Consider the following 56,966-nt stretch of genomic DNA (forward strand, 5'->3'; position numbering starts at 1 on the left):
CGACTCGGAGCGGTACGCGGCCGGGCTCATCGCCGCACAGGGCGAACTGGACCCGGACAACCCCGACCACGCCCACCTCGGCGGCCACTTCTGCACCAACCCGCCGATCTGGCCGCGCTAGGACTCATCGGCATCCCGCCGGCCCCCGGTCCCACCGGTCTCGCCAGTCCCGTGGGTCCCGTCGGTCCCGTCGGTCCGGTCAGTCCCGTCAGTCCCGTCAGTCCCGTCAGTCCCGTCGCGTCAAGAGTGCGCCAAGGCGACGAAGGCGGGCAAAGGTAAGGGAACGGCAAAGCCTGGTCGTTCGTTACTCCGTGCATGACCGCTATGACCCCCGGCTCGAACATCCCTCTCTCCGCCGCCCGCGTGGCAGTGGACGTCTCCGCCCCGGTGCGGCTCGACGTTTCGGGCCTGCTGCTCACCGCCGACGGCAAGGTGCGTTCCGACGACGACTTCATCTTCTACAACCAGCCCACCGGCCCCGGGGTGACCTACCGCTCCGGCGGCGGCACCGCACCGGACGCGATCGTGGTGGACACCACCGCGGTCCCGCCCGGCATCGAGAAGATCGTCGTCACGGCGAGTCCGGACGCGGCGGGCCAGACCTTCCAGGGCATCGAGCCCACCGCGACCGTCCGCAACGCCGACGACAGCAGCGTGCTCGCCACGTTCACGCCGCCCCGCCTGGGCACCGAGACGGCGCTGGTGGTCATCGAGGTCTACCTCCGCAACGGCGCCTGGAAGGCCCGCGCGGTCGGCCAGGGCTATGCGAACGGACTGGCCGGAATCGCCACGGACTTCGGCGTCTCGGTCGAGGAGGAGCCCGCCGCCGCTCCTGCCGCCGCGCCCGCACCCGCCCCGGCTCCCGTCGCACCCCCGATGCCCGCCGCCCCGCCCATGGACCCGCGGATCGCCGCACCGCCGGCCCCCGCGGCCCCGCCGGCCCCCGCGGCCCCGCCGGCCGCCGCGCCCGCCGCGCCCGCCGCCTCCGGCAAGATCAACCTCGACAAGGGGCGGGTCAGCCTCCAGAAGAACCAGACGGTCTCCCTGGTCAAGGGCGGCCGGCCGCTGCTCTCCCAGGTCAAGATGGGCCTCGGCTGGGAGCCCGCGTTCCGCGGCAAGGACATCGACCTCGACGCCTCGGTGATCGCCTACGGCCCCAACCGGAACCACCTGGACAGCTGCTACTTCGGCAAGCTCTCCATCCTGAACGGCGCGATCAAGCACTCCGGCGACAACCTCACCGGCGAGGGCGCGGGCGACGACGAAGTGATCGTCGTCGACCTGGGCCGGATCCCGGCGGAGGCGACCGGCCTGGTCTTCACGGTCAACTCCTTCACCGGCCAGAAGTTCACCGAGGTGGCCAAGGCGTACTGCCGGCTGGTCGACGCCGCCACCGGCGAGGAGCTGGTGCGCTTCGACCTGACCGGCGCCGAGCCGCAGACCGGCGTGATGATGGCCAAGCTGATCAAGCAGTTCTCCGGCGAGTGGGAGATGACGGCCATGGGCAACTTCGTGAAGTCACGCACCGTCCGCGGCATGGTGAAGCCCGCCGCCCAAGCCCTGTAACGCCGCGACGGTCTCCGGCGGGACTCTCCGGTACGGCTTCAGGGGCACCCGCGCGTGCCAGGTGCCCCTGAAGCCGCAGAGCATGACGGGACCGCGCTGCGCGTGCTCGTCGGCTCTCTCAGAGCTTGGTCAGCTTGGAGTACGGGCTCAGGATCCTCCCCTGACGCCCCGAGAAGTCGATGAGCACCGCGTCGTTGTCGCCCTCGACGGCGAGGACGCGGCCGAGTCCGAACTGATCGTGCGACACCCTGTCGCCCACATCGAACAATTCGACCGGTGGGGCCGCCTGGGCCGGGCGGTTGAAGGGACTGGAGGGCAGGTGGCGCCGGGATCCGGCTGACTGTTTCATTACCTTGAGTATGCGCCCTGGGAAGGCCCGACGCCATGCCCGTCCACTCCTGGGGGCGTACTGATGCCGGATTCGTTGTCAGCGCTTCCAGGGCCAGTCCGCGTCCCGGCCCGCCTCCAGCAGCGGCACCATGCGGAACGCCGCGTCCGAAAGCCCCCCGAAGGTATGCCGGTTGCGGCCTCCCGACGGGGCGTGCCCGACCCGGTATCCAGCCAGGTTCCAGGTGTAGACGGGCACGGTGGCCGGCACGGCCGCGGTGGCGTCCGCGGCGTACGAGAACGAAGCCTGCTCGTCGGTAGGAAGCGCGAGGCAATGACGCGCGACATGCCCTCCGCGGGACTTCCGGCGGTACCGGCCGTCAGTGACGGTTCGGCTGACGCTTCCAGGGACCGGTGATGGCGAGCATGATGCCCGGCGTCTGGATGTTCGCGTACAGCGTCCTGCCGTCGGGCGAGAAGGTGACACCGGTGAACTCGCTGTACTCCGGCTCCTCTTCGGTGCCCGCGTTCAGCTCGTTGCGCGCGATCGGGTAGGTGCGGCCGCTCTCGGTCGCCCCGAAGAGGTGCTGGATGCCGTTGCCGTCCTCGGCGATGACCAGGCCGCCGTACGGCGAGACGGTGATGTTGTCCGGGCCGTCGAAGGCACCGTCCTTCGACGGATCGGCGTTCACGCCCAGGAGCACCTTCAGCGTCAGCGTGCGGCGCTTCGGGTCGTAGAACCAGACCTGGCCGTCGTGCTGGACGGGGCTCTCGCCGCGGGCGAACGAGGAGACGACGTACGCGCCGCCGTCGCCCCACCACATGCCTTCGAGCTTGCGGGCGCGGGTGACCTCGCCGTTCGCGAACTGCTTGCGCACCGAGACGGTCCTCGCGTCACGGTCGGGTACGTCGACCCAGTCCACGCCGTACACCGTGCCGATCTTCGTGGCGCGGGACAGGTCGTCGACGAACGTGCCGTTGCTGTCGAAGCACTTGGTGGCCTGGAGGACACCGGCGTCGTCGGCCAGCGTGCGCAGCTTGCCGCGGCCGTGCCGGAAGCCGTGCGGCGGAACCCAGCGGTAGAGGAGCCCGTTGGGGCCCGAGGCGTCCTCGGTCAGGTAGGCGTGGCCGCGCTTGGGGTCGATGACGACGGCCTCGTGGGCGTACCGGCCGAACGCCTTGATGGGGCGGGGGTCGCGGTTGGCGCGCTTGTCGTACGGGTCGACCTCGAAGACGTAACCGTGGTCCTTGAGCAGACCGTTCCTGCCGGCCTTGTCCTCGGTCTCCTCGCAGGTGAGCCAGGTGCCCCACGGGGAGGCGCCACCGGCGCAGTTGGTGGACGTCCCGGCGATGCCGACCCACTCGGCGGTACGGCCGTCGCGGCGGGTCTCCACGACGGTGCAGCCGCCGGCCGCGACCCGGTCGTAGACGAGGCCCTCGGTGAGCGGTACCGGGTGCTCCCAGTCGGCCCGGGTGCCGCTCAGCTCGTGGTTGTTGACGAGCAGGGTGACGCCGCGAGGGCCCTCGAAGGTGGCCGTGCCGTCGTGGTTGGACGGGGTGTACTCGCCGGTCTCCAGCTTGGTGACACCACTGTGGGTGATGATCTCGTACGAGAATCCGGCGGGCAGCGCGAGAATGCCCTCGGGGTCGGCGAGCAGCGGCCCGTAGCCCGGCTCGTCGTGGTGTCCGTGGTCGTGCCCGTGATCGCCGTCGTGCCCGTGGCCTTGGATCGAGTCCGTCGCGGCCAGGGCACCGGGTGCGGTGGCCAGCGCCGCGACGGTACCGGTCAGGGCGATGCCGGCACCGGTGAGGGCGGACTGTCTGGTGAATTCCCTGCGCGTGAAGGGCATCACGTACTCCTGGGTCGACTGGGCGGGTTGTTGGCTCGCCCACAGTCGCGCCCCTGCCCGAACACCAGTTGAACCACGGATGACGCCGAGGGGCATCCTTCCTGTGCAGTTGGCCGAATGCGGTCCAGTTGGCCGGATGCAGCCGCCCGAGCGGGCGTCGCGCCCGGTTGCGCGTATCAGGATCCTGTACGCGACCGCGCCTTGAACGCCGCCTTCCGGGCCTCCTTGGCCTTCTTCTTGTCGCTGTGCAGCCGCCCCATCGCTTCGAGGACCTCCGCGGTCGCCGGGTGCTCCACCCGCCACGCCTCGCCGAAGAAGCCGCTGTGCTGACCCGCCAGGCCCTCGACCAGGTCCTGGAGCTCGTCCAGGTCGCCCTCGGCCTCCAGTTGGGCCGCGATCGTGTCGATGGCGAGCCAGAAGATCATCGACTCGGGCGGCGCGGGTACGTCCGCCGCACCCGTTTCCGCGAGCCATACCCGGGCAAGGCCGCCCAGTTCGGCATCGTCCAGCACCGCGCGCACCGCGGGCTCCGCCCCCGTGCCGACCACGGCGAGCGCCTGCTGGCAGTGGAGCCGGCGCAGCGGCGCCTGCCGGTCCGTTCCGCGGGCCGCCGCCAGGAGTTCGGCCGCGGCGCCGTCCGTGCCGCGCCGGGTGAGCCACAGCTCGATCTCGCAGCGGGCCGCAGTCTCGGGGTAGTACGCGATGCCGCCGAGGAGCACGTCGGCGCCCTTGTCCGCGAGGTCGCCGATCGCCGGGGCGTCCACCCCCGCCTCCAGCATCCGGGCCCGGACGCCGTACAGGCCGAGCGGGGTCAGCTTCACCATCCCGTACCGGGTGACGTCCTCGTCGTCGGCCACGGCGGCGTCCTCGCCCTCCTCGGCCAGCAACGCCTCGTCCACCGGGCGGTACTCGACGATCCCGATGGGTTCGAGGACCCGGAACTGGTCGTCGAGGCGCATCATCGCCTCGGACACCTGTTCAAGGATGTCGTCGGTGGGCTCGCCCATGTCCTCCGGCACGATCATCGACGCGGCCAGCGCGGGCAGCGGTACGGGGGCCGCGTCCTCGCCGCCGTCGCCGACGGTGAGCAGGTACAGGTTGCCGAGGACCCCGTCGAGGAACTCCGCCTCGGCCTCCGGGTCCCAGTCCAGGGACTCGAAGTCCACCGAACCGTCCGCACCGACGAGGTCGGCGAAGTCCTCGAAGACGGGTGCGGTGGCATCGGCGTGGACGGCCTCCAGACCGTCGAGCCAGATCGACAGGACGTCCTGCGGCGATCCCCCGGTGATCAGCGTCAGGTTCTCCGCCGCGGCGGCGGTCCCCTCCGCGTCCTCCCCTTCGGCCTCCGCCGGGTCCTCGACGTCCACCAGCCCCGTGTCGACCGCGAGCCGCCATGCCTCGCTGGCCTCCGCCGCGCCTTCCTCGTCCGCCGTGAGGCCGAGGTGCTCGGCCGCCGCCGGCAACTGCGCTTCGACGAGCTCGCCACCGGCGCCGACCCGGGTCTCCGGGCCCGCCCAGCGGGCGAGCCGGACGGCGCGGGCGAGCAGCGGCGCGGCGAGCGCGTCCCGCGCCAGCTCGGCCTCGGTGCGCAGCCTTACGGGCGGCAGGGTGGGGCGCTCTTCGGACATCAGGCGGTTCTCCTCGGGGCGTACGGGACCGGGCGGCCCAAGCGTAGACGCATTTCGCCCCATGCCACCCGGTTCATGCAACGGACAGCGTCGGTCCACCCGGAGGTTCTTGACAACTGCCGTGCCCGCACAAGAGATTGACGCGCGTAGATCTCCATGCCTCCCCCGATACCCCCGGAGCCCGTGATGCCCGCCGCATCGTCCAGAACCACCGCCGTCTCCGCCGTAGTCGCCGCCGCGCTCGCCGCGGGCCTGCTCACCGGCGCCGCCACCACCTCCGCGTCCGCGTCCCCGTCCGCCGAGCCCTCCGTGGACGGCCGGGTCCGGATCCACGACATCCAGGGCACCACCCGGATATCCCCGTTCACGGGCCGGCAGGTCGACGGTGTCGCGGGCATCGTCACGGGTGTGCGGACGTACGGCTCGAAGGGCTTCTGGTTCCAGGACCCGAACCCCGACGCCGACCCCGCCACCAGCGAAGGTGTCTTCGTCTACACCGGCTCCGCACCGGCCGTCGCCGTCGGTGACGCGGTCACGGTCTCCGGCACGGTCGCCGAGTACGTTCCGGGCGGTGCCTCCTCCGGCAACCAGTCGCTCACCCAGATCACCAGGCCGACGGTCTCGGTGGTGTCCTCCGGCAACGCCCTGCCCGCACCGGTGACGGTCTCGGCACGCTCGGTCCCCTCCCGGTACACCCCGTCGGGCGACCCCGCGGCGGGCGGCTCGATCGACGCGCTCCCCCTTGCTCCGTCCCGCTACGCCCTGGACTACTACGAGTCCCTGGAGGGCATGAACATCCGCATCGGCGCCTCGCGGGTGGTCGGCGCCACCGACTCGCACGCCGAGCTGTGGGTGACGGTCAAGCCGCACGAGCACGCCAACCGCCGCGGTGGCACGGTCTACGGCTCGTACACCGCGCAGAACACCGGCCGGCTCCAGGTCCAGTCGCTGGTTCCGCTCGCCGAGCAGCCCTTCCCCACCGCCGATGTCGGCGATGTGCTGTCCGGTACGACCGAGGGCCCGCTCGACTTCAGCCAGTACGGCGGCTACACACTGACCGCCCGCACGATGGGCACGGTCACCGGCAAGGGCCTGCGCCGGGAGACGACCCGCAAGCAGCGCGGCGGCGAGCTGGCGGTGGCCACGTACAACGTCGAGAACCTCGACCCGGGTGACCCGCAGGAGAAGTTCGACGCGCTCGCCGCCGCCGTGGTCGACAACCTCGCCTCGCCCGACATCGTGGCGCTGGAGGAGATCCAGGACGACAACGGCGCGACGGACGACGGCACGGTCGCGGCCGGCCGGACCGTCGAGAAGTTCACCGCCGCGATCGTGGCCGCGGGCGGCCCGGCGTACGAGTGGCGTTCCATCGACCCGGAGAACAAGAAGGACGGCGGCGAGCCCGGCGGCAACATCCGCCAGGTGTTCCTGTTCAACCCCGAGCGGGTGTCGTTCACCGACCGCGCGGGCGGCGACGCCACGACGGCGACCGATGTCGTACGAGAGCGGGGCCGGGCGGCCCTGACCCTCTCCCCCGGCCGGATCGACCCGGCGAACGCGGCCTGGAAGGACAGCCGCAAGCCGCTCGCCGGAGAGTTCCGCTTCCGCGGCCGTACGGTCTTCGTCGTCGCCAACCACTTCGCGTCCAAGGGCGGCGACGAGTCCATCGTCTCCCAGCACCAGCCGCCGACCCGCTCGTCGGAGGTGCAGCGGCACGCGCAGGCCGCAGTGGTCAACACCTTCGTGAAGAAGCTGCTGAGCGTCCAGAAGAACGCGGACGTCGTGGTCCTCGGTGACATCAACGACTTCGAGTTCTCCGGCACGGCCGAGGCGCTGTCGGCCGGCGGTGTCCTGTACCCGGCGGTGAAGTCCCTGCCGCGCCAGGAGCGCTACTCGTACGTCTACCAGGGCAACACCCAGGTGCTCGATCAGATCCTGACCAGCCCGTCGATCGACGACTTCGACTACGACAGCGTCCACATCAACGCCGAGTTCGCCGCGCAGAACAGCGACCACGACCCGCAGGTGCTCCGCTTCCGCCCGTAGCCCCTCTCGTCCGGGCCGGGCCGTGCCCGGCCCGGACGGGAGGCCACGGCCGTCCGCCGCTACGCGCCCGCCCCCGGCCCGAAGCCGAGCGCGGGCGTGTACCGGTGCACGCCGCCGCCGGTCACGCCCGCGTACGACTGCACCCGCTCCCACTGCGGCGTCCTCGACCCGACCCCGTATCCGGGCGCGGCCAGCGCGTCGGCATGGGCCCGCGCACTCTCCCATTCGGCGTAGTTGAGCACACGGGTGCCGTCGGTGCTCACGTGGAAGTGCCCGGAGATGCCCCCGGGTGAAGGTGCCGGATCGGTCCCCAGCGCCTCGAACACGGTGTCCACCCAGTCCCGCTGCCGGGCCTTGTCCGGCCCCTCGAACTCGACCTCGACGATCACGACGCACCCCGGCTCCCGCCCGTCGCCCTCCCGCACCGGCCTGGAGCGGTAGGGCTCGAAGGTGTGCAGCCCGAGCCGCCGGATGTCCGGAACGGCGGCGTCGATGTCCGCGTTCCGCTCGTCCCGGCCGCTCCGGAAGAACTCCTGGTACGCCTGCTCACCACTCCACTGGCTGTAGTGGAACAAGGTCTTCCCGTCCTCACCGGCATGGACGGTGTACGAGAGCAGCCCCGGATGCGGCCACTCCCGGCTGCCCCACGCCGTGCGGATGGCCTGGATCGTCCGCCGCTGCCGCTCGGGGGTGCCGACATCCCAGGTGCTCGCCTTGACCAGTCCGACGTCGTTTCGGGCAAGATCGGGGCGGGATTCCACATGCACGTTCATGACGGGTCCTCCTGACCGGCGCGCCCCCGTGGTGCGCCGCTGCCGACCACACTGGTACGTCAAGTGCGCTTGAGGTCAACGACACTCTCCTGTCGACGGCGTCGGGCCCACCGACGGGACAACGAACGGAGTACCACATGCATCTGCGTCTCAGGGCGATCACCCGCGAGGAGCATCTGGCGTTCGTCGCGAGCCGGCCCGCCGTGAGCCATATGCAGGTTCCGTCGTGGGGCGGTGTGAAGCCCGACTGGCGTGCGGAGAGCATCGGCTGGTTCGACCGGGACGGCACCGGTCCGGAACGGATCGTCGGTGCCGGGCTCGTCCTCTACCGGCCGATCCCCTGGGTAAGGCGCTATCTGGCCTATCTGCCGGAGGGCCCCGTCATCGACTGGCACGACGCCGGTCTGAGCCGGTGGCTGGATCCGATGCTGGCGCATCTGAAGGAGCGGGGCGCGTTCTCGGTGCGCATGGGACCGCCGGTGGTCGCCCGCCGCTGGGACGCCCGGACGGTCAAGGACGCCATCGCCGACCCGGCCGCCGCACGGCTGCGCGACGTCCCGGCGGACGCGGACGAGCCGCAGGCCGCCGCGCTGGTGGAACAGCTGCGCGGACTGGGCTGGCAGCGGGGCGAGGAGGGCGGTGAGGACGGCTTCAGCGCCGGACAGCCCCGGTACGTCTTCCAGGTGCCGTTCGCCGGGCGGTCGCTGGAGGAGATCCAGCGCGACCTGAACCAGCAGTGGCGGCGCAACATCAAGAAGGCCGAGAAAGCGGGCGTCAAGGTCGTCGAGGGCGGCTACGAGGACCTGCCGGCCTTCTACGAGCTGTACCGCGAGACGGCCGAGCGCGACCGCTTCATCCCCCGCCCGCTGGTCTACTTCCAGCGCATGTGGACCGCGCTGCGGACCGAGGACCCCGACCGGATGCGGCTCTACCTCGCCCACCACGACGGCGAGACGCTCTCCGCGGCGACGATGCTGACCGTGGGGAACCATGTCTGGTACTCCTACGGCGCCTCGACCGGCCGCAAACGCGAGGTCCAGCCCAACAATGCCGTCCAGTGGCGCATGATGAGCGACGCGCACGAGAGGGGCGCGGCGGTCTACGACCTGCGCGGCATCACCGACACCCTGGACGAGAGCAACCATCTGCTGGGTCTGCTGCGCTTCAAGGTCGGCACCGGCGGCCGGGCCGCCGAGTACATCGGCGAGTGGGACCACCCGATCAACAAGGTGCTCCACAAGGCCTTCGCCCTCTACATGGCCCGCCGCTGAACCGGTCCGCCGGCTCCGGGGGCGGGCGTCGAACGCCCCCCGGGCGAGGACGACGAAACGGCGGCGTCGCCCGACGTGTTCGGCGGCACCCGGTTCCCGGGCGGCGCCCGGCGGACGTACTGCGCCGTGGACCACCTGGGGCCGGGCCGTGGTCGCCGCGGACGGGGGACAGAGCACCCGGGCAGCCGTGCCAGAATCCGGAACATGATCCTCCGCACGGCCACCCGCGCCGACCTGCCCGCCGTCCTCGCTCTCCTCGCCGACGAGGAACGGGTCGTCGACCCGGCCTCGGTCGTGGTCGACGAGACGTACGAGAGGGCCTTCGCCGCCATCGAGGGCGACCCGCGCAACGAGTTGCTGGTGCTGGTCGACGGCGACACGGTGCTGGGCTGCCTCCAGGCGACCTACATACCGGGCCTCGGCAAGCACGGCGAGGAACGGGCGCTGATCGAGGCGGTACGGGTCAGGGCCGACCGGCGGGGCGGCGGGCTGGGCCGGGAGCTGATGAAGCAGGCCGTCGACCGGGCCCGGCTACGGGGATGCGGTCTGATGCAGCTGACCAGCAGCAAGCGGCGCACGGACGCGCACCGGTTCTACGAGACGCTCGGCTTCGCCCGCAGCCACGAAGGCTTCAAGCTCGCCCTCTGATCCGACGACAACGCGGCGAGGCGCAGTGCCGGACCCGGTGAGCCCAACCTGATCCGAACGAAATTTCCTCGGGGCTGTCCGGTAATCCCCGGTGGATCAGCGCGCGGCGGCAGATGCGGTGCGTCGCAGGGCGGAGGGACGTCGGCGGGATTACGGGGCAGCCCTTGGGCCGGTCCGGTTCGCCGGACTGTTGAGTTCTTCTTCACCTTCACTCGAAGCAGAACTAAGTAGACCTTCATGGTCCGGTCGGCCGACACTTCGGGAATGACAGCATCCGCAGTCCCTTTCGGCCGCGCACTCTGCGCCATGATCACGCCGTTCACCGCCTCCGGAGCGCTGGACCCGGACGCCGCCGGGAAGCTTGCCGCCTCCCTGGTCGCCGACGGCTGCGACGGTCTGGTGCTCAGCGGCACCACAGGCGAGTCCCCGACCACCACTGACACCGAGAAGACCGCACTGCTGCGGGCCGTCCGGGCGGCGGTCGGCGACGGCGTGCCGATCGTCGCCGGGGTCGGCAGCTCGGACACCCGGCACACCGCGGCCCTCGCCCGGCAGGCCGAACAGGCGGGCGCGGACGGCCTGCTGGTGGTGACTCCGTACTACAGCAGACCGCCGCAGGCCGCCGTCGAGGCACACTTCCGGCGCGTCGCCGACGCCACCGGCCTTCCGGTGATGCTCTACGACATCCCCGGCCGCACCGGCACCCGGATCGAGCCCGATACCCTGCTGCGGCTCGCGGAGCACCCGCGCATCGTGGCCGTGAAGGACTGCGCGTACGACCTCCTCGGGTCGACGAAGGTGATGGGAGCGACGTCGCTGGCGTACTACTCGGGCTGCGAGGAACTGAATCTGCCGTTGTACGCGGTGGGCGCGGCGGGTTATGTCAGCACGGTCGCCAATGTGGCACCCAGGCAGCTGCGGGCGGTCCTGGACGCCTTCGACGCCGGGGACACCGCCGGGGCCGCCCGGCTCAACCAGCTGCTCGCCCCGCTCACCGAGGCGATGATGGCGTCCGGGCTGCCCGGCACGGTCACGGCGAAGGCCCTGCTCGGCGCCGGCCCGGTCCGTGAACCGCTGCAGCCCGCCGGGCGCGAGGCGACCGACGGGCTGCGGCGGGCGTACGAGGAACTCCTCGCCGCCACACGCTAGTTGTGGCTGTGCAGGACGTCGTTGAGGCCGCCCCAGACCGCGTTGTTCGGGCGGGCCTCGACGGCGCCGGTGACCGAGTTGCGGCGGAAGAGGATGTTCGAGGCGCCGGAGAGCTCGCGGGCCTTGACGATCTGGCCGTCCGGCAGCGTGATGCGGGTGCCGGCCGTGATGTAGAGCCCGGCCTCGACGACGCACTCGTCGCCGAGCGCGATCCCGACACCGGCCTCGGCGCCGATCAGGCAGCGCTCGCCGATGACGATGCGCTCCTTGCCGCCGCCGGAGAGGGTGCCCATGGTGGAGGCGCCGCCGCCGATGTCGGAGCCGTTGCCGACGACGACACCCGCGGAGATCCGGCCCTCGACCATCGACGTGCCGAGGGTGCCCGCGTTGAAGTTGACGAAGCCCTCGTGCATGACGGTGGTACCGGAGGCGAGGTGCGCGCCGAGCCTGACCCGGTCGGCGTCGGCGATCCGGACGCCCTTCGGCGCGACGTAGTCCGTCATCCGGGGGAACTTGTCGACCGAGGTGACCTGGAGGTGCAGGCCCTCGGCGCGGGCATTCAGCCGCACCCGCTCCACGTCGTCCACGGCGACCGGGCCGAGCGAGGTCCAGGCGACGTTGGCGAGGAGGCCGAAGAGGCCGTCCAGGCTCTGTCCGTGCGGCTGGACGAGGCGGTGCGACAGGAGGTGCAGGCGCAGGTACGCATCGTGGGCGTCGAGCGGCTTGTCGTCGAGCGAGGCGATGACCGTACGCACGGCTACGACCTCGACACCGCGGCGGGCGTCCACGCCGATGGCCCTGGCGGCGCCCTCGCCGAGGAGGTTGACGGCCCGGTCGGGGGTGAGCCGTTCGGTTCCGGCCGGGCCCGGCTCGGTGGTGAGCTCGGGGGCGGGGAACCAGGTGTCGAGAACGGAACCGTCGCCGGCGATGGTGGCGAGGCCGGCGGCGACGGCGCCGGTGGTGCGAGCAGGAGTCGTGTCGGTCATGACACGAAACCTAACCGGCGGGACACCGTCGGAGCCAACCGGTCTCGCCGGGTGGTCGCGGCATGCCCCCGGCGGTGGACGGCCACCCGGTCAGCCGGGCTGCGCCTGCCGTTCGGGGGCCGGTGCGGAAGCCTCCTCGCACACCGGCATCCGCACCGCCCCCGACGCCGGACCCGCCACCGTCACCATTCCCGGCAGCCGCCGCGCCGCCGGCACCAGCCTGACGAGAGCGGCGTTGGCGGCGCGCGCGACGCCTGCCGCGTACTGCGCGAGCGGCAGCACCCCGTACATCGCCACGACCGCCACGACCGCCACGACCGGCAGGGCGGCGAGTGCGGCCCCGCTGACCAGTGCACCGACCAGGAGCAACGCCCTCCTCAGTAAGTTCCTGTTGGGAACGGACTATGGCATCATGCTGGGATACAGGTCCATCAGGTGAGAGACGGCCGCGGCCGGTCGACGGAGAAGCCCATGCCCCAGCGCACCAGCCTGGCCGACGCCGACTGTGCGATCGCCCAGGCGCTCGATGTCGTCGGCGACTGGTGGACCCTGCTGATCGTGCGGGACACGGCGCGCGGGGTACACCGCTTCGACGCCCTCCAGGAAGAACTGGGCGTGTCCCGCAAGGTGCTGACCGAGCGGCTGCGGCTGCTGGTCGACGCGGGAGTGCTGTCCCGGGAGCCGTACCAGGACCGGCCGCCCCGGTACGAGTACCGGCTCACCCGGCGCGGACACGCGCTGCTGCCCGTACTGATCGCGCTCCAGGACTGGGGCGACACCTGGGTGATGGGGGACGGAGAGATGACGGCCACGGCCGCCGAGGCGTCGAAGGAGGCGGCCCGGGTGCACGCCCTGGTGGGCACGCGTCTGCCCGAGTTGCGGCTGCTGGACCACGACGGCGCGTCGCGCGACCCGGTCGCCGGCACCCCGTACACCGTCCTGTACTGCTTCCCCGGCGCCTATGCCCGACGGGACGCCTATCCGCCGGGCTGGGCGCAGATCCCGGGCGCGAGTGGCTGCACCCTCGAATCCTGCACATACCGCGACCAGTTGGCCGAATTCACGGCCGCGGGCGCGACCGTACACGGGGTGTCCACCCAGCGCCCCGACGAGCAGAGGGCGTTCGCGGACGCGGAGGGGCTGCGCTTCCCGCTGCTGTCCGACGCGGAGCTGGAGCTGGCGGCGGCCCTGCGTCTGCCGACGTTCCGCGCGGCGGGAACGAGCCGGCTGAAGCGGCTGACGCTGGTGGTGGACCGGGACCGGACGGTCCGCGAGGCGCTGTACCCGATCACGGACATCGAGGCGAGCGTACGGGCGGCCCTGGCGGCGGTCCGAGGGGCGGGCCTGCCCGGCGAATGAGGCCGGGGCCGCCCGGAGTCCCGGCCCTCCGCAGCCCTGGCCCTCCGGATGCGCGGAGCCGGAACCGCCAGGAACAGGGGCCGCCAGGAACAGGGCCGTCAGGAGCCGGAGCCGCCAGGAGCAGGGCCGCAGGAGCCGAGCCGTCAGGGCAGGAGACGCCCCAGCATCTCCCTCGCGTACGCCTCGTCGTATTCCCCGCCGGTGAGCAGCACCTGCAGGCAGATCCCGTCCATGAGGGCGATCAGCGCCCGCGCCGTGGCCGGATCGGTCCGCCGGGACAGCAGTTCGGCCGTGTCGTGGGTCCACTCGGCGGCGACCGGCCGCAGCGCGGTCCTGCGGAGCGCGGCGAGATACAACTCGTACTCCACCTCGGCCCGCCCGCGCCCGCCGGAGAAGTACTCCCCCAGCAGCCCGGCCAGCTCCCCGGCGAGGTCGATGGCCGGGTCGGTCAGGGCCTCGCTCTCCCGGATGACCTCGGCGAAGTTCTCGTTCGACCGGCGCAGCGCCGCGATCAACAGCTCGTCCAGCGAGGTGAAGTGATACGTCGTCGAGCCGAGCGGCACATCGGCCTCGGCCGCGACGGAGCGATGACTGAGCCCCGCGATGCCCTTGGCGCCCACCACCCTGATCGCGGCGTCGATGATGCGTCCGCGCCGCTCGGGGTCGTAACGGCGGGCCATCAGTGGGCCCCTCCCAGGTTCAGCACCACCACTCCGGCGATGACCAGCGCTATGCCCGCCAGCTTGACCAGGTTGCCGGACTCCCCCATGAAGAGGATGCCGATGGCGGCGACCGCGGCGGTGCCGATCCCGGCCCAGATGGCGTAGGCGGTGCCCATCGACAGCGTCTTCAGCGTCTGGGCGAGCAGAGTGAAGGCTATGAGATAGCCCGCGACGGTGATCAGCGAGGGCCAGAGCCTGGTGAATCCCTCGCTGTACTTCATGGCCGTCGTACCGGCCACCTCGGCCGCGATTGCCGCGGCAAGCAGTCCATAACCCATGTGTACGAGTGTACGCATCGCCCCTCGCACGGCGGCAGGAACGCCCGGCGCGGCCCGGGGACGCTACGGTGTCCCGGCCGGTACACAGGACGACGAGCACAACGGAGCAGCAGTGGCGCAGGACGCAGGGTGGGGCGGTGGAGGTGCTCCGTACGGTGGAGCACCGTACGGAGCACCACCGGGATGGGGTGGCTGGATGCCACCGCCGAAGCCGGGAGTGATACCGCTGGCACCCCTGAGGCTCGGGGAGATACTCGGCGGCGCCTTCGGCACGATGGGGCGGTACTGGAAGCAGCTGTTCGGCATAGGCGCGGCCGTGTACGGCGGGGCGCTGGCGCTCGTGGGAGTGGCGGCCCTGATCGCGTACTCCGCGACCAGTGACCATCTGCGCCACGTCGTCTCGCTCAGCGCCGAGGAGGATCTGCCGTCGACGGACCTGGTGCCGCTGCTGACCGGCTTCGGCGCCATCTGGCTGGTCGCGATGGTCGCGTTCATGGTCAGTACGGCCATGATGTACGCGACGGTTCCCGCGATCCTTCAGGAGGCGGTACTGGGCAGGCCGACCACCTTCGCCGTGATCTGGCGCCGGGCCTGGGCCCGCGTGCCGGCGGTGATCGGAACGGTGATCCTGTCCGCCCTGATCGCGATGATCCCGATGGTGCTCGCGGTGATCGGCTTCTTCGCGCTCATGATCGGCGCCCTCACCCTGTCGCGCGGCTCGGACATCGCGCTGTGGACCACACTCGGCTTTCTGGGCGCCCTGGCCACCGCGCCCCTCGCGGCCTGGCTCTGGGTGAAGTTCTGTCTGGCCCCCTCGGCCGTGGTCTTCGAGATGCAGCGCCCGGTGGCGGGTCTGCGCCGCTCGTCGCAGCTGGTGCGCGGCGACTGGTGGCGGGTCTTCGGGATCACCCTGCTGGCCTTTCTCATGGCCGCCGTGGCGGCCTACGTCATCCAGATCCCGTTCTCGTTCCTCGGCATGTTCTCCGGTGTCATCGGCGGCTCGACCCTGGACGACGACCCGAACCCCGCCTCGATCGTCTTCGCCATGAGCGGCTATCTGGTGATCATGGCGCTGGGCCAGCTGATCGGTCAGCTCATCTCGGCGACGTTCCCGCAGCTGGTGACCGGACTCGTCTACGTCGACCGGCGCATGCGCACGGAGAACCTGGGCCCGGTCCTCGCCGAGGCGGCGGCCCTGCCACCGCAGCAGTACGGCCCGTAGAACCCAAGCCGTGCCCCGGTCCACTCAGTCGATGAGCGAGTTCTTCGGCGTCAGCACACAGAACTCGCGGTAAAAGGAAACGGCCATGCCCGCCAGTCTGCCCGGCGGACCTGGCCGTTCTCATCCCCGTGTCGCGAGGCCGTCCGGTCCGTCAGCCACCGACGGTGAACCAGACGGCCCGGGACTTCTTCCATTGCGCGTGGTCGAGATCCTTCGCCTCCGTGCCGTCCCCGTACAGATCTGCCGATCCGGCATCCGTGATCAGCTGCGCCCGGGCGCCCGGAACGGTGAGGTCGGGGACGTCGACGACAGCCTCCCAGCCGCCCTGATCCGTCGTCGGCAGATCGGCCCGCTTGACCGGCGCGTGTGCGGCGACACCGTCCCAGGTGTAGAGGGCATACGGGTCGGAGTTGTCGTCGGCCGCCCAGGAACCGGCCACGATCAGATACTGGTCGGCGGCGTTCTTCCGGATGTCCCGGATGCTGAGCCCGCCGAGGTCCAGCTCGATCGGCGCGCCCATGACCGCCTTCGCCCCGCTGCCGGCCACCTTGTCGAAGTTGGTGACGGGCACGATCAGGGCCTTGCCGCCGGCCTTCGGCGGGACCAGCGGGGCCCGGAAGCCGAGATACGCGGTGGTCGTCGAGCCGGGTGCGAACTCCAGGCCCTCGATGTTGAATCCGTCGATCTGCTTGGGCGCCTCACCGTCCGCCGTCCCCGCGGCGAAGCCGAGCCGGTTGCCGTTCGCCCGGTCCCAGGCGACGAGGTCGCCACGGAGCTTCTTGTACGAGCCGCCCACCGTCAGCCGGGTGGCGGCCCCCGATCCGGTCACCTTCGTGGTGAAGACGGTGTTGCGGTCGGCCTTGTACACGCCGTCCTTGTTGTTGCCGAGCGATCCGGTCCAGTAGACCGTGTTCCCCACCCGGGCCGCGCCCTCGATGTCGATCTCCTTCGACACCCCGAGCTCCGCACCGATGTCCCAGCTCTTCACGGGCGCGCCGGATGCGGAACGGTCGTACAGGCGCAGCGTGTTGGACTCGTCGTCGGCCACGACCGCGTACCCGCCGCCGACATCGACCGCGGCCGAGGAGTCCGAGGAACCGGTGAGGTAGCGGGTGTCGGCGGCGTTCTGTACGGCGGCCGAAGCGGCGTAATGCAGCGTCTTGGTGGCGGTCTTGCCACCGAGTCCGGTGACCTTGATCGTGAGGTCGGTGTAGCCGCGACCGTGCGCGGCGACGGACAGCTGCCGGGTACCCCCGGTCCCCGTCACGGTCACATCGCCGGTCCCGGCGACGGACGGCTTGGAGCTGGCGGAGGCCGCCACGCCGAGCGCGGCCGCATCGGCCCCGCTCTGCGCCACGGTGACGGTCACCACGGGGTCACCGGTCGCGCCGACGGCACCGGAGAGGTAGGAGACCGAGAGCCCGATCGTCGGCGTTCCGTAACTCACGGCGTGCGCGGGGGCGTTCAGCCCGACGGCGGTCAGCCCGAGAACGGCGCTCGCGGCGATGGCGGTGCGACGGCGGTACGGCGAAGTATGACGGGACACAAGGAAACCTCTCGTCGGCGCAATGTCGAGGAGCACGGTCCGCCTCCCGGACCAACTGCCCGCATACCCCGCACGTCCCCGAGAAGAACATTTGACTCTTCGCCGGGGCCCCGGCCAAGGCCGGCCACACGAAAAGACCCCCGGCAAGAAGCCGGGGGCCGTTCGTCGTCCGCGGTGGACTCAGACGTTGAAGCCCAGCGCGCGCAGCTGCTCGCGCCCATCGTCCGTGATCTTGTCCGGGCCCCACGGCGGCATCCAGACCCAGTTGATCCGCAGCTCGTTGACGATGCCGTCGGTCGCGGACTTCGCCTGGTCCTCGATGACATCGGTCAGCGGGCAGGCCGCGGACGTCAGAGTCATGTCGAGGGTGGCGATGTTGGCGTCATCGATGTGGATGCCGTAGATCAGGCCCAGGTTGACGACATCGATGCCCAGCTCGGGGTCGACGACGTCGTACAGGGCCTCGCGGACCTCCTCCTCGGAGGCCGGCTTGGTCGTGAGGGTCTCGTTGTCGCTCATGTCGCCTTCCCTTCGGACAGCGCTTTCGCCGTCGCGTCCTTCCACGCCATCCAGCTCAACAGCGCGCACTTGACCCGGGCCGGGTACTTCGAGACACCGGCGAACGCCACCGCGTCCTCCAGCACCTCCTCCATCGCGTCGTCCGGCTCCAGCTGGCCCTTCGACTGCATCAGCTCCAGGAAGGTCTCCTGGATCTTCTGCGCCTGGCCCAGCTCCTTGCCGACCAGCAAGTCGTTCAGCACGGATGCGCTGGCCTGGCTGATGGAGCAGCCCTGACCCTCGTACGACACATCGGTGATGGTTTCGCCGTCGTACTTCACCCGGAGAGTGATCTCGTCGCCGCACGTCGGGTTGACGTGGTGCACCTCGGCGTCGCCGTCCCGCAGGCCGCGCCCGTGGGGGTGCTTGTAGTGGTCCAGGATCACTTCCTGGTACATGGAATCAAGCTTCACCAGTCAACCCTCAGCCGCTCTGCCAATTAACCGAAAAAGTTCCGTACGTGTTCCAGTCCGTCCACCAGGGCATCGACCTCGGCGGGCGTGGAGTACAGATAGAACGACGCTCGCGTCGTCGCAGGAATTCCGTACCGCAGGCAGACCGGCCGTGCGCAGTGGTGTCCGACCCGGACCGCGATGCCCTGCTCGTCGAGCACCTGGCCCACATCGTGCGGGTGGATGTCGCCGAGCGTGAAGGAGATCGTGGCGCCGCGGTCCTCGGCGGTCGCGGGACCGATGATCCTGAGGTCCGGGACCTCCAGGAGCCGCTTCACCGCGTACTGGGTGATCGCGTGCTCGTGCTGGTAGATCTTCTCCATGCCGATCGCCGAGAGGTAGTCCACGGCCGCACCGAGGCCGACGGCCTGGGCGATCGGGGGCGTACCGGCCTCGAACTTGTGCGGCGCGGGGGCGTACGTCGACGAGTGCATCGACACGGTCTCGATCATCTCTCCGCCACCGAGGAACGGCGGCAGGTCCTCCAGGAGCTCCTGCCGTCCCCAGAGCACGCCGATGCCGGTCGGGCCGACCATCTTGTGGCCGGTGAAGGCCACGAAGTCGGCCTGCAGCGCCTGCACGTCGAGCACCATGTGCGGGGCGGCCTGCGAGGCATCGATGCAGACCAGCGCACCGACCTGCTGGGCGCGGCGGATGATCTTCTCGACCGGGTTGATCGTGCCCATGATGTTGGAGACCAGGGTGAAGGAGACGATCTTCGTCTTCTCCGTGATGATCTCGTCGATGTTGGACAGGTCGAGACGGCCGTCGTCGGTGATGCCGAACCACTTCAGCTTCGCGCCCGTGCGCTGCGAGAGCAGCTGCCAGGGCACGATGTTGGAGTGGTGCTCCATCTCCGTGGTGACGATCTCGGTGTCGTGGTCCACCCGGTAGGGCTCATCGGCCCAGCCGAGCATGTTGGCGACGAGGTTGAGCGACTCGGAGGCGTTCTTGGTGAAGATCACCTCGTTGCGGCTGGGCGCGTTGATGAACGCGGCGATCTTGTCACGGGCGCCTTCGTACAGCGCCGTGGCCTCTTCCGCGATCGTGTACACGCCGCGGTGCACATTGGCGTTGTGCCGCTCGTAGTACTCGTTGAGGGCATCGAGCACCTGGCGCGGCTTCTGCGAGGTCGCCGCGCTGTCCAGGTAGACGACCTTCTTCCCGTCGTGGACCGTCCGATCCAGCAGGGGGAAGTCCTTGCGGATCGCCTCGGTGTCGAGGAGGCCCGGCAGCTGTGTCACGCGGAAGCGCCACCCTTCACATATGCCTCGTAGCCCTCGTTCTCCAGCTTGTCGGCGAGTTCGGCACCGCCGGACTCGGCAATGCGGCCGTTGGCGAAGACGTGCACGAAGTCGGGCTTGATGTAACGGAGGATCCGCGTGTAGTGCGTGATCAGCAGGGTGCCGACCTCGCCGGTCTCGCGGACCCGGTTGACGCCCTCGGAGACGATGCGCAGGGCGTCGACGTCCAGGCCGGAGTCGGTCTCGTCGAGGATCGCGACCTTCGGCTTGAGGAGCTCCAGCTGAAGGATCTCGTGACGCTTCTTCTCACCGCCGGAGAAGCCCTCGTTCACATTGCGCTCGGCGAACGCCGGGTCCATCTGGAGCCGGCCCATCGTCTCCTTGACCTCCTTGACCCAGGTGCGCAGCTTGGGCGCCTCGCCGCGGACGGCGGTGGCGGAGGTGCGCAGGAAGTTGGAGACCGAGACGCCGGGGATCTCGACCGGGTACTGCATCGCCAGGAACAGGCCGGCGCGGGCCCGCTCGTCGACGGTCATCTCCAGGACGTCCTCGCCGTCCAGGGTCACCGAACCGCTGGTGATCGTGTACTTGGGGTGACCCGCGAGGGAGTACGCGAGGGTGGACTTGCCGGACCCGTTGGGGCCCATGATGGCGTGGGTCTCGCCCTGCTTCACGGTCAGGTCGACGCCCTTGAGGATCTCCTTCGTGGCGTTGTCGGCCTCGACGGAGACGTGCAGGTCGCGGATTTCAAGCGTTGCCATGGGTGACTCAGGACTCCTGGGTGACGGAGACGAGCACATCGTCCCCTTCGATCTTGACGGGGTATACGGGGACGGGGCGCGTCGCGGGAAGGCCGGACGGCTTGCCGGTACGGAGGTCGAAGCTGGAGCCGTGCAGCCAGCACTCGATCATGCAGTCCTCCACCTCTCCCTCGGACAGCGAGACGTTCGCGTGCGAGCAGATGTCGTTGATCGCGAACACCTCGCCCTCGGTACGGACGACGGAGACCGGGACGCCGTCGAGCTCCACCCGCTTCGGGGTGTCGTCCTCCAGCTCACTGAGCGCGCACGCTTTGACGAAGGCCATCAGACGGACGCCCTCAGCTCGGCCTCGATCTTTTCGAGCAGCCGCGCCTCGACGTCCGGCAGCCCGATCTGCTGGACGAGCTCGGCGAAGAAGCCGCGCACGACGAGTCGGCGGGCCTCCTCGGCCGGGATGCCGCGGGACATCAGGTAGAAGAGCTGCTCGTCGTCGAACCGGCCGGTCGCGGAGGCGTGGCCGGCGCCGACGATCTCGCCGGTCTCGATCTCCAGGTTCGGCACCGAGTCGACGCGCGCGCCGTCCGTGAGGACGAGGTTGCGGTTCATCTCGTAGGTGTCGGTGCCCTCGGCCCTGGCCCGGATGAGGACGTCACCGATCCACACCGCGTGCGCGCCGTCGCCCTGGAGCGCGCCCTTGTAGGCGGCGTTGGACTTGCAGTGCGGGGTGTTGTGGTCGACCAGGAGGCGGTGCTCCTGGTGCTGGCCCCTGTCGGTGAAGTACAGACCGAAGAGCTCGGCCTCGCCGCCGGTGCCCGCGTAGCTGACGCGCGGGTGGAGGCGGACGAGGTCGCCGCCGAAGGTGACGACGATCGACTTGAACGAGGCGTCCCGGCCGACCAGCGCGTTGTGCTGTCCGACGTGTACCGCGGTCTCGTCCCAGTCCTGCACGGAGACGACGGTCAGCTTCGCGCCGTCACCGAGGACGTAGTCCACGTTGGCGGCGAGCACCGCGTCACCGGTGTGGTCTATGACGACGACGGCCTCGGCGAAGGCGCCCAGCTCGACGACCTGGTGCCCGAAGGCCACGCCGCCCTCGCCGTGCACCGCGATGCGGATCGGCTCGGTGAGCACGGCCTCCTTGGCGACCGTGACGACGGACGCCTGCTCGAAGGACGTGTACGCCTGCGCGGCGACGCGGTCCACCGGAGTGCCGGCCTTCCCGAGCCGGGAGTCGTCGCGGCCGACGGTCTCGACCGTGACGCCCTCGGGCGCGTCGACCGCGATCTTCACGGCACCGCTGGTGGCGACGGCCGTGCCGTCGTGCAGTCCGCGCAGCCGCTCCAGCGGGGTGAACCGCCACTCCTCCTCGCGGCCGTGCGGGACCGGGAAGTCCGCGACGTCGAACGACGGGGGCGCGCTCATGCGCGTGGCGACGGTCGACTCGGCGGCCACCGCGATGGATCCGGTGGTGGTGGAACCCGCCGGAGGGGGTCCCCCTGCTCGAGCGGAGCCGAGAGTGGGGGAGTTCTGAGCCTCAGCCATGGCTGTCGTGGTGCTCGCTTTCTCTGTCAGTGGTCGGGGAATCCGGTCGTCGGGCTGCGCGGGGCCGCGTCAGCCGACCGAACCCTCCATCTGCAGCTCGATCAGCCGGTTGAGCTCAAGGGCGTACTCCATCGGCAGTTCCTTCGCGATCGGCTCGACGAAGCCGCGCACGATCATCGCCATCGCCTCGAACTCCGTCAGACCGCGGCTCATCAGGTAGAAGAGCTGGTCCTCGGAGACCTTGGAGACCGTCGCCTCGTGCCCCATCGACACGTCGTCCTCGCGGACGTCGACGTAGGGGTAGGTGTCGGAGCGCGAGATCGTGTCGACCAGCAGCGCGTCACAGAGCACGTTGGACTTCGCGCCCGGCGCGCCCTCGCCGATCTCGATGAGACCCCGGTAGGAGGTGCGGCCGCCGCCGCGCGCCACCGACTTGGAGACGATGTTGGAGGAGGTGTTCGGCGCCATGTGGACCATCTTGGCGCCGGCGTCCTGGTGCTGGCCCTCGCCCGCGAAGGCGATGGACAGGGTCTCGCCCTTGGCGTGCTCGCCCATCAGGTAGACGGCCGGGTACTTCATGGTGACCTTGGAGCCGATGTTGCCGTCGACCCACTCCATGGTCGCGCCCTCGTAGGCCACGGCGCGCTTGGTGACCAGGTTGTAGACGTTGTTCGACCAGTTCTGGATCGTCGTGTAGCGGCAGCGGCCGCCCTTCTTCACGATGATCTCGACGACCGCGGAGTGCAGCGAGTCGGAGGAGTAGATCGGCGCGGTGCAGCCCTCGACGTAGTGGACGTAGGCGTCCTCGTCGACGATGATCAGCGTCCGCTCGAACTGGCCCATGTTCTCCGTGTTGATACGGAAGTAGGCCTGCAGCGGGATGTCGACGTGGACACCCTTGGGCACGTAGATGAACGAGCCACCGGACCACACGGCCGTGTTCAGCGAGGCGAACTTGTTGTCGCCGACCGGGATGACGGTGCCGAAGTACTCCTTGAAGAGCTCCGGGTGCTCCTTCAGCGCGGTGTCGGTGTCGAGGAAGACGACACCCTGCTCCTCCAGGTCCTCGCGGATCTGGTGGTAGACGACCTCGGACTCGTACTGCGCGGCGACACCGGCGACCAGGCGCTGCTTCTCCGCCTCCGGGATGCCGAGCTTGTCGTAGGTGTTCTTGATGTCCTCGGGCAGATCCTCCCAGGACTCCGCCTGCTTCTCCGTGGACCGCACGAAGTACTTGATGTTGTCGAAGTCGATGCCCGACAGGTCGGAGCCCCAGTTCGGCATGGGCTTCTTGTCGAAGAGCCTGAGGCCCTTGAGGCGCAGCTTCAGCATCCACTCGGGCTCGTTCTTCTTCGCCGAGATGTCGCGGACGACATCCTCGGAGAGCCCGCGCTTGGCCGCGGCGCCTGCCGCGTCGGAGTCGGCCCAGCCGAATTCGTACGTGCCCAGCCCCTCGAGCTCAGGGTGGGCAGTCTCCGTGGGGAGCGTCATGCGGGGTTCCTCCCGGCCGTGCTTGCAGATGCTGAATTGGTGGTCTGTGGTGCTGCGTGGCCGCTGCGCGGAATGTACGTCGTACACACACCGTCGCCGTGGGCGATGGTGGCCAGACGCTGCACATGCGTCCCGAGGAGAGTGGAGAAGAATTCCGTCTCCGCCTCGCACAGCTGCGGGTACTGCTCGGCGACATGGGCGACCGGGCAGTGGTGCTGGCACAGCTGCTCGCCCTGCTGCGGGCCGGGCGCGCTACGCGCCATAGCAGCGTACCCGTCGGCCGACAAGGCCTTGGCCAATGCCTCGGTGCGCGCCGCCGGGTCCGCGGCCTCGACCGCCGCGCGGTACGCCGCGGACTGGGCCGCGATCCTGGCCCGGGCGAAAGCGACGACCGCCTCGTCGCCCGAGGTCTCGGCGATCCAGCGCAACGCGTCCGCGGCCAGCTTGTCGTAGGACTGGTCGAAGGCGTCCCGCCCGCAGTCGGTGAGGGCGAACACCTTGGCCGGACGGCCCCGGGTCCGCGCTCCGTACACCCGCTGTTCGCGGGCCTCGACGACACCGTCGGAGGCGAGGGCGTCGAGGTGGCGGCGGACCGCGGCCTGGGTGAGACCGAGGCGCTCGGCCAGCTCGGCGACGGTGGACGGGCCGTGGTCCAGGATGGAGCGCGCGACCCGGTTGCGCGTCGAACGCTCTCCGGTCGCGAGTTCCTCCTGGGGTGACTCCCGCTTGGCCTCGCCGCTTTTCACAACGTCATTGTTGCGTAATTCATCGCGCCCTGACAACCACGGTCCGAAACGATCTACGGTGCCGTTCATCACTTAGGGTCACCTAATTCGGCCCCGCGCCCCGGCCCCTTCCCGCCCCTGCCTAGACTTACCGGCCATGAAGAGCGAGCCCGCCGTACAGGTCAGGAACCTGGTGAAGCGGTACGGCCCCAAGACCGCTGTGGACGGCCTCGACCTGTGTGTACGCACCGGCGCGGTCACCGCCGTCCTCGGCCCCAACGGCGCCGGCAAGACCACCACCATAGAAACCTGCGAGGGCTACCGCCGTCCGGATGACGGGACGGTACGGGTCCTCGGCCTCGACCCGGTCGCCGACGCCGCGAAGCTCCGCCCCCGGATCGGCGTGATGCTCCAGTCGGGCGGCGTCTACTCCGGGGCACGCGCCGACGAGATGCTCCGCCACATGGCGAAGCTCCACGCCCACCCGCTGGACGTCGACGCCCTGATCGAGCGCCTCGGCCTCGGCGGCTGCGGGCGTACGGCCTACCGCCGGCTCTCCGGCGGCCAGCAGCAGCGGCTCGCCCTGGCGATGGCCGTCGTCGGCCGCCCCGAACTGGTCTTCCTGGACGAGCCGACCGCCGGCCTCGACCCGCAGGCCCGCCGCTCCACCTGGGATCTCGTACGGGAGCTGCGTGCCGACGGCGTTTCGGTCGTCCTCACCACGCACTTCATGGACGAGGCGGAGGAGCTCGCCGACGATGTCGCCGTCATCGACGCGGGCAAGGTCATCGCCCAGGGCAGCCCGGAGACGCTCTGCCGCGGCGGCGCCGAGAACACCCTGCGCTTCACCGGCCGCCCCGGTCTCGACCTGGGCTCCCTCGTGAAGGCGCTGCCCGACGGCACGGAGGCGGCCGAGCTCACCCCGGGCACGTACCGCATCAGCGGCGACGTCGACCCGCAGCTGCTGGCCACCGTCACCACCTGGTGCGCGCAGCACGGAGTGATGCCGTCCGGCATCTCCGTGGAGCGTCACACCCTGGAGGACGTCTTCCTGGAACTGACCGGCAAGGAGCTGCGCGCATGAGCGCCGGTACGTACGCCCCGCGGCCGGGCGCCGCCCCGCTGTTCCGCATGATCACCACGCAGGCCGCGCTGGAGACGCGGATGCTGCTGCGCAACGGCGAGCAGCTGCTGCTGACGGTGGTCATCCCCACGCTGCTGCTGGTGCTGTTCAGCGCGGTCGACATCGTGGACACGGGCGCCGGCAGGTCCGTGGAATTCCTGACGCCCGGCGTTCTCGCGCTCGCCGTGATGTCCACGGCGTTCACGGGCCAGGCCATCGCCACCGGTTTCGAACGGCGGTACGGGGTGCTCAAGCGGCTCGGCGCCTCGCCGCTGCCCCGCTGGGCACTGATGACCGCCAAGACGCTCGCGGTGCTGGTCACCGAGGTGCTCCAGGTGGTGCTCCTCACGGTGATCGCGTTCGCGCTGGGCTGGTCGCCGCACGGCAGCCCCTTCGCCGTCCTGATGCTGCTCGTACTCGGCACCGCGGCCTTCTCCGGCCTCGGGCTGCTGATGGCCGGCACGCTGAAGGCGGAGGCGACGCTCGCCGCGGCCAATCTGGTCTTTCTGCTCCTGCTGGTCGGCGGCGGGGTCATCGTGCCGCTGGAGAAGTTCCCGGACGTGGTGCAGTCGGCGCTGGGGTTGCTGCCGATCACGGCGCTCTCGGACGGGCTGCGGGACGTGCTCCAGCACGGCGCGTCGATGCCGTGGGGCGACCTCGGCATCCTCCTGGTGTGGGCGGTGCTCGGGCTGGGCGCGGCGGCGAAGTTCTTCCGCTGGGAGTGAGACTCCTCCGCGGCGAGTGACCCCGCGGACATACTCCGTCGGCGTTTCGGGCAACTCGTCCCCCTCGTGAAAGCTTGCACAAGCCGCCGCCTACGATGGTGCGCGTGCCCAAGCTGACCCGAGCCGAAGTCGCTCAAGCCGCGCGGAACCCGCTCCTCTACATCGCCGAGCGGTGGACTCCGTCCCCCCGTACCGTCCGCCGTGCGGCCATGTCGGCCGTCGTGATGGCCGTGCTCATCGTCGTGACCGGCGGCGCCGTACGGCTGACCGGCTCCGGCCTCGGCTGCCCGACCTGGCCCAAGTGCACCGACGAGAGCCTCACGGCAACGAGCGAGATGGGCTTCCACGGCGTCATCGAGTTCGGCAACCGGATGCTGACGTACGTCCTGTGCGCGGCCGTCGGGTGGGCGATCATCGCCGCCCGGTCCGCGAAGCCCTGGCGGCGCAGCCTCACCCGGCTCGGCTGGGCGCAGTTCTGGGTGGTCATGGGCAACGCGGTGCTCGGTGGCATCGTGGTGCTGGTCGGCCTCAACCCCTACACCGTCGCCGCGCACTTCCTGCTCACCACGGCGCTGCTCACCGTCGCGCTGGTGACCTGGCAGCGGGTCCGTGAGGGCGACTCGGCGCCCCGTCCGCTGGTGGGCAAGGCGGTCTCCCAGCTGGCCTGGCTGCTCGCGGTCGCCGCGGGGCTGCTGGTCGCGGTCGGCACGGTCGTCACGGGCGCCGGACGGCACGCGGGCGACTCCAGCGACGTCCCCCGCATTCCGGTCGACTGGAAGCTGGTCTCGCAGCTGCACGCCGATCTGGCCTGGGTCGTGGTGGCGCTGGCCGTCGCGCTCTGGTTCGTGCTGAAGGCCGTGGACGCACCGGCCGGCCCGCTCCACCGGGCCCGTGATCTCTTCCTGGTGCTGATGGGGCAGGGCGTGATCGGTTACGTCCAGTACTTCACGAACACCCCCGAGATCCTCGTCGGCCTGCACATGCTCGGCTCATGCCTGGTGTGGATCGCGGTCGTGCGGGTGCTGCTGTCGCTGCGGGAGCGCCCGGTCGCCGTCGCCGCGGTGCCCGGCCCCGCCGCCGAGCAGCCGGAGCCGGCCGCGGCGGGCTGAGCCGAGCCCGGGAGAACCCCCGGGCACTCGCCGGCTGCCCCCGCGCATACGCCGATCGCCGGCCGGGCCCGAAGTCGGGCCCGGCCGGCGATCGGCGTATGCGCGGGGGCGCAGGGACGAGGGTCCGTCCGGTCAGGCCCTGTTGGACGGGCCGCCCACCTGGATGCCGGCCATCCGCGTCCACTCGTACGGGCCGGTGCGGACCTTCGCGGCGAAGTCCCCGTCGAAGGACTCGTGCATCGTGATCCCTGCCTTCCGGGTGGCGTTCTCGGCGACCGCGTACGACGGGGCCACCAGATCGCCCCAGTCGCCGTCCTCGCCCACGAGAACGATGCGCGTGCCCATCTGCCCGATGTAGGCGAGCTGTCCCTCAGCACCGCCGTGCGCCTTGGCGAAGGCACCGATCTGCTTGGCGAGCTTCGCCGCCCTGCGCTCCGCGCGGGCCGCCTGCTTGCCGCTCTTCACCTGGGTCTCTGCCGTCTCTGCCATATCCAGGATGCTACCGACGGGTAGATCAACGTGCGACGGGCGGGGCACGTGGTGTGGGCCACGTACCCCGCCCGTCGGCAGGACTCGATGGAGCGGGACTACCTCAGGAAGGGGTCGACCGCCACCGCGACGAAGAGCAGCGAGACGTAGGTGATCGACCAGTGGAACAGCCGCATCTCCTTGAGCTTCCCGCCGGTCACTCCGGCCTTGGCCCGGTTGAGCAGGGCGTGTGCCTCCCAGAGCCAGAACCCGCCGGTCAGCAGGGCCACCGCCGTGTAGAACCAGCCCGTGTAGCCGAGCGGGGTCAGCAGCAGCGAGACGGCGACCATCACCCAGCTGTAGACCACGATCTGGCGGGCCACCACCCGGTTGGAGACGATGACCGGCAGCATCGGGACGCCGACCCGGGCGTAGTCGTCCTTCACCTTCATGGAGAGCGGCCAGTAGTGCGGCGGCGTCCAGAAGAAGATGACGGCGAAGAGGATGACGGCCGCCCACGACATGGAGTTCGTCACGGCCGACCAGCCGATGAGAACCGGCATGCAGCCCGCGATGCCGCCCCAGACGATGTTCTGCGAGGTGCGGCGCTTGAGCAGCATCGTGTAGACGACGACGTAGAAAAGCAGCGCGCCGAGCGACAGCGCAGCCGACAGCCAGTTGACCAGCAGACCGAACCAGACCGTCGAGATCGCGGCGAGCGCGAAGCCGAAGGCCAGGCACTCACGCGGGCTCACCATGCCGGTGACCAGCGGGCGCTGCGACGTACGGTCCATCAGCGCGTCGATGTCGCGGTCGATATACATGTTCAGCGCGTTGGCACCGCCCGCGGAGAGATATCCCCCGATGGTGGTGGTCAGAACGAGCCACAGATCGGGTACACCTTGAGCGGCCAGGAACATCACCGGAACAGTGGTGATCAGCAACAGCTCGATGATCCGAGGCTTGGTCAGCGCCACGAATGCCTTGACACGGGCCCCGAACGGGCGATGGCCCCCTGGGCTGGGAGTCAAGGCGACCCCTGCGGGTCGGGACTCGACGGCCGTCACGCACACCCCTGACAGAGAAATCCCAGCAAGCTCCGGGCGTGAAGGCCCGGTAAAGACTTGCGCGAACCAGACCACTGTAGACGTTGGGAGACAGGCCGCCCTTCGCGGGGGTGGGGTCGTGTTGAAGTGGCGCGGAGGCACGGAGCCCGGCTCATCGGAGCGACCCGGGACCAAGTGATCGCGCGCCCGGAGCGATGGGTGCGCGGAGGCGGCGCATAAGTGAGGAGACAGGCTCATCGGAGGGCGCATAAGTGAGGAGACAAGCTCATCGGAGGGCCCAGAAGTAGGAGGACGTGCTCATCGGAGGGCCCAGAAGTGAGCCGTCGCGCTCATACGGGAGGCGAACTCCGCGGACCGCCTGCACCCTGGAAAGCAGCCGGAAAATGCTTGTTCCGACGGGGGTAGGCTCGACAACGCCCGGTGCGGTCACAGTCACCGGTTTACAACAGTGGAGAGGAGCCCTGACTCAGGGTGAGCACCAAGCCGACCACCACAGATCTCCAGTGGACCGAATTGGACCAGCGGGCCGTGGACACTGTCCGCGTCCTTGCCGCCGACGCCGTACAGAAGGTCGGAAACGGCCACCCGGGCACGGCGATGAGCCTGGCTCCCGCCGCGTACACCCTCTTCCAGAAGGTGATGCGGCACGACCCCGCCGACGCGGAGTGGACCGGTCGCGACCGGTTCGTGCTCTCCGCGGGGCACAGCAGCCTGACCCTCTACATCCAGCTCTACCTGGCCGGTTACGGCCTGGAGCTCGATGACCTCAAGGCTTTCCGTACCTGGGGCTCGAAGACCCCGGGCCACCCGGAATACGGCCACACCACCGGCGTCGAGACGACCACGGGCCCGCTGGGCCAGGGCGTCGCGAACGCGGTGGGCATGGCGATGGCCGCCCGTTACGAGCGCGGCCTGTTCGACCCGGAGGCGGCCCCCGGCACCTCCCCGTTCGACCACATGGTCTGGGTCGTCGCCGGCGACGGCTGCCTCCAGGAGGGCATCTCCGCGGAGGCGTCCTCGCTGGCCGGGCACCAGAAGCTCGGCAACCTGGTCCTGCTGTGGGACGACAACCACATCTCGATCGAGGGCGACACGGAGACCGCGGTATCCGAGGACACCCTGAAGCGGTACGAGGCCTACGGCTGGCACGTCCAGCGCGTCGCCCAGCTGCCCAGCGGCGACCTGGACCCGGCGGGTCTGTACAAGGCACTGCAGGCCGCCAGGGCCGAGACCGGACGCCCGTCGTTCATCGCGGCCCGCTCGATCATCGCCTGGCCCGCCCCGCACGCCCAGAACACCGAGGCCTCGCACGGCTCGGCGCTCGGTGACGAAGAGGTCGCCGCGACGAAGAAGGTCCTCGGCTTCGACCCGGAGAAGTCCTTCGAGGTCTCCGACGAGGTCATCTCCCACACCCGTGAGGCGCTGGACCGCGGCCGCGAGGCCAAGGCCGAGTGGGAGAAGTCCCTCGCCGCCTGGCGCACCGCCAACCCGGAGCGCGCCGCCGAGTTCGACCGGATCTCCGCGGGCGAGCTGCCCACCGGCTGGGAGGACAGGCTTCCGGTCTTCGAGCCGGGCAAGAGCGTCGCCACCCGTGCCGCCTCCGGCAAGGTGCTCCAGTCACTGGGCGAGGTCATCCCCGAACTGTGGGGCGGCTCCGCCGACCTGGCGGGCTCGAACAACACGACGATCGACAAGACGTCGTCGTTCCTCCCGGCGGGCAACCCGCTGCCCGGCGCCGACCCGTACGGCCGCACGATCCACTTCGGTATCCGCGAGCACGCCATGGCCGCGGCCATGAACGGCATCGCGCTGCACGGCCACACCCGCATCTACGGCGGCACCTTCCTGGTGTTCTCCGACTACATGCGCAACGCCGTTCGGCTGTCCGCGCTGATGCACCTGCCGGTGACGTACGTGTGGACGCACGACTCGATCGGTCTCGGCGAGGACGGCCCGACCCACCAGCCGGTGGAGCACCTGGCCTCGCTGCGCGCCATCCCGGGCCTGAACATCGTCCGCCCGGCCGACGCCAACGAGACCTCCATCGCCTGGCGCGAGATCCTGCGCCGCTACACCAAGGTGTTCGGCAAGGGGGCCCCGCACGGTCTGGCGCTGACCCGCCAGGGCGTGCCGACGTACGAGGCGAACGAGGACGCGGCCAAGGGCGGCTACGTGCTCTTCGAGGCCGAAGGGCCCGAGGGGCAGAACACGGCGCCCCAGGTCCTCCTGATCGGTACGGGCTCCGAGGTGCACCTCGCCGTCGAGGCGCGCGAGGAGCTGCAGGCGGCCGGCATCCCGACCCGGGTGGTGTCGATGCCGTCGGTCGAGTGGTTCGAGGAGCAGGACCAGGCGTACAAGGACGGCGTTCTGCCGCCCTCCGTGAAGGCCCGGGTCGCGGTCGAGGCCGGTATCGGTCTGACCTGGCACCGGTACGTCGGAGACGCCGGCCGGATCGTCTCGCTGGAGCACTTCGGTGCCTCGGCCGACGCCAAGGTCCTCTTCCGTGAGTTCGGCTTCACCGGCGAGCACGTCGCCGCCGCAGCGCGGGAATCTCTCGCCGCCGCCACGCGCTGACGCCGTTATACGACTAGTAGGAGATGCAATTCTCATGACAGACGCACTCAAGCGCCTCTCCGACGAGGGCGTGGCGATCTGGCTCGATGACCTGTCGCGCAAGCGGATCACCTCGGGCAACCTCGCCGAGCTGATCGACGAGCAGCATGTCGTGGGCGTCACCACCAACCCGTCGATCTTCCAGAAGGCGATCTCGCACGGCGACGGCTACGAGCAGCAGCTCACCGACCTCGCCACCCGCAAGGTCACCGTCGACGAGGCCATCCGCATGATCACGACGGCCGATGTGCGGGACGCGGCGGACATCCTTCGTCCGGTCTTCGATGCCACGGACGGCCAGGACGGCCGGGTCTCCATCGAGGTCGACCCGCGTCTGGCCCACCACACCGACGCCACCGTCGCCGAGGCCAAGCAACTGGCCTGGCTGGTGGACCGGCCCAACACGCTCATCAAGATCCCGGCGACGAAGGCCGGCCTCCCGGCGATCACCGAGGTCATCGGCAAGGGCATCAGTGTCAATGTCACGCTGATCTTCTCCCTGGAGCGCTACCGCGAGGTCATGGACGCCTACCTGGCGGGTCTGGAGAAGGCGAAGGCCGCGGGCCTGGACCTGTCCAAGATCCACTCGGTGGCTTCGTTCTTCGTGTCCCGGGTGGACACCGAGATCGACAAGCGGCTCGACGCGGTCGGCACCGACGAGGCCAAGGCGCTCAAGGGCAAGGCGGCACTCGCCAACGCCCGGCTCGCCTACCAGGCGTACGAGGAGGTCTTCGGCTCGGAGCGCTGGGCCGCCCTGGACAAGGCGCAGGCCAACAAGCAGCGTCCGCTGTGGGCCTCGACCGGCGTCAAGGACCCCGCGTACAAGGACACCCTGTACGTCGACGACCTGGTCGCCCCCGGCACGGTGAACACCATGCCCGAGGCCACTCTGGACGCCACGGCGGACCACGGACAGATCACGGGCGACACCATCACCGGTACCTACGGGCGGGCCCGTGCCGAGCTCGACGCCGTCGCGAAGCTCGGGATCTCCTACGACGACGTCGTCCAGCTCCTTGAGGACGAGGGCGTCGAGAAGTTCGAGACGTCCTGGATCGACCTGCTCAATTCGACCGAGGCGGAGCTCAAGCGCCTCGCCCCTTCGGAGGGCTGACCACCTTGTCTGGTGTTCCCGGAGCCAACCCGCTTCGTGACCCCCAGGACCGACGGCTCCCGCGCATCGCGGGACCGTCGGGCCTGGTGATCTTTGGCGTCACGGGCGATTTGTCCCGTAAAAAGCTGATGCCCGCCGTCTACGACCTGGCCAACCGCGGCCTGCTGCCGCCGGGCTTCTCCCTCATCGGTTTCGCGCGCCGCGAATGGCAGGACGAGGACTTCGCACAGGAGGTCCACGACGCCGTCAAGCAGCACGCCCGTACACCGTTCCGCGAAGAGGTCTGGCAGCAGCTCATCCAGGGGATGCGCTTCGTCCAGGGCAACTTCGACGACGACGATGCCTTCGAGACGCTGAAGGCCACGATCCAGGAGCTGGACAAGGCGCAGGGCACGGGCGGCAACTTCGCCTTCTACCTGTCCGTGCCGCCGAAGTTCTTCCCCAAGGTCGTCCAGCAGCTCAAGAAGCACGGGCTCGCCGACCAGAAGGAGGGCTCCTGGCGGCGTGCCGTCATCGAGAAGCCCTTCGGCCACGATCTCAAGAGCGCGCAGGAGCTCAACCAGATCGTGCACGACGTGTTCCCGCCCAACGAGGTCTTCCGGATCGACCACTACCTGGGCAAGGAGACGGTCCAGAACATCCTGGCGCTGCGGTTCGCCAACACGATGTTCGAGCCCATCTGGAACAGGTCGTACGTCGACCATGTCCAGATCACGATGGCCGAGGACATCGGCATCGGCGGCCGGGCCGGATACTACGACGGCATCGGTGCCGCCCGTGACGTCATCCAGAACCACCTGCTCCAGCTGCTGGCGCTGACGGCCATGGAGGAGCCCGGCTCCTTCCACCCGAAGGCCCTGGTCGCCGAGAAGCTCAAGGTGCTCACGGCCGTGGAGCTGCCGGAGGACCTGGGCAAGCACACGGTGCGCGGCCAGTACGCGCACGCGTGGCAGGGCGGCGAGGAGGTCCCCGGCTATCTGGAGGAGGACGGCATCGACCCCAAGTCGACGACCGACACCTTCGCCGCGATCAAGCTGACGATCAACAACCGCCGCTGGGCGGGCGTGCCGTTCTACCTCCGCACCGGAAAGCGGCTCGGCCGCCGGGTCACGGAGATCGCGGTCGTCTTCAAGCGCGCCCCGTATCTGCCCTTCGAGTCCGGTGCGACGGAGGAGCTGGGCGGCAACGCCCTGGTCATCCGGGTCCAGCCGGACGAGGGGGTGACCGTGCGGTTCGGCTCCAAGGTGCCCGGCACCTCGATGGAGGTCCGGGACGTCACGATGGACTTCGCGTACGGCGAGTCCTTCACGGAGTCCAGCCCGGAGGCGTACGAGCGGCTCATCCTCGATGTGCTGCTCGGCGACGCCAACCTCTTCCCGCGGCACCAGGAGGTCGAACTCTCCTGGAACATCCTCGACCCGATCGAGGAGTACTGGGACAAGCACGGCAAGCCCGCGCAGTACCCGGCGGGCACCTGGGGCCCGGCCGAGGCGGACGAGATGCTCGCACGAGACGGACGGAGCTGGCGCCGGCCATGAAGATCGATCTCACGGAGACCACTTCCAGCAAGATCAACCAGGCGCTGGTATCGGCCCGCCGTGCCATCGGCACCCCGGCCATCGGCATGGTACTGACCCTGGTCATCGTCACCGACGAGGAGAACGCCTACGACGCCCTCAAGTCGGCCGGCGACGCCTCGCGCGAGCACCCCTCGCGGATCATCGCGGTGATCAAGCGGGTCAGCCGCTCGCCGCGCAGCCGGCGGGACGCCCGGCTCGACGCCGAGGTGCGGGTCGGCTCCGACGCGGGCACCGGCGAGACCGTCGTCCTGCGTCTCCACGGCGAACTGGCCAACCACGCCCAGTCGGTGGTCCTGCCGCTGCTGCTGCCGGACGCCCCGGTCGTGGTCTGGTGGCCCGAGGACGCCCCCGCCGACCCGGCGAAGGACCCGCTGGGAGCACTCGCCCAGCGCCGGATCACGGACGCATACTCGGCGGAGCGCCCGGGTGACGAACTCGCGGCGCGCGCCCGGTCGTACGCCCCGGGCGACACGGATCTGGCCTGGACCCGCATCACGCCGTGGCGTTCGATGCTGGCTGCCGCGCTCGACCAGCAGCACGTCGAGGTCGTCTCGGCGACGGTCGAGGGCGAGTCGGAGAACCCGAGCTGTGAGCTGCTCGCCATGTGGCTCGCGGACCGGCTCAAGATTCCGGTGGAACGCACCCTGTCCGACGGTCCCGGCCTGACGGCCGTGCGGATGGAGACCAAGAACGGTGTCATCGTCCTGGACCGGCCCGACGGTTCGCTGGCCACGCTCTCGATGCAGGGCCAGCCCGACCGCGCGGTGGCGCTCAAGCGGCGGGAGACCGCCGAGCTGCTCGCCGAGGAGATGCGGCGGCTGGACCCGGACAACACCTACGAGGCGACGGTGAAGTTCGGCGTGGAGAAGCTCGGCGGACCGGCGAAGCCGGCCGAGCCCAAGTCTGCCGAGCCCGCCGCCCCGGCCGCCGCGAAGAAGACGGCGGCCAAGAAGGCGGCGGCGAAGTGAGTGCTCCTCAGCTTGTCGTGCACCGCGACAAGGGGCTGATGGCGCAGGCCGCCGCGGCCCGGCTGATCACGAGGATCGTGGACGCCCAGGCCGCGCGCGGCTACGCCTCGGTGGTCCTCACCGGCGGGCGCAACGGCAACGGCCTGCTGGCCGCCCTCGCCGAAGCGCCCGCCCGGGACGCGATCGACTGGTCGCGACTCGATCTGTGGTGGGGCGACGAGCGGTTCCTGCCGGAGGGCGACCCGGAGCGCAATGTCACGCAGGCCCGCGAGGCCCTGCTGGACTCGGTGCCGCTGACCCCGTCCCGGGTGCACGTGATGCCTGCCTCGGACGGCCCCTGCGGCAACGACGCCGACGCGGCGGCGGCCGTGTACGCCGAGGAACTGGCCGCCGCGGCCGGTCCGGAGGACCACGGTCCGGTGCCGACGTTCGACGTGCTGATGCTGGGCGTCGGCCCGGACACGCATGTGGCGTCGCTCTTCCCGGAACTGCCCGCCGTACGGGAGACCGAGCGCACCGTCGTCGGTGTGCACGGCGCTCCCAAGCCACCGCCCACCCGCATCTCGCTCACGCTGCCTGCGATCCGGGCGGCCCGCGAGGTGTGGCTGCTCGCCGCCGGTGAGGACAAGGCGGAGGCCGCGGAGATCGCGCTCTCGGGCGCCGGGGAGATCCAGGCCCCGGCGGCCGGTGCGTACGGACGCAGCCGCACCCTGTGGCTGCTGGACGCGGCGGCGGCCTCGCGGCTGCCGCGCGCGCTGTATCCGCCGGCCTCACCCTGAGAGCCTGTCGGGGTACCTCTGATCGGGCGGCCACGTCCTGGCACGCACGCTTCCCGATCGAAGGTCACCCGACAGACTCTGAGCGGTCGTCAGTAGCTGGTGCCCGGGCCCGGTCCGCTCCTCGGAGCGGCCGGGCCCGCGGCATGGCACGGAGGGGTGCCGGGCGCTTCGGATCCGTACCCGGACGGCCCGGATTCCGTCGTGCCCGCGGCGACCGGGGGCACGGCAAAGTCCGCCTCGTCGGTACGGCGCGCGGCCGGCCGTCACGGCTCACCCGGCCGGCGGGACGCGCTCCAGGAAGGGCTCCAGCAGGCTCGGAACGGCCTCCGAGGCGAAGTCGAGGCCCTCGCTCACATCCGCGTCGTACACCGTGTACGCGCCCGCTCCGGCGGCCGTCGTCGCGGTGAGGCTCAGCACCCCGGACCGCCGCTGGAAGTACGTCTGCCGGACCGTCCAGCCGATGACACCGGCCCGCTCCAGCGCGGCGGTCGAGCGCCGGACCGTGCCCGATCGGACCACCAGGTAGTCACCGCTGATCGTGTGCCCCAGACCGCGGTACGCGTCCCGGGCGAGGAACATCGCGACGGGCAACCCGACGACCGCGCAGCCGAGCGCGGTCCAGAGCAGTACGGGTGTCAGCAGCACGCCCAGCAGGGCCAGGACGGCTACCAGGACGGCGACGGCCCAGAGTGCCCGGCGCAGCCGACGGGCGCGGGCCGCGAGGGGATGCCCGGTCAGCGGGGCACCCGTCGGGGACGCGGTCTCGCGCAGGACGTCGGCGGCCACCGTGTCGGCGACGGACCGGGGCGCGGCGGGCAGCAGGGTGTTGTGGTCGCCGTGCTCTTCGTCGTCGTCCTTGGCGAGTCCGGTGGTGATCGCGTCGACGCGGGCGGCACCGAACAGCCGGATGCCGAGCGGTTCAACGAGGTCGACGCCGCGCAGCCGCCGCTCCTCGATGGAGACGGACCGGGAGGTCAGAAGGCCGCGCCGGATGCGCAGGGTGCCGCCGGGTTCGCGCTCCAGCCGGTAGCTCCACCACATCTCGACCCACAGGCCGAGCGCGCCGACGGCGCCGACGGCCGCCGCCACTACGGTGAGGATCACGATCATGGCCGTCAGTGAGGTGTCCCGGAACCGGTCGCCGACCCAGTCGATCACCTGCCCCTGCGCCCCGAACCAGTCGCTGACCTGCATCACCGCACCGGCTGCGGCGCCGCCGAGGGCGGGGGCGACGAACGAGACCGGGGCGTAGCGGATCCAGCGCGGGTCGAGGGCCACGAGCTCGCCCTCGCGATGGGTGCCCGGGGCGCCGCGGACCGTACGCTCCAGCAGTTCGCGGCGGAGCCGTTCGCCCTCGGCCCTGGGGACCGGGTCCAGTTCCAGCGTGGATTCGCCGCCCGCTTGCTCGCCGGTGCCGATGCGGACGGTGACCAGGCCGAGGACCCGTTGCAGCAGATGGGCGGTGAGGTCGACGCTGCGGATGCGTTCACGGGCCAGCGAGCGCTTCTTGACCAGGAGCAGCCCGGTGTGGAGCTCGACCCGTTCGGCGCCGATGCGGTAACGGGTGCGGCGCCACCGCACGTGGTCGCCGGCCGCGGCGCAGCCGATCAGCACGATCGAGCCCGCCAGTACCCAGGCGACCGCGTGCCCGAGGCCGAACCGGCCGGAGAGCCCGAGCGTGGTGGGAACGGCGGCGCCCGCCGCCACCCCGGCCGTGACGAGTGCGCTGACGAGGACCGTACGCCGGTCCAGCCGCCGCCAGTCGGCGGCCGGGCCGAGGCCGTCGGTGCTGTCGGCGCCTCCGGCGTCCGACGGGACGGCCGCCCCGGCGCTCATGTGGCGTCCCCGCGGGTGCCCTGGGTGATCCGGGTCAGCCGCTCGGCCAGTTCGGCCGCCAGTTCATGGCCCAGCCCCTCGATCCGTACCGCGCCCTTGGACGACGCGGTGGTCACGGTGACCGTGGCAAGCCGGTAGAACTGTTCGAGCGGGCCTCGCACGGTGTCCACGGTCTGGATGCGGGACATCGGGGCGATGCGCCACTCCTGACGCAGGACGCCGGTTCTGACGTACACCGCTTCGTCGGTGACCTCCCAGCGGTGGATACGGAACCACCAGAGGGGGAAGAGGACGGCGCAGCCGATGCCGAGGACCGCGAGGACCGCGGCGGGCATCAGCAGCCAGAACCGGGCGGGTTCGATGAGCGCGCCCAGCACGGCCAGGACGACCACCGGCGCCGCCGTCAGCAGCAGCCACCGGGCCCGCCACCAGCCGACCGCCCTCGGGTCCAGTGTGTTGTTCGGCGGCCTCAGCCGCACCGTCCGCTCCCCCGTGGTCATCGGCTCAGCGCCCCCTGCGGGCGCGGTACGCCCGGACGAGCGCGGCGGTCGAGCTGTCCAGCGCTTCGCCACCGGTGCCCCGGGTCAGCACCGGCTCGATCTTCTTGGCGAGTACCTTGCCCAGTTCGACGCCCCACTGGTCGAAGGAGTCGATGTTCCAGACCGCGCCCTGGACGAAGACCTTGTGCTCGTACAGCGCGATCAGCTGGCCCAGGACGGACGGCGTCAGCCTGTCGGCGAGGATCGTCGTCGTCGGGTGGTTGCCCTCGAAGGTCTTGTGCGGCACCAGCTCCTCGGCGACGCCCTCGGCACGTACCTCGTCCGGCGTCTTGCCGAAGGCCAGCGCCTGGGTCTGGGCGAAGAAGTTGGCCATCAGCAGATCGTGCTGGGCGACCAGACCGGGCAGCAGGTCGGCGACCGGCTCGGCGAAGCCGATGAAGTCGGCCGGGATGACCTTGGTGCCCTGGTGGATCAGCTGGTAGTAGGCGTGCTGCCCGTTGGTGCCGGGGGTGCCCCAGACGACCGGTCCGGTCTGCCAGTCGACCGGATGGCCGTCCCGGTCCACGGACTTGCCGTTGGACTCCATGTCCAGCTGCTGCAGGTACGCGGTGAACTTGGACAGGTAGTGGCTGTACGGCAGCACGGCATGCGACTGGGCGTCGAAGAACGCGCCGTACCAGACGCCCAACAGGCCCAGCAGCAGCGGGACGTTGTCCTCGGCGGGGGCGGTACGGAAGTGTTCGTCGACGAGGTGGAAACCGTCGAGCATCTCGCGGAACCGGCCGGGGCCGATGGCGATCATCAGCGAGAGACCGATGGCGGAGTCGTAGGAGTAGCGACCACCGACCCAGTCCCAGAACTCGAACATGTTGGCGGTGTCGATGCCGAAGTCCGCGACCTTCTCGGCGTTGGTCGACAGCGCCACGAAGTGCTTGGCGACCGCGTCCTGACCGGCACTCAGACCGGTCAGGAGCCAGTTGCGGGCGGAGGTGGCGTTGGTGATCGTCTCGATCGTGGTGAAGGTCTTCGACGCGATGACGAAGAGCGTCTCGGCCGGGTCGAGATCGCGCACGGCCTCGTGGAGGTCGGCACCGTCGACGTTCGACACGAAGCGGACGGTGAGCGAGCGGTCCGTGAAGGAGCGCAGTACCTCGTACGCCATGGCGGGGCCGAGGTCGGAGCCGCCGATGCCGATGTTGACGACGTTCTTGATGCGCTTGCCGGTGTGGCCGGTCCACTCCCCCGACCTGATGCGGTCGGAGAAGGCCGCCATCTTGTCGAGCACCGCGTGCACGGCCGGCACCACGTTCTCGCCGTTGACCTCGATCACGGCGTCGCGCGGGGCACGCAGCGCGGTGTGCAGGACGGCGCGGTCCTCGGTGGTGTTGATCTTCTCGCCGCGGAACATCGCGTCCCGCAAAGCCGCCACTCCGGTGGCCGCGGCGAGTTCGCGCAGCAGCCGGAGCGTTTCACCGGTGACCAGGTGCTTGGAGTAGTCGACGTACAGGTCGCCGACCCGGAGGGCGTATCCGGTGCCGCGCTCCGGGTCGTCCGCGAAGAGCTGCCGCAGATGCGTCGTCCCCAGCTGCTCGCGGTGCTTGCCCAGAGCGGTCCACTCGGGCGTCTGGTTGAGCCTGGTTCGGCTTGGTGTGTTCATCCCGGATTTCAGCCCACTTCTTCTCGTACTTGCAGATGCCCCGCCGCCCTTCCAACCTAATTGATCAGAAGGGTTGACGAGGCGAGGGTGAGCCGCGGCACGGCAAAAGCGGTCCGGCCGGACACCTTGTGGGTGCCCGGCCGGTGAACAACAACTAGATCTCGCCCCGGAGTTTCGCCAGGGCCTCGGCGAGAATGGCCTCGCCGTCCGCATCGCTGCGCCGCTCACGTACGTACGCGAGGTGCGTCTTGTACGGTTCGGTGCGCGGCGGGTCCGGCGGGCTGTCCCGGTCCTGGCCGGCCGGGAAACCACAGCGCGGGCAGTCCCAAGTCTCCGGTACCTGCGCGTCACTGGCGAAGCTCGGCTGCGTCTCGTGCCCGTTCGAGCACCAGAAGGAGATGCGGAGGCGCGGTGCGGACTCGCCCCGCTCGGCCTCCCCCATCGGCCCCGCTCCGACCCGGCTTCCCCGGATCGCGTTGCCACTTGCCACGGTCGTAACTCCCTGCGTGATGGTGCTCGAAGATGCCCCAGTCTACGTAAGGCCCAACGCGCGTCCAGTGAAAGGAGTTACACCCTCACGGGAATCGCGTACGACGGGTCAGTTGTCCAGCTTGATCAGCAGACCAAGCGCAACAATGCACGCGAACCAGGCCAGGCCGACGAAGACCGTGATCCGGTCGAGGTTCCGCTCGGCGACCGAGGAGCCGCCCACGGACGACTGCATCCCGCCACCGAACATGTCGGAGAGGCCGCCGCCCTTTCCCTTGTGCATCAGCACCAGCAGCATCAGCAGCAGGCTGAAGACGATCAGGGCGATCTCGAACGCCAAAATCACGGCTGGTCCCTACTTTCCGGAATTCTCTGGACTGCATATGCGAACAACGGGGGCCGGGAGGCTTCCCCTCCTCGGCCCCCGCAAGGGTACGACGGATCCGCGCTACCGCATACTCACTGGTCGCGGAAGCGGACGATCTTGACGAACTCGTCGGCGTCCAGTGCGGCGCCGCCGATCAGCGCGCCGTCCACATCGGGCTTCGACATGATCTCGGCGACGTTCCCGGACTTCACGGAGCCGCCGTACTGGATACGGACCGTGTCGGCCAGCTCCTGCGAGTACAGCTCGGCGAGGCGGCCGCGGATCGCCGCGCAGACCTCCTGGGCGTCGTCGGCGCCGCAGACCTTGCCGGTCCCGATCGCCCAGACCGGCTCGTACGCGATCACGATCGACTCGGCCAGCTCGGCGGGCACGTCCTTGAGACCGCCGTCGACCTGCGCGAGCGTGTGCGTGACGTGGTTGCCCGCCTCACGGACCTCCAGCTCCTCGCCGACGCAGAGGATCGGGGTCAGGCCGTGCTTGAAGGCGGCCTTCACCTTGGTGTTGCAGATCTCGTCGGTCTCGCCGTGGTACTGGCGGCGCTCGCTGTGGCCGACGGCGACGTAGGTGCACTTCAGCTTGGCGAGCATCGGGCCGGAGATCTCACCGGTGTACGCGCCGGAGTCGTGCGCCGAGATGTCCTGGGCGCCGTACTTGATCTTCAGCTTGTCGCCGTCGACCAGCGTCTGCACGGAGCGCAGGTCGGTGAAGGGCGGCAGGACGGCGACCTCTACGGCGTCGTAGTCCTTGTCGGCCAGGGCGAAGGCGAGCTTCTGGACGTGTGCGATGGCCTCGAGGTGGTTGAGGTTCATCTTCCAGTTGCCCGCCATCAGCGGGGTCCGGCCTTGGGCAGTAGCAGTCATGAAAGGTCAGTCCTCCAGTGCGGCGAGACCGGGAAGCGTCTTGCCCTCGAGATATTCGAGGCTGGCGCCGCCACCGGTCGAGATGTGTCCGAATGCGTTCTCGTCGAAGCCCAGGATGCGGACGGCCGCGGCGGAGTCGCCACCACCGACGACACTGAAGCCCGAGGAGTCGACGAGGGCCTGGGCGACGGCCCGGGTGCCCTCGGCGTAGTCGGGATGCTCGAAGACGCCCATCGGACCGTTCCAAAAGACGGTGACGGCGTCGGCGAGCTTCGAGGCGTACAGCTTGTTGGTCTCGGGGCCGTTGTCCAGGCCCATGAAACCGGCCGGGATGGCGTCCGCGGGCACGGTGCGGTGCTCGGTCGGAGCCTTCGTGCCGAGGTCCGGGAACCGCTCGGAGACCACGACGTCGACGGGGAGCACGAACTCCACGCCCTTCTCCTCGGCGCGCTTGAGGTACTCCAGCACCGCCGGGATCTGGTCCTCCTGGAGGAGGGAACTGCCGACCTCGTGGCCCTGGGCCCTGAGGAAGGTGTAGGCCATGCCGCCGCCGATGAGGATGCGGTCGGCACGCTCCAGCAGGTGGTCGATGACGCCGAGCTTGTCGGAGACCTTCGAGCCGCCGAGCACGACGGCGTAGGGGCGCTCGACGTTCTCGGTGAGCTTCTTCAGGACGCCGACCTCGGTGGCGATCAGGTCGCCGGCGGCGTGCGGCAGCCGGGCCGGGAGGTCGAAGACCGAGGCGTGCTTGCGGTGTACGGCGCCGAAGCCGTCGCCCACGTACACATCGGCGAGCTCGGCGAGCCGGTCGGCGAACGCGCCGCGCTCGGCGTCGTCCTTCGAGGTCTCACCGGGGTTGAAGCGGAGGTTCTCGATGACGGCGACCTTGCCGTCGGCGAGCGCGGCGACCGTGGCCCGGGCGGACTCGCCGACCGTGTCGGTCGCGAAGGCCACGTCGGCGCCGAGGAGTTCACCCAGACGGGCCGCGGCGGGTGCCAGGGAGAAGGCGGGGTCCGGGGCGCCCTTGGGGCGGCCCAGGTGCGAGGCGACGATGACCCGCGCACCGGCCGCGGCGAGTTTCTCCACGGTCGGCTGGACGGCGCGGATACGGCCGTCGTCGGTGATGGTGGTGCCGCTCAGCGGCACGTTGAGGTCGGCGCGGACGAATACCCGCTTACCGGTGACCCCTTGGGCGAGAAGTTCGTCGATCGTCTTCATCTTGCTGGACTCCTTGGGAGGGCGGGAGAGCATGCAACGGGGCTCGAACGGCGCCTCGTTGCGCTGTTCGAGCCCCGTGCTCACTTCGAAGTTCCTGCCGGTCCGACGGTCAGAGCTGGCTGCCGACGAAGACGGTCAGGTCGACGAGGCGGTTGGAGTAGCCCCACTCGTTGTCGTACCAGCCGATGACCTTGACCTGCGAGCCCTCTGCCATGGTCAGCAGGGAGTCGAAGGTGCAGGAGGCCGGGTCCGAGACGATGTCCGAGGACACGATCGGGTCCTGGGTGTACGCCAGCTTGCCCTTGAGCGGGCCTTCTTCGGCGGCCTTCTGGAAGGCGGCGTTGACCTCGTCGCGGGTGACCTCGCGGTCCAGCGTGACGACCAGGTCGGTGACCGAACCGGTCGGGACCGGGACACGCATCGCCATGCCGTCGAGCTTGCCCTTGAGGTGCGGGAGCACCAGAGCGGTGGCCTTGGCGGCACCCGTCGTGGTCGGGATGATGTTCTCCGCGGCAGCGCGGGCACGACGCAGGTCGGAGTGGGGGAAGTCCAGGATGCGCTGGTCGTTCGTGTACGCGTGAACCGTCGTCATGAGGCCCTTGACGATGCCGAAGTTCTCGTCGAGGACCTTGGCCATCGGCGCGACACAGTTGGTGGTGCAGGACGCGTTGGAGATGACGTGGTGGCTGGCCGCGTCGTACTTGTCCTCGTTGACACCCATCACGATGGTGATGTCCTCGTTCTTGGCCGGGGCCGAGATGAGGACCTTCTTGGCGCCACCAGCGATGTGCTTCTCGGCGTCGGCCTTCTTGGTGAAGATGCCGGTCGACTCGATGACGATGTCGACGCCCAGCTCACCCCAGGGGATGTCGGCCGGGTTGCGCTCGGAGAGCACCTTGATGGTGTGGCCGTCGACGGTGATGCTGTCGGCGGTGTGACCGACCTCGGCCTTGAGACGGCCCAGGATCGTGTCGTACTTCAGAAGGTGTGCCGTGGTCGCGGTGTCACCCAGGTCGTTGACAGCCACGATCTCGATGTCCGCACCCTGCTCCAGCAGCGCGCGGAAGTAGTTACGCCCGATGCGGCCAAAGCCGTTGATGCCTACGCGGATCGTCACGAACCAATCTCCTCGTTAGGTACGCGGGGTTTCCACCCCGGCGAGTTGTATGAGATGTCCCCGACCGCCTCCGACCCTACCTCTCCGGCGGCCCCTCAGTGACATCGAGCGGGGCCGTCGGAACCGCCGAGGCCCGTACCCCTCGCCAGGAGTTACGGGCCTCCGAACACTCGGCCGTACACACAGCAGCGACTACGGAGAGTCAACAGTCCCGAGAGCGCCGCGCGTTCTGGATTCGGCCGATTTCAACACCTTCGCGGATCACCCCACCAGACCGTCGGCGAGCTCCTCGCTGAGGGTGGATTCCGTGCCCGGGATACCCAGATCCTGGGCCCGCTTGTCGGCCATCGCCAGCAGCCGGCGGATCCGGCCGGCGACCGCGTCCTTGGTCAACGGCGGGTCGGCTAGCGCACCCAGTTCCTCCAGCGATGCCTGCTTGTGCTCCATGCGCAGCCGCCCCGCGGCCGCGAGATGCTCGGGCACCTCCTCGCCCAGGATCTCCAGCGCACGCCCCACCCGGGCGCCCGCGGCGACCGCGGCCCGCGCGGAACGGCGCAGGTTGGCGTCGTCGAAGTTGGCGAGCCGGTTGGCGGTGGCGCGGACCTCGCGGCGCATCCGCCGCTCCTCCCAGGCCAGCACCGACTCATGGGCGCCGAGTCGGGTGAGCAGGGCGCCGATGGCGTCGCCGTCGCGGACGACGACCCGGTCGACCCCGCGCACCTCGCGGGCCTTCGCCGCGATGGAGAGCCTGCGGGCCGCCCCGACCAGCGCGAGCGCCGCCTCCGGGCCCGGGCAGGTCACCTCCAGCGAGGAGGAGCGGCCCGGCTCGGTGAGCGAGCCATGGGCCAGGAAGGCTCCGCGCCAGGCGGCCTCGGCATCGCAGGTCGCCCCCGAGACCACCTGCGGGGGCAGCCCGCGGATGGGCCGGCCCCGGCCGTCCACCAGGCCGGTCTGGCGGGCCAGCTGATCGCCGCCCGCCACCACCCGTACGACATAGCGCGAGCCGCGCCGCAGCCCGCCGGGAGCCATCACGATCAGCTCCGAGCTGTGCCCGAAGATCTCCAGGATGTCCCGCTTCAGCCGGCGCGCCGCCATCGCGGTGTCCAGCTCCGCCTCGATCACAATCCGGCCGCTCACCAGGTGCAGCCCACCCGCGAACCGAAGAATCGCCGAGACTTCTGCCTTCCTGCAGCAGGTCCGGGTCACGGGAAGCCGGGAGACTTCGTCCTTCACCGCCGGCGTCATCGCCATGGGCCGATCCTTCCATGCATCCGAAAAATACGGTCGTACGCGGCGGCCAACAGCTCCGGATCATGGATCGGAACACCGTCGGGTGAGGCCACCGGCGCCAGCTCGACCGCGGCGCCGAGCCGCTGGGCGGCGTCGGCGAGGGACTCACGATCGGGCACGGCGGCTTCGTCGGCCAGCACCACGTCCATGGCGAGTTTAGGGGCGTGTCGTCCCAAAACCTCCAAATGACGCTGCGGAGAGAAGCCATCAGTTTCACCGGGTTGCGGTGCGAGGTTGAGCGAGAGGACCTTACGGGCCTTGGTCTCGACAAGCGCGTCCAGCAGTTCCGGCACGAGCAGATGCGGGATCACGGAGGAGAACCAGGACCCCGGGCCGAGCACCACCCAGTCGGCGTCGAGGACCGCGGCAACGGCCTCGGGGACGGCCGGCGGGTCGGGCGGGACGACGTGGACGGACTGCACCTCGCCGGGGGTGAGCGCCACGGTGGCCTGGCCGCATACGGTGTCCACGTCGTCCGGGCGGGCCGGGTCGTGTCCCCGTACGAGCGCCTGGAGCTCCAGCGGCACGGCGGACATGGGCAGCACCCGGCCGTGCGCCCCGAGGAGCTTGCCGACCAGGTCCAGGGCCTGGACGTGGTCGCCCAACTGCTCCCACAGGGCGACGATCAGCAGATTGCCGACCGCGTGCTCGTGCAGATCGCCCTTGGACTGGAAGCGGTGCTGGATGACCCGGGCCCAGGTCTGGCCCCAGTCGTCGTCACCGCACAGGGCGGCCAGCGCCTTGCGGAGGTCGCCGGGCGGCAGGACGCCGAGCTCCTCCCGGAGCCGGCCGCTGGAGCCGCCGTCGTCCGCGACGGTGACCACGGCCGTGAGATCGCCGGTGATCCGGCGGAGCGCCGCGAGCGACGCGGACAGGCCCATGCCGCCGCCGAGGGCGACGACCTTGGGCTGCGCGCCGCGCTTGCGGGCGGACAGTGCAGAGGTGGCTCTGCGCAGCCGCCGCAGGCGCAGATTACGACTGGTCACTCGCGCCCCATGTCCCGGTGCACGAGGACGGTCTCGATGCCTTCGGTCGCGAGCCGGGCCGAGAGCTTCTCGGACATGGCGACCGAGCGGTGCTTGCCGCCCGTACAGCCGACGGCGATCGTCACGTAGCGCTTGCCCTCGCGGCGGTACCCGGCGGCGATGAGCTGGAGCAGTTCCGTGTACTGGTTGAGGAATTCCTTGGCGCCGGGCTGGTCGAAGACGTAGGCGGAGACCTCTTCGTTGAGCCCGGTGAACGGGCGCAGCTCGGGGACCCAGTGCGGGTTGGGCAGGAAGCGGCAGTCGACCACCAGGTCGGCGTCGACCGGCAGGCCGTACTTGAAGCCGAAGGACATCACCGTGGCGCGCAGCTCCGGCTCCTCTTCGCCGGCGAACTGGGCGTCCATCTTGGCGCGCAGTTCGTGCACGTTGAGGCTGGAGGTGTCGATCACCAGGTCGGCGTCGCCGCGCAGCTCGCGCAGCAGGTCGCGCTCGGCGGCGATGCCGTCGACGATCCGGCCGTCGCCCTGGAGGGGGTGCGGGCGGCGGACCGACTCGAAGCGGCGGACCAGGGCGTCGTCGGAGGACTCCAGGAAGACGATCCGCCGGGTGACGTGCTTGGCCTCCAGGTCGGCGAGGGACTCGCGGAGATTGTCGAAGAACCGACGGCCGCGTACGTCGACGACGACGGCGATCCGGGCCACGTTGCCCTGCGAGCGGGCACCGAGCTCGACCATGGTGGGGATCAGGGCGGGCGGCAGGTTGTCGACGACGAACCAGCCGAGGTCCTCCAGACACTTGGCCGCGGTGCTGCGCCCGGCGCCCGACATCCCCGAGATGATCACCAGCTCGGGGATGGCGGCGTTCCCGTCGCCCGTGTCGATCGTGGTGCCCGTACTCACGTGTCCCGCTCCGTCTGCTCGCTCGGTGCTGTCGTGCCCGGCTTCGTATCCGTGCCCGGCTTCGTGTTCGTGCTCAGTCATGTGGTGCTGCCCCCGTCGTCCTCTTCAATGATCTCTCCTGTCGCCGTGTTCACGGCGGGCGCGGCCGGGGCGGCCGAGGTCAGGGCGACAACCACTGATTCCGCCGTTCTGCGGCCTATCCCCGGAACCTCGCAGATCTCGTCGATTGTCGCCTGCTTCAGCTTCTTCACCGAGCCGAAATGCTTGATCAGCGCCTGTTTCCGGGTCTCGCCGAGACCGGCGACGGCGTCCAGGGGGCTGGACCGGATGCGCTTGGCCCGCTTGGCGCGCTGGTACGTGATCGCGAAGCGGTGGGCCTCGTCACGGACGCGCTGGAGGAGGTAGAGGCCCTCGCTGGAGCGGGGCAGGACGACGGGGTCGTCGTCCTCGGGCAGCCAGACCTCTTCGAGGCGCTTGGCGAGGCCGCAGACGGCGATGTCGTCGATCCCGAGCTCGTCGAGGGCGCGCTTGGCCGCGGCGACCTGCGGCTGGCCACCATCGACCACGACGAGCTGCGGCGGATAGGCGAACCGCTTGGGACGGCCGTCGTCCTCGCGGGGCTCGGCCTCCGGATCGGGGGAGGTGTCCGGGCCGGCGGCCGGGGCGGCCGGGGCGGTCAGGACCATCGAGGCGGTCTGCGGCACTGGGAGGGCGCCGGTCGGGGCGGGGGTCTCCTCCCACTCCCCCGTCCGCTCCTTCTCCTGGAGATACCGCTTGAAGCGGCGGCCGATCACTTCATGCATCGACCGGACGTCGTCCTGGCCCTCGAAGCCCTTGATCTGGAAGCGGCGGTACTCGCTCTTGCGGGCCAGCCCGTCCTCGAAGACGACCATGGACGCGACCACGTCGTCGCCCTGGAGATGCGAGATGTCGAAGCACTCGATGCGCAGCGGAGCCGTGTCGAGGCCGAGCGCCTCGGCGATCTCCTCCAGGGCGCGGGAGCGGGTCGTCAGGTCGGAGGCGCGCTTGGTCTTGTGCAGCCCCAGGGCCTGCTGGGCGTTGCGCTGGACCGTCGCCATCAGGTCCTTCTTGTCGCCGCGCTGGGGGATGCGCAGGCTGACCTGGGAACCGCGGCGGTCGGCGAGCCACTGGGAGACCGCGTCGGAGTGCTCGGGGAGGGCCGGGACAAGGACCTCCTTGGGGACGGAGTCGCCCGTCTCCTCGCCGTACAGCTGTTGCAGGGCATGCTCGACCAGGCCCGAGGTGTCGACGTTCTCGACCTTGTCGGTGACCCAGCCGCGCTGGCCGCGCACCCGGCCGCCGCGCACATGGAAGATCTGGACGGCGGCTTCGAGCTCGTCCTCGGCGACCGCGATCAGGTCGGCGTCGGTGGCGTCGGCGAGGACGACGGCGCTCTTCTCCATGGCCCGCCTGAGGGCCTCCACGTCGTCGCGGAGCCGGGCCGCCCGCTCGTACTCCATCTCTTCGGCCGCCGCCGTCATCTCCTTCTCCAGGCGGCGGATGTACGTGCCGGTGCGGCCGGCCATGAAGTCGCAGAAGCCGCCCGCCAGTTCGCGGTGTTCCTCGGGGGTGACCCGGCCCACGCAGGGGGCCGAGCACTTGCCGATGTACCCGAGGAGGCACGGGCGGCCGGTCCTGGCGGCGTTCTTGAAGACTCCGGCGGAGCAGGTGCGCACCGGAAAGACCCGCAGCATCAGGTCGACCGTCTCCCGGATCGCCCAGGCATGCCCGTACGGACCGAAGTAGCGCACGCCCTTCTTCTTGGCTCCGCGCATGACCTGGACGCGCGGGAACTCCTCGCCCAGCGTGACCGCGAGATACGGATAGCTCTTGTCGTCGCGGTACTTGACGTTGAACCGGGGGTCGTACTCCTTGATCCAGGAGTACTCCAGCTGGAGCGCCTCGACCTCCGTGGAGACGACGGTCCACTCCACCGAGGCGGCCGTGGTGACCATCGTGCGCGTACGGGGGTGGAGCGCGGCCAGGTCCTGGAAGTAATTGGCCAGGCGCTGGCGCAGGTTCTTGGCCTTTCCGACGTAGATCACCCGGCGGTGTTCGTCGCGGAATCTGTAGACCCCCGGGGAGTCGGGGATCTGTCCCGGCTTGGGGCGGTAGCTGGAGGGGTCTGCCATGTGCCCCACCCTACTTGCGGGCACCGACAGTGCGGCCTGCCCGGCCGAGCTGCCGTGCTCCGCGGCGCGGGTTGCGGGAGCGCGCCCCGGAGCACGGGTCAGGGGGTGCCGTCGTCGGCCACGGGGTCTCCCGGTGGCGACGGTCAGGCGTCGGGGCCCGCGACGAGCTTTCCGCCCTCGACCCTGACCGGGACGGAGGGCAGCGGCGCGGTCGCCGGGCCGCGCATCGCCTTGCCGGTCGTGGTGTCGAAGTGGCTGCCGTGACAGGGGCAGTTCCCCACGTTCTCCTCGACCTTGTCCAGCAGGCAACCGGCGTGGGTGCACTGGGCGCTGAACGCCTTGTACTGGCCCTTGGCCGGGCAGGTGACGATGACCCGCTGGTCGCGGTAGAGCTTCGATCCGCCGACCGGAACCTCCTCCGGTGCACCGAGTTCGACGGGGGCGGTCGGCGTCGGAGTCTCGGCGTGGCCGAGCTTCGAATCGGTCGAGCAGGCGGCCGCTCCCAGCCCGGCGACGCCGGCGAGAGCGGCGCCCTTCAGCACGGTACGGCGGGCGGCGGGCTGGCCGGGCATGCGGTCTCCACTGGTCAGAGGGCGGGGCAGGGTGCAGAGGGTCACCGGGGGCGACCGAGGCGCCGCGGGATACCGGAGGTACCGCGGATATGCGGAGCCATCGGTGACAGAACCGACGATACCGGCGGAGCCCGGGGGCCCGGCGGCCGGGCTGCCCACGGCCCGTTGTCCCTGGCCAGGAGGGGCGGCCGCCCGGATCGCGGCGGGTGGGAACGCGGGGGCACAGGTGGGCCGGCCACCTGGCGGGGCGGGTGGGGCAAGGCGCCGGGCGCACACCCGTACCCGTGCCTCGTGCCCCGTGCTTCGGTGAGGGGCGGGCCCTCACCGGCAGAAGCGGCGGCCCCCGGGCTCCGGGGGCCGCCGCCTGGGCACATGGCCGTCATGCCGCGCGCAGGGTCGCCTTCCGCTCTCGGAGGCGAGCCTGTGGACCAGCGGCGTCAGGCCTTGCGTGCGCGGGTCGCCTTCTTGGCCATGGGCTTCTTCGCCGCAGCCGTCGTGGCGGTCTTGGCCGTGGCCGGCTTCGCGGCCTGGCCCGCGCTCGTCCTGACCGTGGCCGTCTTCCTGGCCGGGGTCGCCTTCGCGGCGACCGACTTCTTCGCCACCACCTTCCGCGCCGGCTTGCGGGCGGCCGGCACCACGGCCTCGCTCACCCGGTCCGGGTCCAGGATGTCCTGGAGGAACTTGCCGGTGTGGCTGGCCGGAACCCCGGCGACCTGCTCCGGGGTTCCTTCGGCAACGACCAGACCGCCGCCGTTGCCCCCTTCGGGGCCCATGTCGATGACCCAGTCCGCGGTCTTGATCACGTCGAGGTTGTGCTCGATGACGATCACCGAGTTGCCCTTCTCGACCAGCCCGGAGAGCACCTTGATGAGCTTGTTGATGTCCTCGAAGTGCAGACCCGTGGTCGGCTCGTCCAGGACGTAGACGGTGCGGCCGGTGGAGCGCTTCTGCAGCTCGCTCGCGAGCTTCACACGCTGCGCCTCGCCGCCGGAGAGCGTCGGCGCGGACTGGCCGAGCCTGACGTATCCGAGGCCGACCTCGTGGAGCGTACGGAGGTGGCGGGCGATCGTCGGGACGGCCTCGAAGAACTCCAGGCCCTCCTCGATCGGCATGTCCAGCACCTCGGCGATGGACTTGCCCTTGTAGTGGACCTCCAGGGTCTCCCGGTTGTAGCGCGCTCCGTGGCAGACCTCGCACGGGACGTACACATCCGGCAGGAAGTTCATCTCGATCTTGATGGTGCCGTCGCCGGAGCAGTTCTCGCAGCGGCCGCCCTTGACGTTGAAGGAGAATCGGCCCGGCAGATAGCCGCGCACCTTCGCCTCCATCGTCTCCGCGAACAGCTTGCGGACATGGTCGAAGACGCCGGTGTACGTGGCCGGGTTGGACCGGGGCGTACGGCCGATGGGCGACTGGTCGACATGCACCACCTTGTCGACCTGGTCGTCCCCGTCGACCCGGGTGTGCCGGCCGGGGACCGACTTGGCGCCGTTCAGCTCGCGTGCCAGGTGGGTGTAGAGGATGTCGTTGACCAGCGTCGACTTTCCGGAACCCGAGACACCCGTGACGGCGGTGAGCACACCGAGCGGGAAGGAGACGTTGATGTCCTGGAGGTTGTTCTCCCGGGCACCGTGCACCGTGAGGGTGCGCGTCGGGTCGACGGGGCGCCGGATGCCGGGCATCGCGATCGACTTCGTGCCGGTCAGGTACTGACCGGTGATCGACTCGCCGTTGCCCAGCAGTTCCTTGAGCGATCCGGAGTGGACCACCTTGCCGCCGTGCTCACCGGCGCCGGGGCCGATGTCGACGACCCAGTCGGCGACCTTGATGGTGTCCTCGTCGTGCTCGACGACGATGAGCGTGTTGCCCATGTCCCGGAGCCGGACCAGGGTCTCGATCAGCCGGTGATTGTCCCGCTGGTGCAGGCCGATGGACGGCTCGTCCAGCACGTACAGCACGCCGACCAGGCCGGAGCCGATCTGGGTGGCCAGCCGGATGCGCTGGGCCTCGCCGCCGGACAGGGTGCCCGCCGCGCGGCTCAGCGAGAGGTAGTCGAGGCCGACGTCGACCAGGAACCTCAGCCGCTCGTTGACCTCCTTCAGCACCCGTTCGGCGATCTTCCTGTCGCGGGCGTTCAGCTTCATCCGGCCGAGGAATTCGGCGCACTCGCTGATCGACATCGCGGAGACCTCGGCGATGGACTTCTCCATCACCGTCACCGCGAGGACGATCGGCTTGAGCCTGGTGCCCTCACAGGTCGGGCAGGGCACCTCGCGCATGTATCCCTCGAAGCGCTCCCGGCTGGAGTCGCTCTCGGCCTCGGAGTGCCGCCGCTTGACGAATTGCACCGCCCCCTCGAAGGCGGGGGTGGTGTAGGCGCGCTCGCGCCCGTACCGGTTGCGGTAGCGGACCTCGGTCTGGATCTTGTGGCCGAAGAGCAGGGCCTTCTTGGCGCGCTGCGGCAGCCCCGCCCACGGGATGTCCGTACGGAATCCGAGCGCCTCGGCGAGCGCGCCGATCAGCCGGCCGAAGTACTCCTTGGTGTGGCCGTGCGACCAGGGGTGGATCGCTCCCCCGTCGAGCGACCTCTCCTCGTCGGGGACGATCAGCTCGGGGTCGACCTCCATGCGCGTACCGATGCCCGTGCAGTCGGGGCAGGCGCCGAAGGGCGAGTTGAAGGAGAAGGAGCGCGGCTCCAGCTCCTCGAAGGAGAGGTCGTCGTACGGGCAGTAGAGGTGCTCGGAGTACATCCGCTCGCGCTCCGGGTCGTCCTCGGGGAGGTCGACGAAGTCGAGCACGACCATGCCGCCGGAGAGCCCGAGCGCGGTCTCGACCGAGTCGGTCAGCCGACGCTTGGCACTGTCCTTCACCGTGAGGCGGTCGATGACCACCTCGATGGTGTGCTTCTCCTGCTTCTTCAGCTTGGGCGGCTCGGAGAGATGGATGGTCTCGCCGTCGACCCGGGCCCTGCTGTACCCCTTGGTCTGCAGATCCACGAAGAGGTCGACGAACTCGCCCTTGCGCTCGCGCACCAGTGGCGAGAGCACCTGGAACCGGCTGCCCTCGGGCAGGCCGAGCACCTTGTCGACGATGGCCTGCGGCGACTGGCGCGAGATGGGCCGGCCGCACTCCGGGCAGTGCGGCTTGCCGATCCGGGCGAAGAGCAGCCGGAGGTAGTCGTAGACCTCGGTGATGGTGCCGACCGTGGAGCGCGGGTTGCGCGAGGTCGACTTCTGGTCGATGGAGACGGCGGGCGAGAGCCCCTCGATGAAATCGACGTCCGGCTTGTCCATCTGGCCGAGGAACTGGCGGGCGTATGAGGAGAGGGACTCCACGTAGCGTCGCTGGCCCTCGGCGAAAATCGTGTCGAACGCGAGAGACGACTTGCCCGACCCGGAAAGCCCGGTGAAGACGATGAGGGAGTCGCGGGGGAGGTCGAGCGAGACGTTCTTGAGGTTGTGCTCGCGAGCGCCACGGACGATGAGACGGTCGGCCACGCCGGTCCGCACCTTTCTAGAGAGAAATGGGGGAACTGAGCCCCCGTCCCAGGGTATGGGGGGCGCCACAGCGATGTACGAAGCTTTCGACTCCGAGCGTATAGCACGCGCATTCGATTTATGGACCGCCATCGGCTCCTTCACCCGATTGAGTGGCGGGGCTAGGCTCGGCGTCATGATTGATCATGCGCACGACCTGGAAGCCGTACGTGAAGCGACCGATCGACTGCTCAGCGCCACCGGAAATGTGGACGACGCCGCACTCGCCCGGCCATCGCGATTGCCGGGCTGGAGCCGGGGCCATGTCCTTGCGCACCTCTCCCGTAACGCCGACGCGCTCGTAAATGTTCTCCAGAGCCGGCCCATGTACGCAGACAGCGAAACCCGCGACCGCGACATCGAGCGCGACGCGCCCCGGCCGATGGCCGAGCAGCTGGCCGACCTGACCGGGAGCGCGGCCCGCTTCATGGAGGCCGCCTCGGCCCCGGCCGACTGGTCCCGCACGGTCACGATGCGCAACGGCGTGACGGACTCGGCCTCCCGGGTTCCCTTCCGCCGCCGCATCGAGGTCGAACTGCACCATGTCGACCTGGGCATCGGCTACGAGCTGGAGGATCTTCCCGAGGAGTTCGTCACCCGGGAGATCGAGTTCCTCGCCGAACGGTTCGGCGGGCACCCCGATGTCGTGTCCACGGCCGTGAGCGACGACCGGGGCCGGACCTGGACGACGGGCGGCGGGGCGACGGGCGGCCCCGTCACGGTCCGCGGGACGGCCCCCGAGCTGCTGGGCTGGTTCTGCGGGCGCCGCGACGGCTCGGCGCTGGCCGTCGAAGGCGGCCCCCTTCCCGTACTGCCCCCGCTATAGGCTGAGTCGTATGACGTACAGCGGAACGGTCAAGGTCGGCGGACGTGCGGACGTACACGAGTTGACGGATCTGATGATCTCCAAGGTCGCCGTCGGCCCGATGGACAACAACGCCTATCTGCTGCGCTGCCGGGCCACCGGCGAGCAGCTCCTGATCGACGCGGCCAACGAGGCCGGGACCCTGCTGCGGCTGATCGGTGACGACGGCATCGCCTCCGTCGTCACCACCCACCGGCACGGCGACCACTGGCAGGCGCTCGGCGAGGTGGTGGCGGCCACCGGCGCGCGTACGTACGCCGGGCGGTACGACGCGGGGGGCATCCCGGTCCCGACCGACGTCCTGGTCGGCGACAACGACACGATCCGGGTGGGCCGGGTCGGCCTGACCGCCCGACACCTCGTCGGTCACACCCCGGGCTCCATCGCCCTGATCTACGACGACCCGCACGGCGCCCCGCATCTCTTCACCGGGGACTGCCTCTTCCCCGGCGGGATCGGCAACACCCACCAGGACCCCGAGGCCTTCGCGAACCTGCTCCACGACGTGGAGACCAAGCTCTTCGACCAGCTGCCCGACGAGACCTGGGTCTACCCGGGCCACGGTCACGACACCACGCTCGGCGACGAGCGTCCGCAGCTGCCGCAGTGGCGCGCCCGCGGCTGGTGACGGCGGCCGCGAGGCCCCCGGTCTCCGCCCGTACGGGCACCGGCCGGGGCGGCAACGGAGAGCCGCCGTCCCGGCCGGTGCCGGTTCCCGCCCGTCGTCCGGACGGCCACCGGGCCGTCCGCCGGGGTCGGGGCGCGATCAGGCGCCGACGCCGGAACCCTTGTCCGCGGACTCGTCCGCCTCGGCCCGCTCCTGCTTCCTGTTGGCCACGAGACTGGTGATCGTGGTGATCACCAGCACGCCGCAGATGACGCCGAGCGAGACCGGGATGGAGATCTCCGGGACATGCACCCCGGACTCGTGCAGCGCGTGCAGCACCAGCTTCACGCCGATGAAGCCGAGGATGACCGAGAGACCGTAGCTGAGGTGGACCAGCTTCTTCAGCAGACCGCCGATCAGGAAGTACAGCTGCCGCAGCCCCATCAGGGCGAAGGCGTTGGCGGTGAAGACGATGTACGGGTCCTGGGTCAGGCCGAAGATCGCGGGGATGGAGTCCAGGGCGAACAGCACGTCGGTGGTGCCGATGGCGAGCATGACGACCATCAGCGGCGTCAGGACGCGCTTGCCGTTGTCACGGATGAAGAGCTTGGTGCCGTGGTACCGGTCGGCGACCCCGAAGCGGCGCTCGATCGTCTTGAGGAGGCGGTTCTCCTCGAACGCCTCCTCTTCCTCATCGGCCCGCGCCTCCTGGATGAGCTTCCAGGCGGTGTAGATCAGGAACGCGCCGAAGATGTAGAAGACCCACGAGAAGTTGGCGATGACCGCGGCACCCGCGGCGATGAAGACCGCTCGCAGTACCAGCGCGATCAGGACGCCGACGAGCAGCACCCGTTGCTGGAGGTGTGAGGGGACCGAGAACTTCGCCATGATCAGGACGAAGACGAAGAGGTTGTCGACGCTGAGCGACTTCTCGGTGATGAATCCGGCGAAGAACTCGCCCGATGCCTGGCTCTCGCCGAAGACCAGCAGGCCGAGTCCGAAGAGTGCCGCCAGCGCGATCCAGACGATCGTCCAGATTCCGGCTTCCTTGGTCGTCACGTCATGGGGTTTGCGCCCGATGAAGAAGTCGACGGCGATGAGGGCTGACAGACCAATGATGGTCAGCACCCAGAGGGTCCATGAAACGTCCACTGCGCCTCCGGCAGTTCGCTACGGCTACTGATCAGCGTCGTCGCTGCCGGAGGTCTCCTCCACCCGGGCGCACGGGCTGCGCGCCACGGGCCGGCGCCCCGGGACCGGTCACAGTCCGTACTGACGGGCACGCCGCGTGTGGGAGTACTCCCCTCCGCTCAAAGAACAGTACAGGGAATACCAAGGAAAGGTAAAGAGGAGGGTAAAGATCTTTCAAAAGGGCTGGCCGGAGGAGGATCGGTGCAGCTGTTGACTGCTCCGCCGCTCAGAGCCTGTCGGGTGACCTTCGATCGGGTAGCGGACGCGGTCTGGTGCGTACGATTCCAAGGCGCCGGGATGTCCTCGGATGGGGTCTCCCCTGCTCGAACGAAGCTGAGAGCTTGGGATGGGGTCTCCCCTGCTCGAACGAAGCTGAGAGCTTGGGATGGGGTCTCCCCTGCTCGAACGAAGCTGAGAGCTTGGGGAAGGAGCTACTTGGGCATTTCGGCAACGCGGGAAGCGTGCGTGCCAGGGCGCGGCCGCCCGATCAGAGGTCCCCGACAGGCTCTCAGGGGCGCCGGGGGCGGCGGGCAGCGGCCACCCGGGCGAGCACCTGGTCGAGGACCCGGCTGCCGGGCGGCGTCTTCAGCGGCTCGTACGTCCAGGCGTGGCCCACCCAGGGGTCGGCCAGGTGGTTGTCGGCGACGGGGGTCGTCCTCAGGAGCGAGCGCCACAGCGGGTCGAGCACCGGTGCGTACGCACTGGCGTCCTCACGGTCCGCGACCATCAGCAGATGGACACCGACCGAGGGCCCCTCGTCGGCGAGGTACCGCAGCTGGGTGACGGCCCGGTCGTCGAAGCCGTGCGGGAAGTCATTGACGATCAGCAGCTGTTCACCGGTGTCCAGGTCCGGCGGGAGCGAATCGGCGGCGCCGGCCCGGATCGCCATCTGCACCAGGTCGACGCGCCGGGTGAGCCGGGCGAGGACCGACGCCACTCCCCCGGCTCCGGCGGCGGGCGGACCGGCGAGGACCCCGGATTCGACCAGGGGCGCGAGCGCTCCGGCCGCCGAGCCCGCGGGGTCGATGACATGGACGGAGAACTCGTCGGCCGGGTACACGGCCAGCAGCCGGGCCGCGTGCGCGACCGCGTTCTCCATGGCCAGGCGGCGC

Annotated in this window: 53 protein-coding genes and 1 pseudogene (2 of these 54 only partly in view); 18 read left to right on the top strand and 36 right to left on the bottom strand. The window is 70.0% G+C overall.

Annotation, left to right across the window (positions count from 1 at the left end):
* A protein-coding gene (locus ACF08M_RS03410; RefSeq protein ID WP_392183541.1) for an NAD-dependent epimerase/dehydratase family protein crosses the window boundary here: on the top strand, positions 1–121 show its 3' portion. Its footprint begins 689 nt before the window's first position; 121 of the gene's 810 nt are visible here — the last part of the coding sequence; its start codon lies off the left edge, out of view; the stop codon is at positions 119–121.
* A 194-nt stretch (positions 122–315) separates the two neighbouring features.
* Positions 316–1,566 (top strand): TerD family protein, encoded by a 1,251-nt coding sequence (locus ACF08M_RS03415; RefSeq protein WP_392183542.1) that lies wholly within the window; start codon positions 316–318, stop codon positions 1,564–1,566.
* A 118-nt stretch (positions 1,567–1,684) separates the two neighbouring features.
* On the opposite strand, the gene ACF08M_RS03420 is transcribed toward ACF08M_RS03415, so the two are convergent.
* The 4 genes and pseudogenes from ACF08M_RS03420 to ACF08M_RS03435 all read right to left on the bottom strand — a co-directional run bounded on the left by ACF08M_RS03420 (position 1,685) and on the right by ACF08M_RS03435 (position 5,371).
* The gene (locus ACF08M_RS03420; RefSeq protein ID WP_037711258.1) at positions 1,685–1,915 is read right to left on the bottom strand and encodes a hypothetical protein; all 231 of its coding nucleotides are present in this window, start codon (positions 1,913–1,915) and stop codon (positions 1,685–1,687) included.
* A 78-nt stretch (positions 1,916–1,993) separates the two neighbouring features.
* A pseudogene (locus ACF08M_RS03425) lies at positions 1,994–2,215 on the bottom strand (TROVE domain-containing protein); the annotation flags it as partial.
* A gap of 58 nt (positions 2,216–2,273) precedes the next feature.
* Positions 2,274–3,743, bottom strand: coding sequence for an alkaline phosphatase PhoX (locus ACF08M_RS03430; RefSeq protein WP_392183543.1), 1,470 nt, complete (start codon positions 3,741–3,743; stop codon positions 2,274–2,276).
* Between the two features lie 176 nt (positions 3,744–3,919).
* A complete protein-coding gene (locus tag ACF08M_RS03435; RefSeq protein WP_392183544.1) occupies positions 3,920–5,371 on the bottom strand; it encodes a hypothetical protein in 1,452 nt (483 codons plus the stop codon).
* A 186-nt stretch (positions 5,372–5,557) separates the two neighbouring features.
* On the opposite strand from ACF08M_RS03435, the gene ACF08M_RS03440 reads away from it, so the two are divergent.
* Positions 5,558–7,417 carry an endonuclease/exonuclease/phosphatase family protein gene (locus tag ACF08M_RS03440; protein ID WP_392183545.1) on the top strand — a complete coding sequence of 620 codons (1,860 nt, stop codon included), beginning with the start codon at positions 5,558–5,560 and terminating at the stop codon, positions 7,415–7,417.
* A 59-nt stretch (positions 7,418–7,476) separates the two neighbouring features.
* On the opposite strand, the gene ACF08M_RS03445 is transcribed toward ACF08M_RS03440, so the two are convergent.
* On the bottom strand, positions 7,477–8,190 hold the full coding sequence (locus tag ACF08M_RS03445) for an antibiotic biosynthesis monooxygenase (RefSeq protein WP_392183546.1): 714 nt from the start codon (positions 8,188–8,190) through the stop codon (positions 7,477–7,479).
* 137 nt (positions 8,191–8,327) lie between these two features.
* Here ACF08M_RS03445 and ACF08M_RS03450 point away from each other — a divergent pair, with 137 nt between their 5' ends.
* The 3 genes from ACF08M_RS03450 (at position 8,328) to dapA (ending at position 11,258) form a co-directional block, all read left to right on the top strand.
* Positions 8,328–9,461: a lipid II:glycine glycyltransferase FemX gene (locus ACF08M_RS03450; RefSeq protein ID WP_392183547.1), complete on the top strand. Its 1,134-nt coding sequence runs from the start codon at positions 8,328–8,330 to the stop codon at positions 9,459–9,461.
* 204 nt (positions 9,462–9,665) lie between these two features.
* On the top strand, positions 9,666–10,109 hold the full coding sequence (locus ACF08M_RS03455) for a GNAT family N-acetyltransferase (protein ID WP_392183548.1): 444 nt from the start codon (positions 9,666–9,668) through the stop codon (positions 10,107–10,109).
* A 264-nt stretch (positions 10,110–10,373) separates the two neighbouring features.
* Positions 10,374–11,258, top strand: coding sequence for a 4-hydroxy-tetrahydrodipicolinate synthase (dapA, locus tag ACF08M_RS03460; RefSeq protein WP_392183549.1), 885 nt, complete (start codon positions 10,374–10,376; stop codon positions 11,256–11,258).
* On the opposite strand, the gene dapD is transcribed toward dapA, so the two are convergent.
* Positions 11,255–12,244, bottom strand: a complete 990-nt coding sequence (gene dapD, locus ACF08M_RS03465) for a 2,3,4,5-tetrahydropyridine-2,6-dicarboxylate N-succinyltransferase (RefSeq protein WP_392183550.1) — start codon at positions 12,242–12,244, stop codon at positions 11,255–11,257. The two genes, dapA and dapD, sit on opposite strands and share 4 nt — an antisense overlap.
* A 90-nt stretch (positions 12,245–12,334) precedes the next feature.
* Positions 12,335–12,613, bottom strand: a complete 279-nt coding sequence (locus ACF08M_RS03470) for a hypothetical protein (protein WP_392183551.1) — start codon at positions 12,611–12,613, stop codon at positions 12,335–12,337.
* Positions 12,614–12,715: 102 nt separating this feature from the next.
* On the opposite strand from ACF08M_RS03470, the gene ACF08M_RS03475 reads away from it, so the two are divergent.
* Positions 12,716–13,603, top strand: a complete 888-nt coding sequence (locus ACF08M_RS03475) for a winged helix-turn-helix transcriptional regulator (RefSeq protein ID WP_392183552.1) — start codon at positions 12,716–12,718, stop codon at positions 13,601–13,603.
* Between the two features lie 143 nt (positions 13,604–13,746).
* Here ACF08M_RS03475 and ACF08M_RS03480 read toward each other — a convergent pair whose 3' ends face one another.
* Both ACF08M_RS03480 and ACF08M_RS03485 read right to left on the bottom strand, forming a co-directional pair.
* On the bottom strand, positions 13,747–14,283 hold the full coding sequence (locus ACF08M_RS03480) for a TetR/AcrR family transcriptional regulator (protein ID WP_392183553.1): 537 nt from the start codon (positions 14,281–14,283) through the stop codon (positions 13,747–13,749).
* Positions 14,283–14,603 (bottom strand): multidrug efflux SMR transporter, encoded by a 321-nt coding sequence (locus tag ACF08M_RS03485; protein ID WP_351078852.1) that lies wholly within the window; start codon positions 14,601–14,603, stop codon positions 14,283–14,285. Before ACF08M_RS03485 ends, ACF08M_RS03480 begins: the two co-directional genes overlap by 1 nt.
* A gap of 196 nt (positions 14,604–14,799) precedes the next feature.
* Between ACF08M_RS03485 and ACF08M_RS03490 the strand changes: the two genes are divergently transcribed.
* Positions 14,800–15,825 (top strand): hypothetical protein, encoded by a 1,026-nt coding sequence (locus ACF08M_RS03490; RefSeq protein WP_392183554.1) that lies wholly within the window; start codon positions 14,800–14,802, stop codon positions 15,823–15,825.
* Between the two features lie 151 nt (positions 15,826–15,976).
* On the opposite strand, the gene ACF08M_RS03495 is transcribed toward ACF08M_RS03490, so the two are convergent.
* The 9 genes from ACF08M_RS03495 to ACF08M_RS03535 form a co-directional block, all read right to left on the bottom strand.
* Entirely contained in the window at positions 15,977–17,371 is a 1,395-nt protein-coding gene (locus ACF08M_RS03495) for a DUF3616 domain-containing protein (RefSeq protein ID WP_392183555.1), read from the bottom strand.
* Positions 17,372–17,551: 180 nt separating this feature from the next.
* Positions 17,552–17,890 (bottom strand): metal-sulfur cluster assembly factor, encoded by a 339-nt coding sequence (locus tag ACF08M_RS03500; protein WP_093539690.1) that lies wholly within the window; start codon positions 17,888–17,890, stop codon positions 17,552–17,554.
* On the bottom strand, positions 17,887–18,342 hold the full coding sequence (gene sufU / locus ACF08M_RS03505) for a Fe-S cluster assembly sulfur transfer protein SufU (protein ID WP_392183556.1): 456 nt from the start codon (positions 18,340–18,342) through the stop codon (positions 17,887–17,889). Before sufU ends, ACF08M_RS03500 begins: the two co-directional genes overlap by 4 nt.
* 26 nt (positions 18,343–18,368) lie before the next feature.
* Positions 18,369–19,625 (bottom strand): cysteine desulfurase, encoded by a 1,257-nt coding sequence (locus tag ACF08M_RS03510; RefSeq protein WP_392183557.1) that lies wholly within the window; start codon positions 19,623–19,625, stop codon positions 18,369–18,371.
* Positions 19,622–20,386: a Fe-S cluster assembly ATPase SufC gene (gene sufC / locus ACF08M_RS03515; protein ID WP_266736468.1), complete on the bottom strand. Its 765-nt coding sequence runs from the start codon at positions 20,384–20,386 to the stop codon at positions 19,622–19,624. Before sufC ends, ACF08M_RS03510 begins: the two co-directional genes overlap by 4 nt.
* 7 nt (positions 20,387–20,393) lie before the next feature.
* On the bottom strand, positions 20,394–20,711 hold the full coding sequence (locus ACF08M_RS03520; protein WP_093539686.1) for a bifunctional 3-phenylpropionate/cinnamic acid dioxygenase ferredoxin subunit: 318 nt from the start codon (positions 20,709–20,711) through the stop codon (positions 20,394–20,396).
* Positions 20,711–21,928, bottom strand: coding sequence for a Fe-S cluster assembly protein SufD (gene sufD, locus ACF08M_RS03525; RefSeq protein ID WP_392183558.1), 1,218 nt, complete (start codon positions 21,926–21,928; stop codon positions 20,711–20,713). Before sufD ends, ACF08M_RS03520 begins: the two co-directional genes overlap by 1 nt.
* A 69-nt stretch (positions 21,929–21,997) precedes the next feature.
* Entirely contained in the window at positions 21,998–23,419 is a 1,422-nt protein-coding gene (gene sufB, locus ACF08M_RS03530; protein ID WP_392183559.1) for a Fe-S cluster assembly protein SufB, read from the bottom strand.
* Positions 23,416–24,201 (bottom strand): helix-turn-helix transcriptional regulator, encoded by a 786-nt coding sequence (locus tag ACF08M_RS03535; protein ID WP_392183967.1) that lies wholly within the window; start codon positions 24,199–24,201, stop codon positions 23,416–23,418. The genes sufB and ACF08M_RS03535 overlap by 4 nt, the downstream gene beginning before the upstream one ends.
* Before the next feature lie 100 nt (positions 24,202–24,301).
* Between ACF08M_RS03535 and ACF08M_RS03540 the strand changes: the two genes are divergently transcribed.
* From ACF08M_RS03540 to ACF08M_RS03550, 3 genes are all read left to right on the top strand, one after another.
* Positions 24,302–25,228, top strand: coding sequence for an ABC transporter ATP-binding protein (locus tag ACF08M_RS03540; RefSeq protein WP_392183560.1), 927 nt, complete (start codon positions 24,302–24,304; stop codon positions 25,226–25,228).
* A complete protein-coding gene (locus ACF08M_RS03545) occupies positions 25,225–25,992 on the top strand; it encodes an ABC transporter permease (protein WP_392183561.1) in 768 nt (255 codons plus the stop codon). Before ACF08M_RS03540 ends, ACF08M_RS03545 begins: the two co-directional genes overlap by 4 nt.
* Before the next feature lie 95 nt (positions 25,993–26,087).
* A complete protein-coding gene (locus tag ACF08M_RS03550) occupies positions 26,088–27,101 on the top strand; it encodes a heme A synthase (RefSeq protein WP_392183562.1) in 1,014 nt (337 codons plus the stop codon).
* Positions 27,102–27,233: 132 nt separating this feature from the next.
* Here ACF08M_RS03550 and ACF08M_RS03555 read toward each other — a convergent pair whose 3' ends face one another.
* Together ACF08M_RS03555 and ACF08M_RS03560 are read right to left on the bottom strand one after the other, a co-directional pair.
* Complete coding sequence (locus ACF08M_RS03555; protein WP_392183563.1) at positions 27,234–27,590, bottom strand: hypothetical protein; 357 nt, start codon at positions 27,588–27,590, stop codon at positions 27,234–27,236.
* Positions 27,591–27,688: 98 nt separating this feature from the next.
* On the bottom strand, positions 27,689–28,642 hold the full coding sequence (locus tag ACF08M_RS03560; RefSeq protein ID WP_392183564.1) for a heme o synthase: 954 nt from the start codon (positions 28,640–28,642) through the stop codon (positions 27,689–27,691).
* 465 nt (positions 28,643–29,107) lie between these two features.
* Here ACF08M_RS03560 and tkt point away from each other — a divergent pair, with 465 nt between their 5' ends.
* From tkt to pgl, 5 genes are read left to right on the top strand one after another with little or no spacing between them, the layout of a single operon-like run.
* Positions 29,108–31,210, top strand: coding sequence for a transketolase (gene tkt / locus ACF08M_RS03565; RefSeq protein WP_392183565.1), 2,103 nt, complete (start codon positions 29,108–29,110; stop codon positions 31,208–31,210).
* 34 nt (positions 31,211–31,244) lie between these two features.
* Positions 31,245–32,363, top strand: coding sequence for a transaldolase (tal, locus tag ACF08M_RS03570; RefSeq protein WP_392183566.1), 1,119 nt, complete (start codon positions 31,245–31,247; stop codon positions 32,361–32,363).
* Between the two features lie 5 nt (positions 32,364–32,368).
* A complete protein-coding gene (zwf, locus tag ACF08M_RS03575) occupies positions 32,369–33,901 on the top strand; it encodes a glucose-6-phosphate dehydrogenase (RefSeq protein WP_392183567.1) in 1,533 nt (510 codons plus the stop codon).
* Positions 33,898–34,911: a glucose-6-phosphate dehydrogenase assembly protein OpcA gene (gene opcA / locus ACF08M_RS03580; protein WP_392183568.1), complete on the top strand. Its 1,014-nt coding sequence runs from the start codon at positions 33,898–33,900 to the stop codon at positions 34,909–34,911. Before zwf ends, opcA begins: the two co-directional genes overlap by 4 nt.
* Positions 34,908–35,690 carry a 6-phosphogluconolactonase gene (pgl, locus tag ACF08M_RS03585; RefSeq protein WP_392183569.1) on the top strand — a complete coding sequence of 261 codons (783 nt, stop codon included), beginning with the start codon at positions 34,908–34,910 and terminating at the stop codon, positions 35,688–35,690. The genes opcA and pgl overlap by 4 nt, the downstream gene beginning before the upstream one ends.
* A gap of 270 nt (positions 35,691–35,960) precedes the next feature.
* Here pgl and ACF08M_RS03590 read toward each other — a convergent pair whose 3' ends face one another.
* The 14 genes from ACF08M_RS03590 to uvrA all read right to left on the bottom strand — a co-directional run bounded on the left by ACF08M_RS03590 (position 35,961) and on the right by uvrA (position 53,152).
* Complete coding sequence (locus tag ACF08M_RS03590; protein ID WP_392183570.1) at positions 35,961–37,526, bottom strand: PH domain-containing protein; 1,566 nt, start codon at positions 37,524–37,526, stop codon at positions 35,961–35,963.
* Positions 37,523–38,026, bottom strand: coding sequence for a PH domain-containing protein (locus tag ACF08M_RS03595; protein ID WP_392183571.1), 504 nt, complete (start codon positions 38,024–38,026; stop codon positions 37,523–37,525). Before ACF08M_RS03595 ends, ACF08M_RS03590 begins: the two co-directional genes overlap by 4 nt.
* A gap of 4 nt (positions 38,027–38,030) precedes the next feature.
* A complete protein-coding gene (gene pgi / locus ACF08M_RS03600; protein WP_392183572.1) occupies positions 38,031–39,683 on the bottom strand; it encodes a glucose-6-phosphate isomerase in 1,653 nt (550 codons plus the stop codon).
* Positions 39,684–39,837: 154 nt separating this feature from the next.
* Complete coding sequence (locus ACF08M_RS03605) at positions 39,838–40,173, bottom strand: RNA polymerase-binding protein RbpA (protein ID WP_072483070.1); 336 nt, start codon at positions 40,171–40,173, stop codon at positions 39,838–39,840.
* A gap of 108 nt (positions 40,174–40,281) precedes the next feature.
* The gene (secG, locus tag ACF08M_RS03610) at positions 40,282–40,518 is read right to left on the bottom strand and encodes a preprotein translocase subunit SecG (RefSeq protein WP_392183573.1); all 237 of its coding nucleotides are present in this window, start codon (positions 40,516–40,518) and stop codon (positions 40,282–40,284) included.
* A gap of 113 nt (positions 40,519–40,631) precedes the next feature.
* Positions 40,632–41,420: a triose-phosphate isomerase gene (tpiA, locus tag ACF08M_RS03615; protein ID WP_392183574.1), complete on the bottom strand. Its 789-nt coding sequence runs from the start codon at positions 41,418–41,420 to the stop codon at positions 40,632–40,634.
* A 6-nt stretch (positions 41,421–41,426) separates the two neighbouring features.
* Complete coding sequence (locus tag ACF08M_RS03620; protein ID WP_392183968.1) at positions 41,427–42,638, bottom strand: phosphoglycerate kinase; 1,212 nt, start codon at positions 42,636–42,638, stop codon at positions 41,427–41,429.
* Between the two features lie 109 nt (positions 42,639–42,747).
* Positions 42,748–43,755 (bottom strand): type I glyceraldehyde-3-phosphate dehydrogenase, encoded by a 1,008-nt coding sequence (gene gap, locus ACF08M_RS03625; RefSeq protein WP_392183575.1) that lies wholly within the window; start codon positions 43,753–43,755, stop codon positions 42,748–42,750.
* A gap of 261 nt (positions 43,756–44,016) precedes the next feature.
* Positions 44,017–45,006 carry a DNA-binding protein WhiA gene (gene whiA, locus ACF08M_RS03630; protein WP_018104603.1) on the bottom strand — a complete coding sequence of 330 codons (990 nt, stop codon included), beginning with the start codon at positions 45,004–45,006 and terminating at the stop codon, positions 44,017–44,019.
* On the bottom strand, positions 44,997–46,031 hold the full coding sequence (gene yvcK / locus ACF08M_RS03635; protein WP_392183576.1) for a uridine diphosphate-N-acetylglucosamine-binding protein YvcK: 1,035 nt from the start codon (positions 46,029–46,031) through the stop codon (positions 44,997–44,999). Before yvcK ends, whiA begins: the two co-directional genes overlap by 10 nt.
* Positions 46,028–47,011, bottom strand: coding sequence for an RNase adapter RapZ (rapZ, locus tag ACF08M_RS03640; RefSeq protein WP_392183577.1), 984 nt, complete (start codon positions 47,009–47,011; stop codon positions 46,028–46,030). The genes yvcK and rapZ overlap by 4 nt, the downstream gene beginning before the upstream one ends.
* Positions 47,008–49,083, bottom strand: coding sequence for an excinuclease ABC subunit UvrC (uvrC, locus tag ACF08M_RS03645; RefSeq protein ID WP_392183578.1), 2,076 nt, complete (start codon positions 49,081–49,083; stop codon positions 47,008–47,010). The genes rapZ and uvrC overlap by 4 nt, the downstream gene beginning before the upstream one ends.
* A 143-nt stretch (positions 49,084–49,226) precedes the next feature.
* On the bottom strand, positions 49,227–49,655 hold the full coding sequence (locus tag ACF08M_RS03650; RefSeq protein WP_392183579.1) for a Rieske (2Fe-2S) protein: 429 nt from the start codon (positions 49,653–49,655) through the stop codon (positions 49,227–49,229).
* Between the two features lie 437 nt (positions 49,656–50,092).
* Positions 50,093–53,152 carry an excinuclease ABC subunit UvrA gene (gene uvrA / locus ACF08M_RS03655; RefSeq protein ID WP_392183580.1) on the bottom strand — a complete coding sequence of 1,020 codons (3,060 nt, stop codon included), beginning with the start codon at positions 53,150–53,152 and terminating at the stop codon, positions 50,093–50,095.
* Between the two features lie 175 nt (positions 53,153–53,327).
* Between uvrA and ACF08M_RS03660 the strand changes: the two genes are divergently transcribed.
* Positions 53,328–54,017 carry a maleylpyruvate isomerase family mycothiol-dependent enzyme gene (locus tag ACF08M_RS03660; protein WP_392183581.1) on the top strand — a complete coding sequence of 230 codons (690 nt, stop codon included), beginning with the start codon at positions 53,328–53,330 and terminating at the stop codon, positions 54,015–54,017.
* Positions 54,018–54,027: 10 nt separating this feature from the next.
* Positions 54,028–54,684: an MBL fold metallo-hydrolase gene (locus ACF08M_RS03665; protein WP_392183582.1), complete on the top strand. Its 657-nt coding sequence runs from the start codon at positions 54,028–54,030 to the stop codon at positions 54,682–54,684.
* 138 nt (positions 54,685–54,822) lie between these two features.
* On the opposite strand, the gene ACF08M_RS03670 is transcribed toward ACF08M_RS03665, so the two are convergent.
* Positions 54,823–55,815: a TerC family protein gene (locus ACF08M_RS03670; RefSeq protein WP_392183583.1), complete on the bottom strand. Its 993-nt coding sequence runs from the start codon at positions 55,813–55,815 to the stop codon at positions 54,823–54,825.
* 547 nt (positions 55,816–56,362) lie between these two features.
* Positions 56,363–56,966, bottom strand: the 3' portion of a protein-coding gene (locus ACF08M_RS03675) for a TerD family protein (RefSeq protein ID WP_392183584.1). Its footprint extends 1,349 nt past the window's final position; the window shows 604 of its 1,953 coding nt (coding positions 1,350–1,953); its start codon lies off the right edge, out of view; its stop codon occupies positions 56,363–56,365.

The sequence above is a fragment of the Streptomyces sp. NPDC015032 genome (assembly GCF_043080425.1).
Classification (GTDB): Bacteria; Actinomycetota; Actinomycetes; order Streptomycetales; family Streptomycetaceae; genus Streptomyces.

Coding starts and splice junctions, on each gene's coding strand:
- ACF08M_RS03555 (WP_392183563.1), bottom strand. CDS start 27,590: ATGGCAGAGACGGCAGAGACCCAGGTGAAGAGCGGCAAGCAGGCGGCC.
- ACF08M_RS03660 (WP_392183581.1), top strand. CDS start 53,328: ATGATTGATCATGCGCACGACCTGGAAGCCGTACGTGAAGCGACCGAT.
- sufD (WP_392183558.1), bottom strand. CDS start 21,928: ATGGCTGAGGCTCAGAACTCCCCCACTCTCGGCTCCGCTCGAGCAGGG.
- ACF08M_RS03620 (WP_392183968.1), bottom strand. CDS start 42,638: ATGAAGACGATCGACGAACTTCTCGCCCAAGGGGTCACCGGTAAGCGG.
- rapZ (WP_392183577.1), bottom strand. CDS start 47,011: ATGACTGAGCACGAACACGAAGCCGGGCACGGATACGAAGCCGGGCAC.
- ACF08M_RS03475 (WP_392183552.1), top strand. CDS start 12,716: ATGCCCCAGCGCACCAGCCTGGCCGACGCCGACTGTGCGATCGCCCAG.
- sufC (WP_266736468.1), bottom strand. CDS start 20,386: ATGGCAACGCTTGAAATCCGCGACCTGCACGTCTCCGTCGAGGCCGAC.
- ACF08M_RS03420 (WP_037711258.1), bottom strand. CDS start 1,915: ATGAAACAGTCAGCCGGATCCCGGCGCCACCTGCCCTCCAGTCCCTTC.
- ACF08M_RS03490 (WP_392183554.1), top strand. CDS start 14,800: ATGCCACCGCCGAAGCCGGGAGTGATACCGCTGGCACCCCTGAGGCTC.
- ACF08M_RS03500 (WP_093539690.1), bottom strand. CDS start 17,890: ATGAGCGACAACGAGACCCTCACGACCAAGCCGGCCTCCGAGGAGGAG.
- ACF08M_RS03550 (WP_392183562.1), top strand. CDS start 26,088: ATGGTGCGCGTGCCCAAGCTGACCCGAGCCGAAGTCGCTCAAGCCGCG.
- tpiA (WP_392183574.1), bottom strand. CDS start 41,420: ATGACTGCTACTGCCCAAGGCCGGACCCCGCTGATGGCGGGCAACTGG.
- ACF08M_RS03480 (WP_392183553.1), bottom strand. CDS start 14,283: ATGGCCCGCCGTTACGACCCCGAGCGGCGCGGACGCATCATCGACGCC.
- ACF08M_RS03590 (WP_392183570.1), bottom strand. CDS start 37,526: ATGAGCGCCGGGGCGGCCGTCCCGTCGGACGCCGGAGGCGCCGACAGC.
- pgi (WP_392183572.1), bottom strand. CDS start 39,683: ATGAACACACCAAGCCGAACCAGGCTCAACCAGACGCCCGAGTGGACC.
- ACF08M_RS03440 (WP_392183545.1), top strand. CDS start 5,558: ATGCCCGCCGCATCGTCCAGAACCACCGCCGTCTCCGCCGTAGTCGCC.
- ACF08M_RS03445 (WP_392183546.1), bottom strand. CDS start 8,190: ATGAACGTGCATGTGGAATCCCGCCCCGATCTTGCCCGAAACGACGTC.
- ACF08M_RS03430 (WP_392183543.1), bottom strand. CDS start 3,743: ATGCCCTTCACGCGCAGGGAATTCACCAGACAGTCCGCCCTCACCGGT.
- uvrC (WP_392183578.1), bottom strand. CDS start 49,083: ATGGCAGACCCCTCCAGCTACCGCCCCAAGCCGGGACAGATCCCCGAC.
- opcA (WP_392183568.1), top strand. CDS start 33,898: ATGAAGATCGATCTCACGGAGACCACTTCCAGCAAGATCAACCAGGCG.
- ACF08M_RS03435 (WP_392183544.1), bottom strand. CDS start 5,371: ATGTCCGAAGAGCGCCCCACCCTGCCGCCCGTAAGGCTGCGCACCGAG.
- ACF08M_RS03450 (WP_392183547.1), top strand. CDS start 8,328: ATGCATCTGCGTCTCAGGGCGATCACCCGCGAGGAGCATCTGGCGTTC.
- ACF08M_RS03595 (WP_392183571.1), bottom strand. CDS start 38,026: ATGACCACGGGGGAGCGGACGGTGCGGCTGAGGCCGCCGAACAACACA.
- ACF08M_RS03650 (WP_392183579.1), bottom strand. CDS start 49,655: ATGCCCGGCCAGCCCGCCGCCCGCCGTACCGTGCTGAAGGGCGCCGCT.
- tal (WP_392183566.1), top strand. CDS start 31,245: ATGACAGACGCACTCAAGCGCCTCTCCGACGAGGGCGTGGCGATCTGG.
- ACF08M_RS03545 (WP_392183561.1), top strand. CDS start 25,225: ATGAGCGCCGGTACGTACGCCCCGCGGCCGGGCGCCGCCCCGCTGTTC.
- ACF08M_RS03455 (WP_392183548.1), top strand. CDS start 9,666: ATGATCCTCCGCACGGCCACCCGCGCCGACCTGCCCGCCGTCCTCGCT.
- ACF08M_RS03485 (WP_351078852.1), bottom strand. CDS start 14,603: ATGGGTTATGGACTGCTTGCCGCGGCAATCGCGGCCGAGGTGGCCGGT.
- dapD (WP_392183550.1), bottom strand. CDS start 12,244: ATGACCGACACGACTCCTGCTCGCACCACCGGCGCCGTCGCCGCCGGC.
- ACF08M_RS03520 (WP_093539686.1), bottom strand. CDS start 20,711: ATGGCCTTCGTCAAAGCGTGCGCGCTCAGTGAGCTGGAGGACGACACC.
- whiA (WP_018104603.1), bottom strand. CDS start 45,006: ATGGCGATGACGCCGGCGGTGAAGGACGAAGTCTCCCGGCTTCCCGTG.
- ACF08M_RS03540 (WP_392183560.1), top strand. CDS start 24,302: ATGAAGAGCGAGCCCGCCGTACAGGTCAGGAACCTGGTGAAGCGGTAC.
- sufB (WP_392183559.1), bottom strand. CDS start 23,419: ATGACGCTCCCCACGGAGACTGCCCACCCTGAGCTCGAGGGGCTGGGC.
- ACF08M_RS03665 (WP_392183582.1), top strand. CDS start 54,028: ATGACGTACAGCGGAACGGTCAAGGTCGGCGGACGTGCGGACGTACAC.
- dapA (WP_392183549.1), top strand. CDS start 10,374: ATGACAGCATCCGCAGTCCCTTTCGGCCGCGCACTCTGCGCCATGATC.
- ACF08M_RS03415 (WP_392183542.1), top strand. CDS start 316: ATGACCGCTATGACCCCCGGCTCGAACATCCCTCTCTCCGCCGCCCGC.